Origin of the sequence: Agromyces cavernae (genome assembly GCF_021044935.1) — a bacterium.
In the GTDB taxonomy this organism is placed as follows: domain Bacteria; phylum Actinomycetota; class Actinomycetes; order Actinomycetales; family Microbacteriaceae; genus Agromyces; species Agromyces cavernae.
Genome location: NZ_JAJNMP010000001.1, coordinates 972,330 through 1,028,561, shown reverse-complemented (window position 1 = coordinate 1,028,561; position 56,232 = coordinate 972,330). Strand labels below are relative to the sequence as shown.

The window sequence follows — 56,232 nt, the reverse complement described above, 5'->3', positions numbered from 1 at the left end:
TCGTCGGACCACCTCATCGGTCGTCGCGGCACGGAGCTCGGCGACGGGCCCGCGGCCCGCGAGCACCGCGTCGGGGTCGACATCGAGCCAGGGTTGCAGCACGAACGCCCGCTGCCACGCACGCGGGTGCGGCAGCTCGAGCCGCTCGTCGACGAGCCGGCGCCCGCCGAAGTCGATGAGGTCGAGATCGAGGGTGCGGTCGCCCCACCGCTCGTCGCGGACGCGGCCGTGCTCGTGCTCGAACCCCTGCAGCAGGTCGAGCAGAGCGTGCGGATCGAGCGTCGTCTCGACGACGACGACGCCGTTGAGGTACGCGGGGGCGGTCGGGTCGACGCCCGTGGTCTTGATGGCCGCACTCTCGTACACGGGCGACACCGCCACGAGCTCGACCCCGTCGGAGCCCACGAGCTCACGGACGGCGGCCGCGATCGTGGCCTCACGATCGCCGAGGTTCGCGCCGAATGCGATCACGGCGCGGGTCATTGCCGGCCTCGCACGATCGTCACCGAGACATCCGAGAAAGGAACCGAGATCGGCGCCTGCGGCTTGTGCACCGTGACCTCGACCTCGTCGACCGCTGCCCAGCCCAGCGCGACGCCCGCGACCCGCTCGGCAACCGTCTCGATGAGGTCGACCGGATCTCGTTCGACCGCGGCGACGACGGCTTCGGCGAGCTCGCCGTAGTGCACGGTCGCGGCCAGGTCGTCGCCCGAGGCCGCCGCGGCGAGGTCGACCGCGACGGACACGTCGATCACGAACTCCTGCCCGGCGGCTCGCTCGAAGTCGAAGACACCGTGGTTGGCGTGCACGCGCAGGCCGGTGATGGTGATCCGGTCGCCCCGGCCACTTCTGCGCAGTTCAGCCACGTCGTCCACTCTGCCACGCCCCGAGGACGTCGAGCGCGCGGCGCGTGCCGCGCACATCGTGCACGCGCACCGCCCACGCCCCGGCCTGCGCGGAGAGCACGCTCACGACCGCCGTGGGCAGGTCGCGTTCGGTGACGGATGCCCCGTCGGGCAGCAGCGCGCCGAGGAATCGTTTGCGCGACGCGCCGACGAGCACGGGCAGACCCAGCTCGCCGAGCACGTCGAGCCGGCCGAGCAACTGCCAGTTCTGCTCGCCGCGCTTCGAGAAGCCGAGCCCGGGGTCGACGATGAGGCGATCGGGTGCAACGCCGGCGTCGACGAGCGAGTCGACGCGGGCCGCGAGCTCGTCGCGCACCTCGACGGCGACGTCGTCGTAGACCGAGAGCGCGTCCATGCGATCGGAGTGGCCGCGCCAGTGCATCGCCACGTACCGCGCTGCCGTGTCGGCGGCGACGCGACCCATCGCCTCGTCGGCGAGACCCGCCGACACGTCGTTGATGATCTCGGCGCCGGCTTCGACCGACGCCAGCGCGGTCGCCGCCCGCATGGTGTCGACACTGACGCGGATGCCGCGGCTCGCGAGTTCGCGCACGACCGGGATCACCCGGCGCAGCTCCTCGTCGGGTTCGACCCGAGCGGCCCCCGGGCGCGTGGACTCGCCGCCGACGTCGAGGATGTCGGCACCCTCTGCGACGAGTTCGAGGCCGTGCGCGATGGCGGCGTCGGCATCGAACCAGTGGCCCCCGTCGCTGAACGAGTCGGGAGTGACATTCACGACGCCCATCACGAGGGTCGCGGGTTGAGGAGCACCCGACGAAGGAGGTCGCGTCTCGAAACCAGGCCCCTGGACCGACTCGGTTTCGAGACCGCGCTGGCGCGCCTCCTCGACCCGCAATCGCTCGTCACGCACCGCGGCCGCCGATCAACGCCATGATCTCGGCACGGGCGGCGGGCTCGGCGAGGGCGCCGCGGCTCACGATCGTCACCGACGAGCTGCGCTCCTGACGCGGACCGCGGGTGGTCACGCACCGGTGCTGCGCGTCGAGCACGACGAGCACACCCCGGGGATCGAGCCCCGCGACGAGCGTGTCGGCGATCTCCTCGGCGAGACGCTCCTGCAGTTGCGGGCGCGCGGCGAGCGTGTCGATGACCGCGGGGATGCGGCCGAATCCGACGACCCTGTCGCCCGGCAGGTACGCGATGTGCGCAGTGCCGACGAAGGGCAGCAGGTGGTGCTCGCACACCGACCGGAAGGCGAGGTCGCGCAGCACCACGGCGTCGGAGGTGGTCGGCCCGCCCGCATCGGTCGTGCCGATGGGCACGGTCTCGGCGAGGTGCGTCAACGGGTCGACGTCGAGCCCGCCGAAGAACTCGGCGTAGGCCGCGGCGACCCGCTGCGGCGTGCGCTCGAGACCGGGCCGCTCGGGGTCTTCACCGATGGCGAGCAGGATCTCGCGCACGGCACGCTCGATGCGCTGCGCATCCACTCCTGCCATGGAACCCCTCTCGGGTCGACGGTTACGCGGTCGCGGGGCGCGGGTTCGAGCGGGGCGAACGGGCCGCGGCGGGCTCGTCGACCGGGGTCTGCCCGGAGTCGACGCCGCCGTCGACGGCGCCCTGGTCGATCGGCGCCTTCTCGGTGGGGAACGAGATCGGCGGGATGTCGCTGACCGGGCGCCTGTCGCTCGAGAGCCACTGCGGGCGCTCGGGCAGCTTCTTCACGTTCGCGAAGATCTCGGCGATCTGCTTGTGGTCGAGCGTCTCGTGCTCGAGCAGTTCGGCGGCCAGCCGGTCGAGGATCTCGCGGTTGTCGTTCAGCACCTGCCACGCCTCGTCGTGCGCCTGCTCGATGAGGGTGCGCACCTCGCCGTCGACCTTCTCGGCGATCTGCTCGGAGTAGTCGCGCTGGTGGCCCATGTCGCGGCCGAGGAAGACCTCGCCCTGCGACTGGCCGAGCTTGATCGCGCCGACGTTCGCGCTCATGCCGTACTCGGTGACCATCTTGCGCGCCGTGGACGTGGCCTTCTCGATGTCGTTCGAGGCACCGGTCGAGGGGTCGTGGAACACGATCTCTTCGGCGACGCGCCCGCCCATGGCGTAGGTGAGCTGGTCGAGCAGCTCGTTGCGGGTGATCGAGTACTTGTCTTCGAGCGGCATGACCATGGTGTAGCCGAGCGCGCGACCGCGCGGCAGGATCGTGATCTTCGTCACGGGGTCGGTGTAGTTCATCGCCGCGGCCGCGAGCGCGTGCCCGCCCTCGTGGTAGGCCGTGATGAGCTTCTCTTTGTCTTTCATGACGCGCGAGCGACGCTGCGGGCCTGCGATCACACGGTCGACGGCCTCGTCGAGGGCGCGGTTGTCGATGAGCTGCGCGTTCGAGCGTGCGGTGAGCAGCGCGGCCTCGTTGAGCACGTTCGCGAGGTCGGCGCCCGTGAAGCCGGGCGTCTTGCGCGCGAGCACCTCGAGGTCGACGCCCTTGGCGAGCGGCTTGCCCTTGGAGTGCACCTCGAGGATCTTCTGCCGGCCCTTGAGGTCGGGCGCGTCGACGCCGATCTGCCGGTCGAAGCGGCCCGGGCGCAGCAGCGCCGGGTCGAGGATGTCGGGGCGGTTGGTCGCCGCGATGAGGATGACGTTGGTCTTCGGGTCGAACCCGTCCATCTCGACGAGCAGCTGGTTCAGGGTCTGCTCGCGCTCATCATGCCCGCCGCCGAGGCCGGCGCCGCGGTGACGGCCGACGGCGTCGATCTCGTCGACGAAGATGATGGCCGGCGCGTTCTGCTTGGCCTGGTCGAAGAGGTCGCGAACACGGGATGCGCCGACACCGACGAACATCTCGACGAAGTCCGATCCCGAGATCGAGTAGAACGGCACCCCGGCCTCACCGGCGACCGCGCGAGCGAGCAGCGTCTTGCCGGTTCCGGGAGGGCCGTACAGCAGCACGCCCTTGGGGATGCGCGCCCCGACCGCCTGGAACTTCGCAGGCTCCTTCAGGAACTCCTTGATCTCGTGGAGCTCTTCGATGGCCTCCTCGGCGCCGGCGACGTCGTCGAAGGTGACCTTGGGGCTCTCTTTCGTGACGAGCTTCGCCTTCGACTTGCCGAACTGCATGACGCGGTTGCCGCCGCCCTGCATGCCCGAGAGCATGATCCAGAAGAAGAGGCCGATGAGCACGAGCGGCAGCAGGATGCCGAGCATCGAGAGGAACCAGTTGGGCTGCGGGACTTCGTCGTTGAAGCCGTCGGCCGGGTTGGCCTGGTCGATCGCGTTCACGACGTCGGTGCCGCGCGGGGTGACGTAGTAGAACTGCACCTGCGTGCCGAGGTCGCCCTCGGCCTCGCTCAGCGTGAGGTCGACGCGATTCTCGCCGTCGACGATCTTCGCGGCCGAGACCTTGCCGTCGTTCAGGAGCTCGAGGCCCTCCTGGGTGGAGACCTCACGGAAGCCCGACGCGGTGATGAGGCTCGAACCGATCCACACGGCGACGATGGCGAGCAGGATGTAGATGATCGGCCCGCGCAGGATCTTCTTCATGTTCATGGTGCTGCAAGGCTACCCCGGCCTGACTGTGCGTCAGCTTCCTGTTCGCTGAGGGCGCTCTCGTCGGTCGAGTAGGCGCGCAGCGCCGTATCGAGACCTGTCGGGTCTCGATACGCTCCGCTACTCGACCGGCGGTTACGAGTAGACGTGCGGCGCCAGGATCGCGATGTCGCGCAGGTTGCGGTAGCGCTCGGCGTAGTCGAGGCCGTAGCCGACGACGAACCGGTTGGGGATGTCGAAGCCGAGGTACTTCACGTCGACCTCGACCTTGGCGGCGTCGGGCTTGCGCAGCAGGGCGCAGATCTCGATCGACTCGGCACCCCGGGACTCGAGGTTGCCGAGCAGCCAGTGCAGCGTGAGCCCCGAGTCGATGATGTCCTCGACGATGAGCACATGGCGACCGGTGAGGTCGGTGTCGAGGTCCTTCACGATGCGCACGACACCGCTCGACTGAGTGCCCGCGCCGTACGACGAGACCGCCATCCAGTCCATGTTGACGTGCGGGCGCAACTCGCGCGCGAGGTCGGCCATCACCATGACGGCACCCTTCAGCACGCCCACGAGCAGCAGGTCCTCACCCTCGTAATCGGCCTCGATGCGGCGGGCCAGCTCGGCGAGCTTCGCCTGGATCTCGGCTTCGGTGACGAGCACCTCGGTGAGGTCGGCCTCGATCTCGCGCGCGTCCATGCCTGCTCCCTGTCGTACGTCGAACGGATGCGACGAGCCTACTTGCCGCGCTTCGGCGCGCGATACGCGCGAGCGCCACGCAGCCAGAAGGTCGTGACGAGGATGAGCGGCAGCTGTGTCACCGCGTACAGCACGTGGAAGGCGTAGTGGGACACGGTCTGCGCCGGCTCGAACGGCAGGAACGGCAGCGGCAGCACGCTGAGGATGCCGCCGATGAGCGAGATCCACCCCCACGCGAGCAGCAGCCGCGCCGCCGTGCGGCGAGCCGGGAGCAGGAACCAGAGGCCCGTGAGCACGACGTACACCAGCGCGGGGAAGAGGGTCTCGGGACTGAAGACAGTGGAGCCGGGCAGGTCGGCGAGGTTGTGCACGACGAGGCCGAGGCATCCGATCACGCCGGATGCCACGATCGCGAAGTCCCACGTGCGCGGCTGGGGCGCTTCCATGGCCGCGACGATGGCACACCGATGCGGCGGGCGCAAGCAATCGAGCGGGATGCGGCCGGGGCGGCCGGGCGGCTCAGCCGGCGGAGAACACGAGCAGGCCGCGCTCGCGCCGGGCGCGCACGCCGTCGGGCAGGTCGATGGGGCCCTGTCCGTGCCAGTCGGTGACGAGCCTGGCGACCTCGAGGGTCTGCGCCCGGGTGAGCGAGACGCCGAACTCGCTCGCGACGACATGGCGGATGATGCGCTGTCGCAGCGCCGCCGGGTTCGCCGCGAGGGCGCGGGCGGACACCGCGATGCCGGCCTCGGCGGGCTCGCAGATCTCCTCGATGAACTCGTCGATCTGCTCGGCGAACGCGGACTCGTCTTCGCGCAACTGGGCAGCCGTGCGCACGAGCGCGTCGGCGATGCCCGGGCCGAGCTCGGCCTCGAGCATGGGCAGCACACGCTCGCGCACGCGGACGCGCGCGTAGGAGGGATCGGTGTTGTGCGGGTCGTCCCAGGGCTCGAGGCCCGCGTCGCGGCACGCGTGCCGGGTGGTGGCTCGCCGCACCGCGAGCAACGGGCGCGCATACCGGCCCGAGCGGGCGGGCATGCCTGCGAGGCTGGCGGTGCCAGAACCCCGCGCGAGCCCGAGCAGCACGGTCTCGGCCTGGTCGTCGAGGGTGTGGCCGAGCAGCACGACCGTCGCGCCCGTCTCGTCGGCGACGGCGTCGAGCGCGGCGTAGCGCGCAGTGCGAGCGGATGCCTCGGGCCCGCCCTCGCCCGACACCTCGACCGCCCGCACCACGACGGGATCGAGCCCGAGCTCGCGAGCCTGTCGCGCGGCGCGCGCCGCGACATCCGCCGAACCCGACTGCAACCCGTGGTCGACGATCACCGCACCCGCGCGCCAGCCGGCCCGCGGCGCTTCGAACGCGGTCGCCGCGGCAAGCGCGAGCGAGTCGGCGCCGCCCGAGAGCGCCACGAGCACGAGCGGCGCGGTCTGCGGGTCGAGGAGCGCGGAGCGCGTCTCGAAACGGTCGTCACCGGGTCCCGAGACAGCGCCTGTGTCGCTTCCTCGACCCGCAGCAGGGAGCACGTCGCGAACTGCGCGACGCACGTCGGCGATCGGCGGCGTCAGGCGCGGGCGTCGTGGGGTCGCGGCATCCGCGGACTCGTCGGAAGGCATCAAGTAACCTTATTCCGCGCGCCGCGGGCGCCGAAGCTTCCAGACTGAGGAGAACCACATGGGCGAGTACGCCGCCGTCATCGAGATCCCGAAGGGGAGCCGCAACAAGTACGAGGTCGACCACGAGACCGGCCGGGTGTTCCTCGACCGCGTGCTCTACACGAACTTCGTCTACCCGACCGACTACGGCTTCTTCGAGAACACGCTCGGCGACGACGGCGACCCGCTCGACGTGCTCGTGCTCACCCAGTACCCCCTGTTCCCGGGCGTGGGCGTGAAGGTGCGCCCGGTGGGCGTGTTCCACATGACCGACGACGGCGGCGGCGACGCCAAGGTCATCGCCGTCCCCGCCGGCGACCCCCGCTGGGACGCCATCCAGGACGTGAACGACATCCCCGAGTTCACGCGTAAGGAGATCGAGCACTTCTTCGAGCACTACAAGGACCTCGAGCCCGGCAAGTGGGTCAAGACCGAGGGCTGGGCGAACGCGGCCGAGGCCGAGGGCCTCATCACCAAGGCGATCGAGGCGTACCCCGGTCACTGACCGACCCTGATTTCACGAGCGAGCGGATGCCCCGGGGCATCCGTTCGTTTCGTCTGTGCAGGTCAGCCGGCGGGGCGGGCGGCCGCCGACGGCGAGCCCCAGATGAAGTACTCCCGCACGGGAACGCCCTCACGCGGGGCTTCGAGGATGCGACCGCCGCCGAGGTAGATCGCGACGTGGTAGTAGTCGCCGCCCGATCCCCAGAAGAGCAGGTCGCCGCGCTGGATGCTGCCGAGTGAGACCGCCTTGCCACGCCCGGCGAGGGTGTAGTACTGGTTCGTCGCCGAGTGCGTGCCGATGCCGATGCCGGCCGACGCGTATGCCGCCCTGGTGAGGCCAGAGCAGTCCCACACGTTCGGGCCCGCGCCGCCGAGACGATAGCGCTCGCCGAGCTGCTGCCGCGCGAACCAGATGGCGGTCTCGACCGCGCTCGAATTCGGCGGTCCGGGGCGTGCTGCGGGGGGCGCGGGGGCGGGCGGCGGCGCTGCGGGCGTTCCGCCGCCACCCGAATTCGGCGGGCTCGCAGCCTCGGCGGCGGCCTCGGCGCGAGCCCGCTCCTCCGCGAGCTCCTGCTCCTGTGCGCGGCGCAGCGCCTCTTCGGCCGCCTCACGGGCGAGACCCTCGGCGCGAGTGCGCTCGAGGTCGGCGGTGGTGTCCTTGAGCGCGGCGAGCTGGGCGTAGAGCTCGGTCGAGCGCACCTCGGCGTCGGCGACCGCCGAGAGTGCGGCATCCGCTGCCGATCGCGCATCGTCGGCCCGTTGCTCGGCGACGCCCGCGAGCCGTTCGCGCTGCTCGGCGGCCTCGGCGGCCTGCTCGCGCAGCGCATCGGCCGCGTTCCGGTCGGCGAGCGCCTGCTCGTAGACGCCCTGCGACTGCTCGCCGAGCTTCGTCGCCATGCCGAGCTGGCGGAGCAGCCCGTCGGCGGCCGCGGCGTCGCCGCTGCCGAACATGAGCTCCGAGCTGAGGTCGTGGCCCGCCGTGCGCGCCAGGTGGGCGGCCAGCAGGCCGGCTCGCATCTTCGAGATCTCGGCGACCGCGTCGGCCTCGTCGGCCTGCGCGCCGAGCGTGCGCTCGCGCTCGGCCGCCTGGTCGCGGGCGTCGATCGCCTGCCGCCACTTCTCGTCGGCCATCTGCGAGGCCTGCACCGCGGTATCGGCCGACCGCTGCAGGCCCGCGAGCAGCTCGCCGAGGCGGCCGATCTCGGCCTGTTTCGTGGCCTCGTTCTGCTTGGCCTGCTCGATGTCGCTCCACGACGGGTAGTCGGGTTCGGCGGCGGCCGGCGGGCCGACGAGCCCGACCGACGCGGTGACGGCGCCCACGGCCACGGTGGAGAACACCGTGACGGGCTTCACCCGCGAGATCGGCCGGGTGCGGTGCTCAGCCAAGGTAGACCCCGCGTGCGGCCATGAACGGCACGGGGTTGATGCGGCTCCAGCCGTCGTACACCTCGAAGTGCAGGTGGCACCCCGTCGACGCGCCGGTCGTGCCGCTCGCGGCGATCTGCTGGCCGGCGCTCACCCACTGGCCGTAGCCGACGAACAGCCCGCCCGGGCGGATGTGCGCGTACCCGGTCGAGACGCCGCCGCCGTGGTCGATCTTGATGAAGTTGCCATAGCTGCCCGACCAGCCCGCGTAGGTCACGGTGCCGCTGTTCGCGGCGTAGATCGGGGCGTCGCATCCCGTGGCGAGGTCGGTGGCGTAGTGGAAGCTGTTCGAGCAGTACCCGCCGCCGCAGATGACCTGTCGCGGGCCGTAGCTGCCCGAGATCCAGCCGTACGCCGGCTTCGACCAGCCCGAGCCCGCCACCACTCCGGGCGAGCCGTTCTTGATCGCCTCCTGGCGGCGGCGCTCCTCCTCCTTGCGGCGGCGCTCCTCCTCGGCCTTGCGGATGCGCTCGCCCTCCTGGTAGGCCGCGGCGGTCTTCGCCTCGGCGTCCTTCAGGAACTTCAGCTGCTCATCGAGTTCGATCTTCTTCGCCTCGGACTCGGCGAGCGCCGCCTCGGCGGCGGCCTGCGCTGCCTGCGCCACGGCGAGTGCCTCTTCGGCGGCGACGCGCAGCTTCTCGCGCTCGCCACGGGCCACCTCGGCCTGGTCGCTCAGCGCCTGCGCCGAGTTGCCCTTCTCCTGCGCGGCCTCATAGATGCCGCTCGTGCGCTCGACCATCTTGCTCATGTTGCCGAGCTTCGAGAGCAGCACGTCGGTGGAGCTGGAGTCGCCCGCGTCGAGGAACAGGTTCACCCCGAGGTCGCTGCCGCCGGCGCGGTAGAGCTGTGCGGCCACCTGCCCGGCGTTGCGTTCGGCCTCGGCGGCCTCGGCGGCGGATGCATCGGCCTCGGCCTGGATCGTCGCCGCCCGCTGCACCGCGTCGTCGTACTTCTGCTGCGCGACGAAGAGCTCCTCGGTGCGGCGCTCGGCCTCGGCGCGGGTCGCCTCGACGTTGGCCGCGAGTTCGGCGATGAGGGCCGTGATCTGCGTCACCGCGGCCGCGCCCGCGGCGGTGTCGCGCTTGGCCGCCTGCACCTCTTCCCACGTGGGATAGTCGGCCGCGAAGGCGGGCTGCGGGGCGACCACGATCTGCCCCGTCAGGGCGATGGCGAGGACCGCGAAGCCGGCGACCATTCGACGCACGAACCGTGCGCGCTCACCCGGCCGCGAAGGGCTCGTTCGGCCGCGGATGGTCGGCGTGCTGACTGCGGTGCGGTCCATGGTTCCCCGTCCACGCGGGCGGTTCGACCCCCCGCTCCTCACTCTCGCTCGGGCATTCGCAGCCTTCACGATAGGTGCGCCGTGCATAGATTCCGGGCATTGTCGAGGGCGTGTGGCGGATGCTCCGGGGTGGGTGCCGGGGCATCCTCTCGGCTCGTTTTGCCAACTCGGGGATTCTTACGTATGCTTGGCTGTCGGCGGTCCTGCCCCAGGCAAGACCTCCGGCCCCATCGTTTAGTGGCCTAGGACACCGCCCTTTCACGGCGGCAGCACGGGTTCGAATCCCGTTGGGGTCACTGCACGACATACAATTGAACAGCCCGGTGTTGCGAAACACCACGAGGCCCTGTAGCGCAGTTGGTTAGCGTGCCGCCCTGTCACGGCGGAGGTCGCGGGTTCAAGTCCCGTCAGGGTCGCTCAGGCGACAAGCCCTTTCCCTTACGAGAGAAGGGGCTTTTCTCCTATTCGAGGCGATTTCGCCCCGAGGCTCTGTAGCTCAGTTGGTAGAGCGTTCGACTGAAAATCGAAAGGTCACCGGATCGATGCCGGTCGGAGCCACAGTCAAAACCCCCGGTTTACCGGGGGTTTTTTCGTGTCAGCGGGTCATTCCGCGAGGAGGCCGGTGAGGCTGTGCCATTAATGTGCCATTAAGAGTTCGCCTGGTTCGGCGTTGTGCCATTTCTGGTTCTGGATGGGCTGACTTGGCATCACCCTTGGCTGTCCTTTCGTCGGCTCGCTTGAGCGCATCGTTCAGCGCTGCACCAGCCCGGAGCGCAACGCCTTCCCGAGCGCGTGAGTAGCGCTCGGTGACCTGCAGGCTCGAGTGACCGAGGGTCGCCTGCACGTCGGGGGCGGTCGCGCCGGCATCGAACAGGATCGTCGCGAATGTGTGCCGCAGATCGTGGATGCGCAGGTCGGGCCGGCCGATCGCCTCGCGCAGCTCCTCCCAGTTCACCGCGCGGCGGGCATTGTGATACGTGAGGCGGCCTCCGTCGGGTCCGTCGAACAGCAGGTCGCTCCCCCGCTTGCCGCGCGCAGCGGCTTCGGCGTAGGGACGCAGCGCGTCGATCAGCGGGACATCCCGTGACTTGTGGCTCTTCGGCGATTGCTCGATGAGCTCGCCGCGCATGCCCGGGCTCAGCGACCGGCTGACGCGGATGACGCCGCGCCCGAAGTCGACGTCGCCGACGCGCAGCGCGGTCGCCTCACCGGCGCGCATGCCCGTATAGACGAGCGCAGCGAAGTAGCGGCGGTAGACGCCGTCGGGAATGAGCCCGAGCAGCGTGCTGATCTGCTCGAGCGTGAGCGCCCGCGACACCGGCGAGATCGACTCGCGCATGCTCGGCCGCTTCACCTCGCGAGCCGGGTTGTAGTCGATGAACCGCGAGCGGCGGGCACCGTCGAGGAGGCGCGAGAGCACCGCGAGCGCGTCGTTCTTAGCGGATGCCCCACCCGACCACGCGACCATCGCCGACTCGATCATGGGCGAGGTGATCTCGTCGAGCCGGTGCCGGCCGAGACTCGGCTTCACGCGGAGCCGCCAGGCCACGCCGTAGCTGCGGGCCGTCGCCGGGCGGATGGAGGACTCGATCGCGGGCCAGTACTTGTCGTACCACCGGTCGAGCGTCATCGACCCGTTCGGGTTGCGACCGGCGACCATCCTCGCGAGCTCGCGCTTCGCCTCGGCGAGGGTAAGGAAGGTGCGGGAGCGCTCGGCGGCACCGCCCTCGACGCTCGGGCCGACGACGCGGATCTGGTATCGCTGGCGGTCGGCGCGCCAACGGATGCCCTCAGGCAGCGGCCGACCCGTGCGCGGATCGACCCGCGACGGAGTGTCCTTCGTCGGCCGCCCGGCCATCAGTGTTCCGTTCCACCCCGCGCGAGCAGCTCGTCGATCGTGTCGGCGCTCCAGAGCAGGTGCTTGCCCATGCGTGCGTCGGGCTCGGGAATCAGCCCGTCGTGGCGCAGCTTGTCGAAGCTCGAGACCGGGATGCGACACCGCTCGGCCGCCTCGACCCGACTCAGATACTCGACCCTCCACGCGGTGTCGGCCATGACGCTCCCCCTCGACTCATCGGCCGCCGGCAGGATCTCGTGCATGCCGACCCACGCGCGGCTACTTGCAAGTACCTGAGATTATCATCAGTCGCGGGTTTCGGCAAGTATCTGAGTTGTGTGACTAGACTCGACGCATGCCCGGCACCCCGCGCCACCCAGGCGATCAGTCGCACGACGACCTCCTGCACCACGACGACCTCCCCGAGGGCTGGTACCTGCACGTCGGCTTCCCGGGCGACCGCGCCGACGACCCGTCGCGCGAGATCGACGAGCTGCTCGGCTACAACCGATGGCTCATGATGGAGCACGAGCAGTACCGCGTTGCCGAGTCCGACCAGAACGAGACGATCGACGGCCGCTGGCGATACATCGAACACACTGCGACGCGCACACGCGTCATTATCCGCCTGCAGCGCCAGACGTTCGCCGTACCGGAGGAGGTGCGCATCACCGGCGTCATCTACCTTCCCTGGCGAGCCGGCGACCCGATCACGAGCCAACTCCTCCGCGAGCTGCCGACCGCCCGCATCGAGGCCGCGATCAACAAGCGCCTCTTCGCGATGAAGCGCACCGAAACGATCACCGGCGGCAAGATCGTGCTGCCCTCAGGCCACAAGATCAGCGAGCGCGACCTGCTCAACCCGATCGGCGACCCGAAGAAGACGCCCGACTTCTACGAGCTAGTCGCCCTGCAGCACGGCCACCTCTCCCGGAAAGGCGACAAGAACCCGAGCGCGACGATGGCGGAGATCAACGGAGTCGCGCTCTCGACTGCCCAGGGATGGGTCACGAAGGCCCGCGAGCGCGGGCTGCTGCCGCCCGGCCGGCGTGGCCGAGCTGGATAACATCACGAGGAGACGTGAGCTGATGTCCCACCGCTTCGGCAATGATTCGGAAGCGATCGACAGCACACCGACTGCCCAGCGCCTGCCTTAGGTGTCAAGGTGCAGCGAGAGGTACGACACATGACTAACGGCATCCGAGCGGACATTGAACCGGTCGCGCTAACTCCAGGGCAACCATTCAGTGTCCGAATCGTTGGAGCGGCTCGATGGGCGGGCCAGGTGGTGCAGGTCGTGATCGATGGTGCGGACGACACGGAGATCATGTGGCTTTCAACGCTCTCCGTCGCGCTCGACGGCACGGGGTGCGGCACCGCGACGCATCCCGGCATCGAAGTCGCGCGAGAAACTGTGCTGTGGGTGACCGCAATCGGGCCGGAAGGGCAGGTCGAACGTATCGAGACCGTAGCCCTTTCCATCGTCGGCTCCGTGGACCCAGTCGGGCGAGACGATATTGTGGCTCGCCATGTCGAGATCACCAGCGAGAGGGAGTCCCGGTATCGGCAGCCGATGGGACTACAGGCTGAAGGGCTCGCACGTCACCGAGTTGTGTACATCGTTGAGAACCTTCTCGTCACCCGAACGCTTCACTTTCAGCACGGATCTGTACACGCGCTAGATCTGACACTTCATGAGTCCGACCTGCGGGCCGCCGTCAACCACGCTCTGGAGATGCTCGGCTGGCCATCGCGAGTTGACGACGAAGGTTGGGAAACCAGCATGAGACGGAACGACTTCGCCGTGATCGAGTTCCCCGAAGTATGGGCATCGGATTGGGCCGACGCGGAGCGCAGTTCACTTGCCGACGCTGAACGCTACATGAGCGCAATTGCCTTTCTACGGCACGCAGCCCCGCGCCTAGTGATGATCGTGATTGAGCGCGAGGGGCCACCCATCAGCTCGAAGATGCGAGCATTCCGGATGCCGTACCGAGGTAACCTCGTCGGCGGACCGATTGCCGGCGAGAATCAAGTCGATTTCCTAGCCACGGCCGAAGCGCTAAATACAGATCCCAAGGCTGCACTCTACGTCAGCTTGTATCTTGACGCACAACGCGACGGTAACCCGGATTCGCGCTACTTCAAGCTTTGGAGCGTACTCGAGACGATTGCCATCAACCGCATCGAACCCGGGCAAGCCGTCCAACTCCCCGACGGGACGCCGTGGCCGGACGGCGCGACAACGGCTCAGGCGGCACCTCGAGTGTTCGAATTCGTCCGCCAGTCCACACCTCCGCAACGAGATTGGCCAGACGGAGGACTGTACCCGTTTATTCGAGCCGCTTACGGGCGGCGGACGGCCACTGCGCATTACGGGCGATTTCTTCCCGACAACCCTGATCAGCTGGCCAAGCCCTGGTACGAGTGGGCTGTCCGAACCATCACTGACCGACCCGGATCCCCTGATTTTCTGTGGGAGCTGGAGCATCTCGTACATGACGTCGTCGCGACAGAGATTCGACGAGTTTCCCCTTTGTGAGCGGACTCCGTCTGGTCGTTCGTGCGCGAGAGTTGTGATGCGATTCGTCGCGTCCGACTTCGCGGTCATCCGGGCAGGCTGTCGCCAAAGGGCGACGTGTCCGCCCCACGTTGCACCTCGGCCCAATCTTGCTCAACCCGACAATTGCTGGCTCGCCACGGGCGGCGCGTTTCAATGGACTCAACTGTGCCGCCCGGTTGAATAGACGAAGAACTGCTCGACTTGGGAAGCGCGACAGTCGAGGCTGACGTATAGGAGGCTCACCCGTGCCCGAGAGTCAACATCGCTACCTCTATGAGCGCCTCGGAGATCACGACTTCCAGCAGTTGGTCAGCGCAGTGCTCGCGCACCAGTTTCCCGACTACGTGCCAATGGCACTGCGACAGGCGGATGGGGGCCGAGACGGCCTGCGCACGACTGATATCTCCAACGTGTTGGTGTACCAGGTCAAGTGGTCGGTCAACGGGAAAGAAAAGAATCCGGTCAGCTGGCTCGACCAAGTCGTCCGCAACGAGGAGTCAAATTTGCGGCGGCTGGCCGCCCAGGGCGTCCGCAGCTACGTCCTGGTCACCAATGTCGGCAGTACCGGCAGACCGGGAACCGGGACGTTCGACCGACTGAACGCGAAACTTGAGAAGTACGCGAAGGAATTCGGCTACGACCAAATGGTCTGTGTCTGGCGCGAAGCGCTGAACCCGTGGGTCGACAACGCTCCGACTGAGACAAAGTGGGCCTACGCCGACATGCTCGCCGGCTGGGACCTGATTCGATATCTCGTTGCCGAGCATGTCGGCTCGGGACAGGACACGGCACACCGCGACCTCATCCGCAAAGTGGCTGCGGCCCAATGGGAGGAGGACAAGCGGGTCAAGTTCAGCCAGTCAGATGTCGACCGCGAGAGGGTGGTGGACCTATTCGTTGATGTCGGCGCCGATCGCGTTCAAGTGGCAGGCAGAGAGCATCTGCAGGCACAAGGACCAAGGAGTCTCGGAGGCGCAGCTGCGTATCTGCTACGCACTTCGGCACCGTTTACGCTAGTCCGCGGCGCTCCCGGTCAGGGAAAATCCACACTCAGTCAGTACATCTGCCAGGCCCATCGAAGGTCATTCATTCCTGAGGGCGAACAGCCCTCCTCCTTGCATGAGCTCAGTAAGCCTCGCTTCCCACTGCGGATGGACCTGAGCGACTACGCGCTCTGGCTCGGTGGGTCGGACATTTGGGATCACGCTGGCAAAGATCAACAACCTAGGTCCAAGGCTCGAAGAGGTGACCTAGCCACGATCGAGTGCTTCCTCGCGGATCTGATGACGCACGAAAGCGGCGGCATCCCTGTGAGCGCGAAGACCGTGCAGGACATCTTCCAGCGAGTCCCTAGCTTGGTCGTCCTCGACGGGCTCGACGAGGTCGGTAGCCCAGCGCTTCGCAGCAGGATCGTCAAGGAGATCGAGAAGTTCGTCAGCAGAGGGAAGGCCTACCCTGACTCGCCGAAGGTTGTCGTCACAACGCGCCCCAGCGCCGGTGAACTTTCCGAGCCGTCTACTGACCTATTCGAGATCGTCACGCTCAACCAGCTCACCGTTGAACAGCGCGATGCGTACCTGCATAAGTGGTGCTCCGTGCGAGGGATCAGAGGCAAAGAAGGCCGCACCTTGCGAAAGAGCGTCAAGGAGAAAAGCCGGGAGCCGTACATCAACGAACTCGCTGGCAACCCGATGCAGCTGACGATCCTCCTCGACCTGCTTCATCAGCAGGGGGCAGCGACGCCCGCCCAACGGACTGATCTCTACGACAAGTACGTCGAGCTTCTCTTGGCCCGCGAAGCGAACAAGAACCCCAAGACGGTTCGCGAAAACAAGGAAGAACTGCTCGAGATCATCCCCTTTCTTGGCTGGTACCTCCATGCTCATAGCGAAGAGGCGCAGATCAACGGCCGCATGAGCGTCGATGAACACAAAGAAGCTATGCGCCACTTCCAACGCACCTACGGCAACCGCGAATCGGTCGTGGATCAGCTCTTCGAGGGAGCGAGTGATCGCCTCTGGGCGCTAACTAGCAAGCTCGACGGAACCTACGAATTCGAGGTCCTCTCGCTGCGGGAGTATTTCGCCGCCAGGTTTCTCTACAGGAATGCAGGCGAGGACAACAGCGTCTTCGACAGCACGATCGTCCTGCGTGAACTGCTGCGCCGCCCGTACTGGCTGAACACCGCGAGGTTCTACGGCGGCAACGCGAAAGGCAATGGCATCTACACACTGACGGCCGGGATCGAGGAGGAACTAGCGAGCAATCATTCGCCAACATCCTTTCTTGCGGCATGGGCATTACTCACCGACGGGGTGTTCCAGCGGCGCCCCCGGGAGGCGCGAAAGGTCCTCGCCGCCCTCTGCTCCGACACCGGGATTGCGATCCTGTTGGCCGCACTCGACCGTCGCGACATCGTCCCCTTGCCCGAGTTGCCGAACCTCCCTTCGGAAGACGGTGAGGACCCAACGTGGACGCGACTCACCGCTCAAATCAACCAGGATCCCGCCGACCCCGAGAATGCCCTGCGAGTACGCGCACTCCGTGAACTTCTGAGTCAACGAAGAGAGTTCGCAGAATGGTGGCGCGTACGGCTTCCCGAAGCGATCGGCACTCCTCGGCAGAATCCTTGGCTGGCGATTGGGGCTGAGTGCGAGGCCGGGGCCGGATCCATGGCACCTTTCGAGAACCTCGACCTTGCTGAAGGGGCGGCTGAGCTCTTCTTGAACGCTGGGCTAATACCCCCTCCCAAAAGTGCACTCGAAACCGCGGTCCTTCAAGCTGTCCTGGATGGCGAGTGCCCTCGTGTGACGTCTACGCGTTCGATGCCAGCACAGGTGGCCGTCGCGCTGTCACCTGGCGAATTCCTGACGAACTCGAAGACAGGGTTTGTTTCGGGTGACGAAGATGCAAAGCGACGTCGAAGCGAAGCGATCAACCAACTTCGCAGGTCAAGTTCGCCGTACGAGAATGTCGCGAAGCGACGCGCCTTCAAGGTTGGTCAAAAGGGCAGCACGTTTCCGTGGGATGATGCCGCCACCGCCCTCCAGGCGCATGCGGGGCGGTGTTGGCTCGCTTCCGAGATCGCCATCATCGGCGCGGCGTCGCCATACCCACTTGCATATACAAAGAAGTCGGGGGCGACACCATTCGGTGCCTTGAGCCACCCGTCGGAACTTCTCGCCCAGGCCCGTGGAAACAGTGGCAATGCGGATTGGTGGAGAGAGCAACTCGGCACCTTGTCGGATGACCTTGACAAGGCGCTCTGGGTTCTTGCATTGTGGTGCACGGCTACGGGGGAGGTTGTTTCCGACCTGCTCCCTTTGATCCAGACCAGCCACGAGCAGCTATCTGAGCGTCGTCGTCGCACCGTCTTGCGGGCTGGCGAACAGATTGCCAGATATGGCTGGCTACAGAACCGTCAGGTCACCGCGACAGCCAGCGTCGCCGACTGGGCTCGCCTCAACCAGCTTCGCGTTCCAAGGCACGTGACAGCTGCTCACCACGCTTCTGCATTCGCAGTCGGCGACGGCTCGTCAGCGCTCCCTTCGTTGCTAAGTGTCGCCCGATCCGCGAGGTGGCTCAAAGTTGACGCGAAACCGACTTATCGGTGAGGCAGCCCCTGAGTATGAACTCAATTCCGAGGTCACGGAGCCTCAGAAGGGCCATACAGCCTGTTCCTCCAGCAGTCGCGGCACCTTTATGGACGCCGCCTTTGGGTGGGATTGGAGCAACTGGCGGATCGTGAGAACCGCTCGATAGGCGTCCTTCACGAGCATCGTCTGTTCCCGCCAGACGGAGGGGTCGTACTCGTTGTCCTTGATGTCGTGAGCAACCGCTGAGCGCTTCTTGCGAATCAGGCGAAGAGTGGCATCTGCGTGAGGGACAGCCCCATCTGGGTCGACCCGAACCGTCTTCTCCATGAAGTCCTTGAGCATCGCGATTGTCCCTCGCTGCGCCTTGTAGACGTTGCCCTCGCCATCACGACGCTCCTCAGTCGCATCCACCCTTGCCTGAGCGAAGAACTCGTTGCGCATGTTGTCGATCAGCATCTTGTTGAGCTGCTCGATGAAGTTGTTCAGCTCACGCTTTGTCGGCCGGATTGGATACCCGAAGTCAGTCGGGCGGTTCTCTCGGGCGTAGAGGTTCCGATAAAGACGAGGCCACCCGATCGCATCGCAGATCTCGCTTACGAGCTTCATCTCCTCAAGCAGCGCGCTGTAGGGGCTCAGACGTTCCGGAAACTCCCCCATGAGGTGCGGTCGAACCCAGTCGGGGTGCAGAACCCAGTCTTGATGGTCGTGCTCAAACGACTTCCAATACGACTGCTCGTTGGCCGACAGATCATGCAGGTACCGTAGGGGCACACCGACAACGATCTCGTCCTCCTTCGGGTTGGGGTGAAACCCGATGCTGAAGGTCGTGAGGTAAGTGTCTAGGGGCGTGCCCTCTCGAGCGCGGATTTCGCCGCCGATGTCGAGCGTGTAGTCATAACGCGGGTCTTCCCGGTACTTCGCCAAGACTTCGGCTCGGAAGAAGACTGAGTCGAGTTGCCCCGCCCCAAGCGCAAGCGCCGCGGAGAACGGCGCACTCGGATAGCGCGAACCTGCTCCCACCTCGGCGAGGGTCTTCTTCGTCGGATACAGAATCGCGCCGGTCACTCCACCGCGCCTAATGACCTCGGCGTAGTTTGCCCCCGCGCCCTGGTGAGAAAATCCCATAATGTGCGGGTTGGTCATTTCGTGCCCGAAGTTCGCATACACAGCGCCCTCCGTCACGAGCTCCACAACCAGTTCCTCGGCATCGACGGGCAAGTCTCTGGCCGCCCCGACGAGCAGAGTGGCGTCGACGCCGTTGAAGTCGGGCGAGTCCAGGTACCTCTGAGTGATCTGCTCCTGCAGCAACTCCTTCAAGCCATCACGCATCGACACTCCAGAGCCTGCTTCCATGCCGATCATCTTGCCTGACAGTGCAGCGATATTCGATCCGATGGCCAAGGGCCACACGTCAGCTCACGTGTCCAGGGGGCTCTCCGAACCGCCGTCGGAAGCATTCCTCCCATCTAGCTCGACTACTCGACTACTCGCACAGCCCGAATCCACCCGCGCCGCCTGCGCCAAAGTGAATGGACGTATGCTACCGTAGGTAGTTGCAAGAACCTGAGCTAGCTCGGAGGAAGGCGATGCGAGGTGGAGTGATCCTGTACCGCGGTTCCGGGGCCGACGCGCGCCGGTACCTCGAGTCCGATCGCTCCCGCGCCGACGACTACTACCTCGAAGGCGGCACGGCGCTGGCCGAGTTCTCCGTCGTCAACGGCAACGGCGACCTGGTCGGCGAGGGCGCGCTCACCCCCGACCAGTACGCCCAGTGGGTCGACTGGATCAATCCGCTTACCGGGGAGTCGATGGGCACGCCTCGCCATGCCGGCGACGCCCGCCACGGATCACCGCGGTTCGCCGAGATGGTCGTCAACGCGCCGAAGTCACTGTCGATCGCCGCGGCGCTGCACCCCGAGGTATCCGATGCCCTCGACGCTGCGCAGCGCGATGCCGTCGCCGAGATCCGCGTCTGGCTCGGCCAGCACTCCGTCACGCGCGTCGGCCCGCGCGGGGCGCAGCGAGTGGTGCCGGTCGAGCAGCTCGAGACGGTCGCGGTCTCGCACAAGACCTCGCGGGCCGGCGACCCGCACCGGCACATCCACTTCCAGATCGGTACGCGAGTGTGGGCGGATGCCGCGTGGCGAGGTCTCGACACGGCGGCGCTGTTCCGGCAGCAAGGCGCGATCCGTGCGCTCGGCACGGCGGTGATCGCGGCGCATCCGTACCTCGCGGCCGCGCTCGATGCGCATGGCCTCACGCTCGATCCGGTGACGGCCGAGGTCACCGAGCTGCAGCCGTTCAACGCGGCTATGAGCAAGCGCGCCGAGCAGGTTGCGCGCAACCTGACACGCTTCGAGAAGGACTGGCGTGCGGATCATCCGGACCAAGAACCCGGACCCGCCGCGATGTCGCGACTGACCGCGATGGCGTGGGATCACGAGCGGCCGCACAAGAAGCCGACCCAGCTCGGCAGCGAGGATGCGTGGCGGCGCGAGCTCGAGGCGACCGGCTATCGACCTGATCTCGAACGTGTGCAGGCGCAACGGGCCGTCGCGCTCGATGCGCTGGGCGTGCAGGATGTCGCGTCCCGCGCGCTCGATCGATGCGCGGCCGCCGCGTCGACGTGGACGGTGCACGACATCCAGGAGCATGTGTCCCACCTCGTGACCGAGGCCGGCGTGCGTGCCGACCCGACGCCGCTGCGCGAGTTCGTCACGCTCGCCACAGAGCTCGCCGAGGGGAACTGCCTGTCAGTGCTGCCGCCCGATGGGCCGCATCCTGAGCACGTCGCGCATCTGACGAGCGTGCACGTCATCGCTGTCGAGACGCGCCTGCGGGATCTGCTCACGGCCCGGGCCGAGCGGCCGCAGCAACGCACACCGGACCTGTCGCGCATTACGCAGCGACTCCAACTCGACCCGGCGCAGGCGCGTGCAGCTTCGGCCGTGGCATCTGCTCAATCGCTCGTCGTCGTGGAGGGCGCAGCCGGTGCGGGCAAGACGACGATGCTCGCCGCTGCGATCAAGGCGGCGGCCATGCACGGTCGCAAGACCCGCGTGGTCACGCCGACGAAGAAGGCGGCGGACGTTGCGCACCAGGAGCTCGGGGTTGCGGCCGACAGCGTCGCCAAGCTCGTGCACGAGCACGGGTGGCGGTGGAATCGCGACGGCGTGTGGAGGCGGCTCGCCATCGGCGACCACGACCCCGACATGGATGCCGCGTATGCCGGCCCCGCGCCATCTGCTCGGCTAACACTCGGCGAGCGGATAGTCGTCGATGAAGCGGGCATGCTCGACCAGGACACCGCTCTCGCCCTGCTGACCATCGCCGATGAGGCAGGCGCGACCGTCGCCTTGGTCGGCGACCGCGCGCAGCTCGCCGCGGTCGGACGCGGTGGCGTACTCGACATGGGGGCGCAACTCCTCCCCCGCGTGCATCGCATGACGGCCGTGCACCGATTCATCGACCCGCAGTACGCGGCGCTCACCATGCGGATGCGCCGCGGAGATCATCCGGAGGCGGTCTTTTGTCGGCTTTGCGCGCTCGGGCTCGTTTCGATTCACGTGAGCCCGGATGCGCAGCTCGAGGCGCTCGCGCGGGAGTGGCGCGAGGGTTGCGCGATGACCGTTGCGACCAACGACGAGGCGCGCGAGCTGAATGCGCGGATACGCGAGGAGCGGGTGCGGGCCGGCGATGTTGACGAGAGCCGAACGGTGACCGGGAGCGATGGGTTGAGCATCGGGCGCGGCGACTTGATTCAGACGCGTCGGAATGACTCGGGGGTTCGGGTGGCGAATCGGCAGGTGTGGGTCGTTCGGAGCGTCGATGGGGATGGCACGGTGTGGGCGACGGAGCACGCCGCTGGCCATCGGCTGAGATCAGTGCAGCTGCCTGCGGAGTACGTCGCCGAGCACACGCACCTCGCGTACGCTGCGACAGCCCACGGGGTGCAGGGCATGACGGTGGAGGAGTCTCACACGGTGGTCGGCGACGCAATGGGGGCAGCGAGCGTGTACGTGGGGTTGACGCGCGGGCGGAACGTGAACCGCGTGCATCTCGTGGCAGCGAATGCTGATGAGGCGCGGGAGCAGTTCGTGCTCGCGGCGGAGCGCGACCGCGCTGATCGCGGACTCTCTAGCGCCATAGCCGCTGCGCGAAAGTCTGTGGATAGTCTCACGCCCGAGAGCTTGAAGCGACGGTACAAGTCAGGCCCAACAAGCTACACCTACTCCAGCCGAGGCACCCCATCCTCGAGATCGCGCGAAGTCGGCCTGGGCCGATGAAGAATTCGCTCCGACGAATTCACTCATGATGGCGATTGTGCGACGGACTGGCTGCTCCGGAAAGATTCTAGCCAAACGCGCATACGGACCGAGGGTTCTCGGTTGTTGACGGGCGGCGCACCTGGCGTCCTGCTTGATTTGCACAGACCGAGATCCGGTGAGGATCGCCGCGCACACTGATTAATCAGTGTCGATCTGAAGGACGAGCCGCGCAAGGGAACCTAACCAGGCAACGCGCCAACGGCTTCACGGACCGCAACACGCAACTCACTGTTCTCCGTAATCTGCCGTCGTGCAGCTCGCTCGTAGAGCGCGAATGATCCGAAGCCCATGGCGCGCGCGACGGCCGCTCGCGCTGAACTGTCCCGAATCGAGACTTCCTTCACCATGCCTTCGTAGTCGCCTGACGCAAGAATGCTCTCGAGCTTGTCACGAATCTCATTGAATGGCGATGGCACGGAGATCTGGATGTCCTTCTCTCCGAGGACTTCAGGGATGTGGTCAACCACTTTTCGATGCACTTCCGCTAGAGCTAGCTTGCGCGCAAATCGATCGACAGTTTCCGGTTGGCTGAGCGATTGCAGCAACGCAGACTTTGCAGCGTCCATGAGCGACGTCGCGGATGCGTCGATTACCGCCGCCTGCGCTCCTGCGACCGCCTCCAGGACGCTTGAGAGGTAGTACAGACTCTCGACCTCGTTCACCGGTAGGGCGAGCACGTTCCTGCTTCGAAGCGCCGCGCGCTCGGCCTCGGATCTGCCGTCTCCATCGACGATTCCTACGGCACGCACCCAATGGAACTGCGAGCTCGCGCGGATACCGGCGACAGATTTGATTACCGAGTCGCAACCACCGGCTGGGGCGCAGGTCCAGTCGGGATATAGGACCCGGTATAGAGGTAAATCGAGACTCCCGACGTCACCCTCAATGAACATGACTTGCTTACGCCCACCGAGTATGGCTTGACGAGCGAGCTCCGAGACAACTCCGCCGTCGGCAACCAGATTTACCTCCCAGGCGGCTACGGTTTCGCCCGACCACTCGCTCCCAGTCAACGTGACGACTGTGCCGTGAGCCCCAAGTGCGGATGCAAGCTCGAGGTCATGCGTCAACAACACAAACGCTGCATCCGAGCGTTCAGAGACGATTGCATCCACCAGCCCTGCGGAGATGGATCTGTGAAGGTGCCTCTCGGGCTCGTCGATCACGATCACCTGCCCTACTGGCGCGGTTAGGACTTCCGCTGCCAATAAGAGCGCGCTCTTCTCACCGTCTGACATGTGGAAGATCGGAAACTCGACCCCCAAGTCGGAATGGCGCGCCATGAAGGTCTGAGATGCGGTTAGCGCGATCGAAATGTGTAGGCCGGCGTTCGCAAGGATCCGGTTCAACTTTGGAAGGAGCCGTTCGCCAGCTTCGCTGAGAACCTCGTCTCTTGTTCGCCCTCCGTCGTACATCTCAACGGCTTTGCGGTTTTGATCGTTGATCATCCCGAGGAGGTCGAAGAGCGCAATGTTGGCTCGATTCCCATCGAGGTGATCCGCGTACCTCGAGTCGCTCCTTCGATCCCACTGTTCAGCGTTTTGACCGTGCCGCTCTCGCTGAGCGGGATTAATCTCTGGCCCCGACGAACTGAACCAGATCTTTCGGTGGGCAATAAGCCTCCGGACGGTGCCCGAGGGCATCTGTGCGACCAGCCATGTCGCGAGCGCAGACTTGCCGGCGCCGTTGGCCCCGACGATCGTCGTTACGCGCCCCGCGTGCGCCGTGATTGCAACGGCGGCGCTATCTCGGGCGGGTACCGACCACGTCATCGCTGGTGGCACTGTCGTTTCCGGCATGTCTTGATTGGGCGCAGTCACAATGGCGATCGTACGGCCAACCACTGCAACTACTCGTCGCCCAGCGCCTAACCGCAACCCAGCAGGACAGGGCGAACCATCGGCCCCAAATCACGACATCGCGCTGCAGACTGCCGGGTTGTTCGTCTTGCTCTTGGTCCGAGACTTGCTCCTGTGGGTCCTCATCCCCGTCGGATTCATCGCGTGGCTGTTGACCGGCTGGATCGTTGGACGTCAAACTCGGCTCCGTCATCGGCTGGCTCGACCTGAATCTGATCGCCGTACTTCAGCGAATTCTGATTCGGGAACGAAGCAGCGACAAACCGTCGATGGAAAGTCCTCAGTCTTCGAACGATTCGATGGGCATAGCTCGCTTCGGTCGGGCCTCCGCAACGGAGAAGCGGGAGGCAACCATAATCCGATGATCGTCGTCGAGATTCCGGCTGGACTTGCCTGGCAGGTTCCACGCGACTGATGCCGATCGCGGGTTATCCAAGTGCTCGATCCCAAGCGTCAGAGGGGCTCGACAGACCCGCCTTCGAGCCAGACTTCAGCGCGACGGTTCAGCGCATTGAGCAGCACAAGCCCATTGACCAGGTCCTCCCTTGGAATCTGCTGCCCGTGTGCGACAGCGTTGCGAAGGTCGCGGACGGTCCGGATTTGTGGCTCGAAGTCTGCAATGAACGCCCGTTGCAGACTTCGAGTGCGTTGACGAACTTCCGCATCTAGCGGATCGTTCTCGCGGAGACGACCTGGTCGAAGGTCAAGCCGTCCGCTGAGCAATTCCCACTCCCGGATGACCGTCGTCTGGAGCTTGTCGTCACTCATGTTCTCGAGCGGGCCGCGCCCACTTTGCGCTTCGGCCCCGAACTCACCTGCCTCAGTTGCCTGTCGCTGGATCCGTTCCGATTCTGTGGGCGTCCATTCGCGACCGAAGTAGATATTGTTTGACGCCGAGGCATTCGAGAACGCGAAGGTATCGATTCGGGCCTGAAGTATCTGAATGGTCGTGGCCAAACTTTCCGCTTTCTCCTTCGCATCAGTTGCTTTCTGGGCAGCCTCTGCGACTTTTCGCTTGAGAGTCACACCCCCCACAGTGAGCTCTGTTAGGTCCGGCCAGAGGAGCAGGCCAACGAGTAGGAGGAGAAGGATGAGCGAAGCACTGGTCAAGGATGGCGGCGCACACGCGATCACCGTGGATACGTCACCGTTGGCGGCGGTCGTCGTCGTTTCTGAGCACTCTCGATATCTGGAAGCTATGACAGTGATCACGGCGCATATCGCCGCGACCGCGAGCGCCCATCTGATCCAGCGCCAAGCGGTTCCCGAGGATGACTCTCTCGTCGTGGTCTCGTCACGGGTTGCCTCATCGGTCACTGCGCAATCTTGGCCAACCCACCGGGGCCTTCGCAACCATGCATTCCGCGAGGAGCCGCGGCTGTCGTCCGCAGAGAGCGACATCATGGAACCCCGAGGCTCCGCTAAACGAAATCATCATCGATAGCGGGGCTGCTGCCGCCCGAACTAGAGAAGCGCGAAGAAGACACCAACCACCGCGCCGGCGAGCGCGACAACGGCTGCAACGATGCTAAACGCGTGCTGGAACCGATCAATCTGGCGAAGGCTCTCTTTCGCCTTCTCATTGACGGAGTATGGGACTGGGATCGGCTCGCCACCGGCGAACGAAACAAGAATCGTGTCCAGATCCCGAGTTGACACGTCCTTGTACTCTGAGCCGCCTTCTGCGCGCAGCGTCTTCCGTCCCTTGCTCCGAGCGACCGCACGAATGACTAGGAGAAGGGTCACGTAGACGATCAGAACGACGAGAAACAGCCCAAATCCGATGAGGGCCGGGGCCACCATGTCCCAGGTTAGGACCCCGGAGAGTGCGGCCCAGATGAGCGCGGGCACGCCGACGATAAGGATTGTCAGTACGCCCGCGATGGTGCGCGCTGCAACCTCGCGCCAAAAGGCCCGCTCCACGGCCCACTCAGCTGGCCAGTTCCAAGCACTCGACTTGCCGGGCGGCTCGTTGCTAACGGTCACCGCATCAGCGTACTGATCGCCCGCGTTGTACCGTCGCACAACGCATCCATACCGCAATGTGGACGGGCTCTGATCTCGCATGCGCAGTCACGCGTTGCACTCGACCGCCTCTTCTCGACCGACGACAGCACGAGAAGGCAGCGTGACGTGACAAAGTCGACCGACGGCGCGGGCACTCTCTCGTCTGTAAGCATCACCCGGCAACGGTAACTTCGGAGCATGGCAAAACCGCTCGGAGCCTTGTCGGGCTGGCTAAACGAAGACACCTGGCCTCGAGTGCTGTGCCCGGAATGCCTGGAAGGCACGCTAGCGCTCAAGTCGACGACCCAATACCCGGACGCGAGATCGCGCGCTCACATCGAGTTGGTCAGGCGCCACTTGGACGGCCCCGACGAGCTCGGCGGAAGTTTCACCGGTGTGCTCGAATGCGACAATCACGGCTGCAAACGCGAGGTGGCTATTGCTGGCGACTGGGCGTACTCATGGTCCTTCGACGACGTTCAAGAACGCGAACGTCTCACGGATTTCTTCGTGCTGCGTCACATCAGCCCCGCTCCGCAGCTGCTGCTCACGCCACAACGCACACCAACAAAGGTGGTCGAAGCCATCGCAATGGCGTCCTCAGTGCTCTGGACGAGTCCGGACTTGGCGGCTACCCAGCTTCGACTGGCCGTCGAGGAGTTGCTCACCGCGCGCGGTGTGAAGCGAACGTTCATCACCGCCAAACGAAAGCGAAAGCGACTTTCAGCCCAGGAGCGATTGGACATCTTCGCTAGCACCCACCCGGAAGTAGTTCACGCGCTCGAGGCCGTGAAGTGGATCGGGAACACTGGAACCCATGAGAGCGGGCTGTCCATAGATGATGTGGTGACAGGTGCGAAGTTTCTCGAACTTGCGTTACGACGTCTGTACGACACGAACGAGGCCGACCTTCTAGCGACGGCAAAGGACATCAACCGGCGGCGAGGATTGCCTCGGGTCCGATGAGGCCTGGTGTTTGGCGACCACGATCACGTGGGCCATGCGCCTCAATGTCGCGCCCGTTTAGGCACATGGAGTGCCTCGGAAGCGAGATCTTGTGCCATTAATGTGCCATTAAATGCGCGAAAACGAACTGAAACTAACTGGGACCATTCAGCAGAATCCCTGATCAGCGCGATATCCCGTCCATAAGAATTGAGCGAAAATGGCCCAGGCTCACTGAAAATCGAAAGGTCACCGGATCGATGCCGCTCGGAGGTCCCTGCTCCCCTCAGATGAGCCCGACCAACGCGAAGTAGTCGAGCAGCGGGTCGTCGGGATCGCGACCGTCCGGGTCGATCAGGTGGGTGCGCACGATCTCGTGATTCGGGTTGGCGGGGTCGTACAGCGGGGGCGCGTCCGGCGCCGCGAGGTCGTCGCCCAGGTAGGCGGGGTCGTAGGGCTGGATCGCGTGCAGCCGGGCGAGCCGGCCCTCGGCGGCATCGCGGAGCAGCTCGAACCCGCGTCGGGGGTCGACCACGAACGGCCCGCCGCCCGGCCCGAGGCGCAGGTGCTCGCGCCAGAGCTCGACCCGCAGGTTGCGGGCGTACCGGCGCGCACCGCGCACGATCCGCCCGTCGATCACGTCGCAGTTGAGCTCGCTGTCGTACGTCAGGCTGCGGTACCCCATATTGCTCGACCCGATGCTCGCCCACACGTCGTCGACCATGATGTTCTTCGCGTGGACGTAGGTCGGCTTGCCGGTCTCGTTGCGCAGGTGGAAGACGAGCACGCGCTCGCGCTTCGCCTCGTCGCTGAGCCCGTGCACCAGGAACTGCACGAACCGCTTGCGCAGCTCGTACAGCACGCCGTTCGCGAACCGCGGGTCCTCCGACAGGCGCCGCGGCACCAGGATCGCGGCGAAGTCGATGGGATCGGGTCCGACCAGCCGCTGTCGCAGCGCCGCGGCGATCGTGTCGGGGTTGGACGGAACGAAGTCGAGCGGGCTGCCGCTCGCCATCAGCGCCTGGTGGTCCACAAGGTCGACCATCGTGAGGTATTGGTCCTCGAGGTAGACGAACCGCTTCGCCCGCCGGATCGCGTTGAGCCGTGCGCGCAGCGCACCCGGGTCCCCCTCATCGGGATCGACGAACGAGAAGTGCGGCACGCCCCGGGGCAGCGTGCGGTTGACCTGCACGTAGTGCGTCGCCTGCGGGATCGCGTCGAGGGTCTCGGCGGGCGACCGGGACGGGGCGTTCGTGCGTCCCTCGGCGTTCGCGTCGGGGTGCGCGTTCCACCGGAGCCGGAAGTTCGCCTCGACGTCGTCGACCGCTGGGCCCTCGATCATCGTGTGTGCGTCGTGCCATCCGTCGTTCGTGATCGTGCGGCCGCCTGCCGCGCGCGGATCCTCCCCAGGATGCTCGGGTGTGTCCCACCGCCCGAGCGCCACGTCGACGCCGCCGACGAACGCGAGCCGACCGTCGGCGTTCTGCACCACGATCGCCTTCTGGTGGTGCGAGCCGACCGTGCGCCCGACCGCGTCGAGGATCGCCTGACCGCGGCGGCCCGCCTCCTCGCGATTCAGGAAGATGACGGCGGCAGTGTTGTCCTCCCGGTGGTCGGGGGTTTCGCGCTGCTGGCGCCAGAGCAGGGCGCGCACATCGACGCCCGCCTCGATGGCGGCGCGCAGGATGCCCATCAGGTGGGCCCGGGAGTCGAATGCGGTCGGCGGCCCCGGGTCCGGCTGCCCGTCGGGCCCGGTCGGCGGCTGCAGCACAGCCTGCTCGTCGTACTCCGGCAGCGCCGGGAACGGCGCCTCCTCCGGGAAGTCGGGCAGCCACAACTCGGGCGACAGCTTCCACCCGGCGATCCAGATGCGATGGCCGCCGACGTCGGGCAGGAGCGGGCCCTCGGCAGCCGGCACCCCGCCCTCCTCCACGGCACCGAAGTCGTCGTCGCGGAACGTGCGCCGGAGTGCGCGCATCAGGTACCAGTACGTGAGCCGCCCGTCGATGAGCGCCGTCACCCGGTTGCCCTCGCTGAACCGCCGCAGCGGCTCGACTGACGGGAGGGCGGAGGGGATGCGGGCGGGGAACCACGCCTCGAGATCGAGCGCCGAGACCACGAGGTAGTCATCGGCCAGCTGCTCGCGCTCGAGCGACGGATGGGATTCCGGTGCGTCGGGCAGGGTCCCGAGCCGCACACTGGCGGCCTCGGGGACGAGGGTGACCTGCTGAAGCGCGTGCGGGTCGGCGCCATCGGCGAGTGTGGGCCCGATCCACAGCCCGGCCGCGTCGGCCGTGACGACGGCGCCGGCCGCTCCGGTGAGCGGCGGCAGCGAGAAGCGCGCCCCCGGCACCGGGCGGGCGACCTCGTCGCGCCAGTCGAGGATGAACCGCCGCGGGGTGACCTTCGGCATCGGGTGGTCGCGGACCGCGTCGCGCGACGGGATGAGCGTCTTGCCGACGATGAGCGGCGGCTCGGGGATGTCGGCGAGCTCCTGCACGCGGCGGAAGAAGAAGCCGGGGTCGAAGAGCTGCCCGAGACGGTCGGCCGCCCGGAACGTGAGCCGTCGCCACGAGTCCTGGGCGGGCGATGTGATCGGCAGGTCCCCCGGGTCACCCGCCGCGGCCTCCCCGATGACCCGGCCGGCCCGCGCGAGGATGCGGATCTCACCGGCCAGGAATGACTGGACCATCTCCGCGCGGTCGGCCGCCGTCACGTGCGGGTCGGGACGGGCCTGGGCGACCAGTGCCCCGATCGCATCGTCGAGCGTCAGCAGGTCGACGTTCTCGTAGAGCAGGTGCCCGAGCGCCGGGCGACCGCCGCGGCCGGTCTGCGTCAGCTCGACGAAGTAGCTGCCGTCCTCGGCCATGCGGTCGAGGTTCGAACGCAGCGTGGAGAAGACCTCGAGCACGAGCGTCGCGTCCTCGACGACGAGCGGCGAGCCGTCGCGCGCGACGAGTCCGGGCACCGCCTGCCCCGCGGCGACGAAGCGGAGCCAGCCGTGCGTGACCGCGATGAGCGACTTGACCGGGATGGTCCCCGCAGGCCCGTCGGGCGGGTTGTAGCTCGTGCTCACGCTGTCGTCGATCCAGATGTCCAGGAGCTCGTGGCCCGCCTCCCCGAAGGTGCGCCCGAGGGCGAAGAACGGCCCGCTCCCGCCCGCCGGCGCGGGGAACGGCAGGGCCAGCTCGAGGCTGTGGATGTTCCCGGTGAACTCGGGCACGTCGCTGCCTCCTCAGGGTCCCGTGACGTCGACGATCGGGCCGTCGGCGGTGTGGCCGACCGCGTCGCGGACGCGGACGCGGTACTGGTACCCGGTGCCGGCGACCGCCGTCGTATCGGTGAACGCGTAGTCGCCGGCGGCGGCCCACGGCCCGAGCGCCCGCCAGGCGCCATCGCCCGACCGGCGGAGCACGAGGCACCGCAGCCCGGGGTCGTCGGCGGTCCACGTGAGCGACACGGAACCGGGCGCCAACGTCGGCGGGGCGGCCCATGCGGGCGGTTCGGGCGGCCCGGTGACCGGCACCACGACCCTGAGGCGCTCCGATGCCGGCGAGCGACGTCCGTGGTCGTCCTCGGCGACGAGTCGATAGAACGTCGGATGTCCCGGCCGCACGGTCGCGTCGACGTATCGCGCGAGCCGCCCGGGCCGCCGGTCGCCCGGCGGCAGCTCCATCACGGAGGTGACGACGCCGGTGGCATTGCGCGCCAGCACCACGCCGGTCACGACGCCGCCGCCCTCCTCCTGCGGCGCGGCGAACAGCGGCGCCATCGAGCGCACGTCCTCGGCACGATCGACGTCGTCGGTGCGGTAGAGCCGGTAACCGTGGAGGGCCGGCGAGGCATCCGGATGCCACCGGAGCTCGACGCCCCCGCTCGCCGGGAAGGCGACGTCCGCCCACGACGGCGCCGCAGGGGGCAGACCGGGCACGTCGACGACGACGCAGGTCGCGATCGACGCCGGCGGCCAGGGAGCGAGGTTGCCTGCCGAGTCGACGGCGCGGACGCGGTACACGAAGCGGTTCCGCACCGCGCCGGGGAGCGCGTCGCGATGACGCGTCGGCCCGGCCAGGCCCGGAACCGGGGTCGCCGTCACGATGCGGAACGCCTCGACGTGCGACGGGTCGAGCGCGAGCTGCTGGAGCTGGAGGCGCTGCTCGTGGTCGGGCCTCGCCCGATGGTCGGCGAGATCGATGCCCGCCACCGCAAGCAGGTCGAGGTCCGCGGCGCGGTACACCTGGTAGCCGACCCCTGCTTCGCCGGGCCACTCGACGGTGAACCACGACGCGCCGTGGTAGTCCGCCGCCGTCGCCAGGTTCACCGGCGGGTAGACGATCTGCGGCACCTCGGGCGGCGCCCGGTGCACGGCGACCGCCGACGCCGGCGGCGCGATCCTGCCCTGGTTGCCCGCGGCGTCGACGGATCCGATCCCGAACGAGGCGACCGCGCGCGGACGCTCGCGGGTCGGCTCGAGGGAGACGCCGCGGAGGGTCATCCGATAGTGCCAGTGGACCTGGCCGTCGACCGGCTCCGAGACGCGGGTGACGTCGACGTCGGCGGGCGTGAGCCCGTCGGGCAGCGGGCCGCGCACGCTGCCGTCGACGGCGACCCGCAGTGCGCGGGGCGGTGCGACGGGCTCGACGAGGAACCCCTCCCAGTCGACGGGCCACTCGAACGACCGGAATGCGGGATGCGGCGACCGCGCGGGATGGGTGGCCGTCGGCGACGTGCCGCGGCCGAGCCGGAACGCCGTCGGGCCCACGAGCGGCGGCGCGGCGGGATTCGCCCGGACGCGGAACGTGAGCGCGCCCCCGACGGTGGTGATCGTCACGACCGGGCAGTCCTCGCCCTCGCTGCGCAGCGCTCCGAGGTCCACGCCCGCCTGCGGCACCGGGAAGTCGGGACCCACCGGGGCGAGGTCGGTCGCGACCTCGAACTCCCCCGGCGCGACCGCGGTCACGCCCTCGATCCGCCCGAGCACGTGGTTCAGCGCCCCGGGCCTCAGGTAGAGCCGGAACTCGTCGAGGTCCGGGAACTGGAGCTGCCGACTCGCCGGCCACGTCCACCGGAGCAGCACGGCGGAGCGGCGCGGGGCGCCCGGCGCGACGTCGCGGTTCGCCCAGGCGAGCAGGGCGCTGCCGCTGCGATCGGGGTCGTCGGGGGCCGCGTACTCGGCAGCCAGGTTGAGCGGCGGTCCCGGCGCGACCTCGTCACGGACCAGCAGCCCCGCGGGCCCCGAGGGGATGCTCGTCCGGCCGAACAGGTCGCGCCCCCGGACCCGGTAGTGGAAGGTGCCGTACCCGGGACCCCGGTCGACGAAGAATCCGCTGGCGAACGCCGGGTCGCCGGACTCGGGGTCGGCGATGACCGCCGGGACGACCTCAGGCTCACCGCCCGGCTCGAACACCCGGCGGGAGACGAGTCGGTACGGTCCCGCGTCGGGGGCGTCCGCGTCGGTCCGTTCGACGAGGTAGGCGATCGGGCTGCGCACGGGGTCGGTGAGGTCGCACGCCGTGGGGCGCCGCCAGGCGACCGTGACGTCCATCTCGAACGGGTTGAGCACGCCGTCGGGCCCGACGTGCGCGGCGCCCGGTCGGGCGGTCGCGGCCACGCCGATCGGGGCGGGCAGCCCCGGCTGCGCCTCGAGGCCGCGATCGTAGGCGACCCAGCACAGGCGGACGTGCTCACCGTCGATCGGCCACCCCGCCTCGACCTTGTAGTCGTACCGCTCGGTGTCGTCATCCGGGCGGTGCACGAAGGCCAGTCCGACGACGCGGGCGAAGTACGGGTCGGCGGCGGCCGTGAGCACATCACGGACCACGTCGTAGCGCCAGCTCGACTCGTCGTCGGGGTCATCCGAGGCGAGCCGCACGATGAACTGGCCGCCACCGGCGACCGCCTGCTCCAACGCGGTGCGGAGCTCGTCGAAGTCGGGCCCGAGCAGGCGCGCCTCGAGGTCGGCCCGGCGCGGCGCATCCGGCGGGAGGTCCGCCTCGTCGGGCAGTCGGCTGCGGGCGACATCGCGCGCGTCGCCGCCGACCGGGAGCAGGATCGGGCCCTCCAGGCGCTTCCAGTCGCGTTCGCAGTCGTCGGCGGGGATGGGGCTCCACAGGGCGCCCACCACGACGGCCGCGCACCCCGAGACCCGGACCTCGTCGATCGCGTCCGCGTCGACCGTGACCCGGAACGGCGTGCAGCTCGTCGCGGCGGGCTGGAAGCCGATCTCCTCGAGCCGGTCGAGTGCGTCGCGACGATCCGCGCGAAGGAGCGCCATCAGGTCGATCCCGGCGCGCCGCCGAGTGCGGGCATGGCGTCCGGGCAGCATGAACTCCGCGGCATCCAGCGCCGAGAGATCGCCCGCGACGTCGGAGCCGACGAGTCGGCGGAGGCAGGCGCCACGGCCGACGGCGGCGCAGTCGGATACCCGGCCGGCGTGCAGCGCGCGCACCGACACCCCGCCCCGCTCGGCGAGCCCGAACAGCGTCACCGAGCGGGTCGGCGACGGCGCGCTGCCGAAGCTCGGCCGGAAGCGCAGCACGAGCGGCACGTCGCCGAGCTCGAGCCCCGCCTGCCCGCATCGACGGCCGGGCACGAGGCGCTCGCCGTCGGCGCGGTGGACGGTGACCCCGCCCTCCACGCCGGCCGGTGCGGGCTGTGTCTCGAGTTGCTGGGCGAGGTGGGCGAACGAGACCTTCCGCTGCTCGCCGCGATCGGCGCGCCGATGCCAGAGCGTGAAGCCCTCGACCGGGAAGCCGAGGTCGGGGTCGAAGGACCACCGCAGGTGCACGCCGTCCTGTGCCTCGGCGTCTCCGACGAACCCTGCCGCGGTGAGCGTCAGTCGCGGATCCTGCGGGCGATGCTCGGCCATGTCACGCCTCCGGGTCCACGAGGTCGGTCGGTGCGCCGGGCACGAGGAAGGACCAGATCGCGACCTCGTCGGTCGGGTCGCCCTGGCGGCTGAGGTCGGGCAGCCCGGGAACCCCGGTGAGCCGGTGGGTCGCCCGCAGGCGGTACGAGCCGGTGGGGAATGCCACCGGCTGCCCAGCGGTGTCGACCGGGACGACCCATGAGCGGGTGCCATCGGCAGAGCGGACGAGGCGATGGGCCACGGGCCGCCAGGTCACGATCGTGGTCGGGCCGGTCGGCCCGTTCGGACCGGTCGGGCCGAGCACGACCTGGATCGTCTTGCGCTCGAGGGCGAACTCGGTGCGCTCGGACGCGAACAGCGGCTCGGGGCTCGCGATGGCGAGCGCGCGCGCCTCGAAGGCTGCCGGCTCGCTCCACAGCATCGTGACCTCGGGCCGTTCGGGGATCGCCCGGACGCCCATTCCGAGGTCGGCACCGATCGCAAGCCACGCATCGTCCTCGCCACCGCGATCCGCGAACCGACCCAGTCGGCCGGCCAGCGCGCCGAGGTCGGCGGTCGCGGACAGCCGCTCGTGCCAGGGCTGTTGCCGGATCGCGGCCAGGTGCTCGGCGAAGGTGCGGTACCGGCTCGTGACGAAGTTCCAGCGGTAGACCGGCGCCGGCAGTCCGCCGCCGCTCACGCGCACCTCGTAGGCGGTCGACGTCGCCAGGCGCGTCCGGTAGATCGTTTCGTCGAAGCCCGCGATGGTGTCGAGGTCGACGCCCACGCACGCAGCGGTCTGCAGCCGCTCCACGAGGACGGCGGTCTCGCCGGTGATCGCGGGCGTCACGGTGCGCCGGCGCTCGACCTCGGGCTCGACGTGTCGGCCGTCGGCGGTGAAGAGGTCCGCCACGAGCAGGCCGCCCGCCTTCTGGTACATGGCCTCGACGTACGGCTGGCCATAGGTGATCCGCAGATCGTAGTCGGCGTACCAGGGCCGGTCGCCGTCGCCCGGCGCGATCGAGGCCACGTACGGCGAGAGGTCGGCGGGCGCGCCGCCCGTCGCGACGGTGAGGACCTCGGTCGCCGTCCCGTCGTCGGTCCAGGTGCCGTCGAGCGCCTGGGCGCGCTCGGTCCGGATGTCCAACTCGATGCGGTACGCGGCGTGGGGCTCGTGCACGAGGTGCGCGCCGAAGCGGTCGGTGTCGGTCTCGGGCTGGTCGACGGTGAGCGGGCCGAGCACGTGCAGCCAGTGCAGCCGCTGCTCGCGCGCCTCCTCGTCGTCCCGCATCGCGCCGACGGTCGTGTAGCAGAAGCGGGAGAGCACCGGGACGGATCGGAGCGGCCGCTGCGGGTCGCCGCGCGCCTCCACCCGGATGACCACGCGGTGGAACGGCTGTACGTCGGACGTGATCTCGAACGTCGGGCCGTCCTCGATGACGGTCGCCACCACCGCGCTCCCGTCGAACGCCTCGACGACGAGCACCGTGAGGTCCTTGTCGTGCTCGACGCGCCCGCGCGCTCGCACGCAGGGCTGCAGGTCGACGGCGACGGCCCAGGTCACGGCGCCGCCGGCGACCGGCCCCGAGGTCGCGTCGCTGCCGTCCTCGCCGCCCAGGATCGCCGTCCGCGCAAGGCGCAGCACATGGTCGGCCTCCTGCGCGCCGCCCGCCGCGATGATGGCAAGCGGCACCTGCACGACGTCGATGCCCTGGAGCGCCGGGTCGCGCGACAGGTCGGGCCACGGCGTGAAGACGACCGCGCCGATGGCGGGATCCGGCTGGTAGCGCAGCTCGGGGTCGACGACGCCGAGCGGGACATCGTCGAAGTCGAGGCACCGCTCGAGCGGGGGCAGTGTCCCGCAGGGCCATCCGCCGTAGTCGTCGAAGAACAGGTCCGCCCAGGAGCGGCGCTCGGTGCGTCCCGGCCACGCGAGGTTGCCCGCGGCCGGGAACGGCGAGAGACCCCACAGCACGAGGCTCTCGGCCCGCGGGCCGTTCGCGTCACCCGGGCCCACGGTCCACTCGCCGAAGAGGTCCTCGGTCGCGGGATGCGGGGAGCCCGCCGCCGGGGTGACCTGCACTCGCACCGCGACGAGCGTGTACCGGTAGTACACCTCGCCGACGCGATCGGGATGCGCGAGGTCGACCGGGGTCGGCGCCCCCGCCCACGTCGAGCGCATCGGACGCTGGAACGTGATCGCGACGCGGCCGTCGAGCGGCATCGACACGTTCGCGACCATCGACGTCTCGCGCTCGTAGAACCGCTCGCCCACGACGCTGTAGCCCGGGCTGACGCTCGCGCCGTCCACGAGCGGCGTGATCGGCGGAGGCATCCCGCTGGCGTCGCCCCACTCGATCGGGATCTCCTTCGAGATGTCGGGCAGCGGCCACGGCAGGCCGACCTTGATGCGCACCTTGCCGCCGAAGTACTCGTCGTCGTCACCGACCGGCGCCTCGAGCGCGAGCAGGGCGTCGAGCAGGAGCTCGAACCCGATCCCGAAGACCTTGATGCTCGCCTCGCCCTGCAGCGAGACCTCCGCGAGGAAGTAGACGGGGCGCACCGAGAGTGCGAGGTCGCCGGCGATCCACAGCGCGAGCACGCCGCGCACCGGGCCCCACTTGCCGCGCTTGTCGATGCCGGTGCGGTAGCCGATCGCGACCGCCGTGCCGGGGAACACGCGGTCGGCGAGCTCGAGGTCGCGGCCGCTCACGACGAGGTACGCGTCCCAGTCGAGCAGGCGCAACGCCCTGGCGCGGACGCGGCGGCTCACCGGCTCGGGCCATCCGATGGCGACGTGCCAGTCGCGGGGCCGGCTGCTGTAGAAGACCTCGCCGGCCGCGTCGACGTCGAGCAGCAGACCCGACTCGGGGAGCTTGTAGTCGAACTCGAGCGCCACGAGGAAGTCGCCCTGGTCCCAGTCGAGGGCCGCAAGCCCCCGGATCGTCGTCGAGCGCGGCGGGCCCTTGTGCGGCTCACGCGTCTTCAGGAGCCGGAGGCGTCCTTCGATGAAGACCACCGGACCGGGTGCGGTGACCGCCAGCAGGGCGCGCAGGCTCCACGCCTTGCCATCGCTCGATCCGATCGTGACGCCGGCGCCGGCAGCCCACGCGTCCTCGGCCGGCACCCACTTCCGCGCGTTCAGCACCGAGTGCGGGCCCGGCGCCGGGACGTACCAGTGCTCGTACCACGAGAAGTCGTCGCCCCGGTCGCCGGTCAGGGCCTTGTCGGGCGCCACGTTCACGCCCGCGAGCAGCGCCGCCCCGAACCAGGAGACGGACGAGAACACGGGGATGCCGCTGCCGAACTCCGCGTCGAGGGCGACGAAGCCGAACCGCGTGCCGTCCTTCGTGCCGAACAGGAGGGACCCCTGCAGCTTCACGCCGACGCCGCTCGCGATCGCGAGCGTGACGTCGCCACGGAAGATGCGGTCGGCCGGGTCGGCGATGCCGTCGGGATCACTGCCCGTCGTCATCGAGACGAACCCGTGCGCGTCGAAACCCGCCCGGTGCAGCTCGACCTCGATGCCGTCGAACGCGAGGCGCGTGCCCGACGGTCCGCCGTAGTAGACGCGGAGGCCCTTGACGGATGCCGCGGGGCCGATGCCGCGCCCGAGGTCGACGGAGGCGTCCATCCCGATCCAGTCCTCGGGCCCCTCCGACCCGAACCCGACGCGCGAGATCTGCACGGGGAACGCGGCGAGCCACGTCCGCGCGGCCTCGTTCAGGGCGAGCCACAACCCGCTCGGCAGGATGAAGCGGAAGTCCGGAGCCACCTGCAGTCGGAGGTCGGTGAACTCCCCGCCGAACGCGGCCTCGGCCACCGTCGCGGCGGGGCCGATCTCGACGCGCCCGTCGAGGATGAGGTCCCAGAACCGGGTGTCCTTCGGGTAGTCGGTGCCCGCTCGGCCCTGGTCGGGCTTCGCGCTGACCCCGAACTTCGTCACGCCGAGGCGGAGGTAGAGCCGTTCCTGGCCCGGCGGCACCGAGTCGTCGTGCTCCTTGACCGTCAGCACCTCGAGCTCGTCGAGGCGCGGGGGCGCGCCGGGCCCGGTCGGCTGGACGCCGGCGATCGAGCCCATGAACCCGACCGACTCGGGGAAGTCGAGGCCCGGGTCGTTCGTGATCTCGAGGTCGAGGTACACGACCCGCTCGTCGAAGAACGGCAGCTTCACGGCGGCCTGGACGAGGCCCTGGACGAGCTCGCCCTGACGGAACGCCAGCCGGTACGAGCGCACGGCGAAGCTCTGCGCCGACATGTCGGGATCGAGGTCCATGATCGCGGTCGCCGTGCCCGTGACGCCGCCGTTGCCGATGAACCACCGCTCGAGCTCGATCCGCTCGGGCAGCGAGTCGACGAGCGTGTTCAGGTTGAACACCTCCGCCGTGCGGAGGTACACGCCCTTCCAGTCGTCCTCGAGGTCGAACTCGGCGGGGTCGATCGCGTCGGGGAGCGGCTGCGCATCCGACAGCCGGAGCACGAGGTCCTGCGCCGCGATGACGACTCCCGATGAGCCGATCTGCGCGTACGGGAGGTCGAGGTCGCCGAGCGCCGCGAAGTCCACCCCGTCCTCGGTGTCGATCACGAGCGCGGTGCGGAAGGTGAGTTGCGTCGCCGTGCGCGTCGGGTCGGGCTCGAAGCCCTTCCCGAGGTCGCCGGCATCCTTCGGTCGCATCGGCGGCAGGTCGTCCGGCGCGAACCTCAGGCCGAGGTCGACCTCCGGCAGCACGAGTCGGTACGGCCCCGGCCGCCCCTTGAGGAAGATGTCGAGCGCCTGTTCGGCGAGGCCACCCTCGACCTCGCCCGACGCAGGACCGAAGTCGATCTCGAACGGGAAGGCCGACAGGTTCGGGCCCGGCTGGCCGAGCACGAGGGCCATGCCCTCGACGACCACGAGGTCGAGCACGAGTTCGTCCCAGAGCGCAAGGGTACCCACGACGCCGAGCTCGCCCTCGTATTCGACGAGCTCGAAATCGGTGACTCCAACCAGCTGGCTGACCCTTCCGAGCATCCCCACGTCGCTCGGCGCCAGCAGGTCGTGAGGCCAGTACGGCAACAGGTCAGCGGCTGGGAGGAAGTACGGCACCCCCACGGGCGTCACGATACTCGCCTCTGTCGTACTGCGGCCAGCGAACATCCGGCGGTACGAAAGCTGCGAGTTTCGTCTACGCCCTGACGCTCGGCCGTCAGTGCGCGTAGGTTTGCGTTATATCGCGTGTTCGACCTGTGGAGAGGTGGTCGTCGTGGACGTCCTCATCTGGGTGCTCGTCTCACTCCTGGCCATGGTCGCCGTCTCCGTCACGACGGTCGTCCTCATCATCCGAGCGCTGGTCAGAAGAGCCCGCCGCAACCGCGCACTCACCACCGCGGCCCTGCGAACTCGCGCCCAGTTCAGCTCGGGGCCGCGCAGGCAGGTGCTCAGGCTGCGAATCCGGCTCGACGAGGTCCTCGCCAGCGGACGGGCGGCGGCCGACCTCGCCGCCCGCGGCGATGGACCACGCGGCGACCTGCCGAAGCTCTTCCGACGCATCGAGCACGAGGGTGCCGCCCTCGAATTGCAGCTGCGGCTGATGGAGAGCGAGATCGATAGGGGCGTACTCACGGCGGAGCTCGCGGCCGCCGGCCATCGCGTCGAACAGGTCGCCGGCTTGGTTCGCCGGCTCCGTTCGGCGGTCGCTTCGGGGCTCGAAGGCGTCACCGACGACATGCTCACCGAACTGCGCTCCGATATCGACAGGGAGGTCGTCGCACTGCACGCGGGCGTCGAGGAGTTGCGCACCCTGAATGGACGTGATGGACCCGCTGCACCGACCGGCATCAGCCGGCCGACCGGCACCAGCCCCACCGGGATCGGGTCGACCGGCACCAGCCGACCGACCGCTTCAACCGCACGAGACAAGGAGACCCGCTCATGAGCAACAACACGTCGCGGATGCGAACGATCTTCCGAAGCAAGACCTCCAAGGCCCTCGACAAGATGGAGGACCCGCGCGAAACACTCGATGACAGCTACGACCAGCAGGTGAAGTTGCTGCAACAGGTGCGTCAGGCGCTGGCCGAGGTCGCGACGGCGAAGAAGCGCATCGACCTGCAGGGCCAGGAGATGGGCGCCCGCTACCAGCGGCTGGCCGGTCAGGCCCGCGAAGCGCTGAGTCAGGGCCGCGAAGACCTCGCCCGCGCCGCGTTGGAGCGCCGCTCGTTGATCGAGCGCCAGGTGGCGAACCTGCAGCAGCAGTTCGCGTCGTTGCAGAAGCAGACCGAGCAGTTGGAGGCACGGGAGCGCCAGCTCTCCGAGCAGGTCGCGGCGTTCCGCGTCGAGAAGGAGACGATCAAGGCGACCTACACGGCTTCCGAAGCGCAGGTGCGGGCGAACGAGGCCGTCGCGGGCATCGGCGCGACGATCAGCGACGTCGGCACGAGCCTCGAACGCGCACGCGACCGGGTGGCCCAGATGCAGGCTCGCGCCGCCGCGACCGACGAGATGCTCGCGAGCGGTGCGTTGAAGGACCTCACCGCCGCGCCCGACGCCGACATCGAGCGACAGCTCGCGGCGCTGAGCGCGCAAGCAGAGGTGGACCGCCAGTTGCAGGCGATGAAGGATGCGGACTCCGCATCCGCGCCTGGGCGTTCCGGCGGCGCAGACGGAGACGGAGACGCGTGGTTGAGCATCGGGCAGGGACCGACCTCCGCCTAATCCCCTTGCAGGAGGCCGTCGTCACGGCGCCGGATCGACCATCGACCGCACCGGCTCCGCTGACGCGCGCCGCGGGCTGAACACCCACGTGCGGTAGATGACGAAGCGGAAGGCCGCACCCAACGCGAGACCGACGACGTTCGCCGCGATGTTGTCGGCCAATCGCGACGTGAAGCCGAGCACGTAGTGCGACACCGCGAGGCATCCGATCGCGATCGCACCGCCCGCCAGGCTCACGAGCGCGAACTCGACGGCCTCGCGCACGACGTCGGTGCGACGCGTCTCGCGGAACGTGAACGTGCGGTTCCCGATCCAGTTCGCGATGATCGCGAGCGTCGTCGAGATCGCCTTGGCCACGATCGGGCCGCCGTCGACGTTCGAGGAGAGCACGGTGGCCGTGAGCAGGTTGAACACGGCGACGTCGAGAAGCCATCCAGCTCCGCCGACCGCGACGAACGTCGCTGCCTGCCTGCTGAGCCGCCCCGACGGCGCGGTCACGGCTTGACCATCTCGTAGATCACGACGCGGTTCACCGGGATGGCGCGCTCGACCGAGAAGCCGATCGATCGGAGCGTTTCGAGTTCGGGCCCGTGCCGGCCCTCCATTACGGCCCAGACGCGGGCGTGCTCACGCACGTCGTCGACCTCGTCGAGAGGCGTGACCGAGTCCCACAGCCCGGTCGTCGTGGCCAACGGTGCCCGCAGGGCGACATCATCGAGCCCGGCGAACCGGTCAGGGTACAGGTTCAACGCGAGCCGGGGCTTTCTCGACGGCCGAACCGACTCGTCGAAGACGATCGCATCACCCGCCGAAGCAGTGGCCGCGATCACGTCGGCGGCTTGGCGGAAGTCGGCGCCGCCCTTGCCATAGGGGCCGCGCTGGGCGAGATACCCGGGCACCGCGACGGCCGCGATGACCACGAGACCGACGAGCGGCACGATGCGGCGAGCGCCCTCGCGCCGACTCAGTTCGGCGACGACGACGCCGAGCCCGCGCAGCCCGACCGCGAGCAGCACGGCGAGCGCCGGCGCGCAGAACGACAGGTAACGCGGGTTGTAGGTCGGTGCGACCCACGCGTCGACCGCGAACAGCGCTGCCGTCGGCACGGCGATCCATACCGAGGCGATGACGACGATGGGCCGTGATCCCCGCATCGCGGGAACGAACGCGACCGTGGCGACCGCGGCGAGCACGAGCAACCACCCCGCGGCAGCGAACCACTCGGCGCTGCCGAACCACTGGCCCACCATCACCGATTCGGCGCTCGCATAGTCGCGCCGGGCGAGGAACGAGACCTGTGCGCTCTGCGACGTGCCGGCGAGGATGATCGGCCCGGCGAGCACTGCTGCAAGCACGGATGCCGCGAGCCACCGCAGCACCGTCGACCGCGTGCCGCGCAACATCATGACGACCGCGAGCTGCACGAACCCGAGCAGCGCGAGGTAGAGGTAGAGGTAGAGGGCCGCGGCGAACGCCGCCGCGTACGCCGCCCACACGAGCCATCGCTGCTCATGGCGCCGCACGAGCGCGACGAACCACACGGTGAGCCAGACCGCTGCCGCCATCGCGAACGGGTACGAGCGTGCCTCGATCCCCATGCGCGTGGCGACCGGGAGCACCGCGAGCACCACGCCTGCGAGGATCCCCGTCGATCGTGCGCCGAGTCGACTGCCGAGCACGACCGTCCCGGCGACGGCGAACCCGATGGCGACGGCACTCGGCAACCGCACGAGCGCCTCCGACGTGCCGACGAGTCCGGTCCATCCGTGCAGGAAGACGTAGTAGAGCCCGTGTACCGCATCGACGTGCGCGAGCATCGCGAACAGGCTCGGCAACGGACGGCCGGCAGAGACGACGCTCGCGGCCTCGTCGCCCCAGTACGACGGGGTTCCCGCTCCTGCGAACACCAGCACGGCCGCAGCCGCCCCGAGGAGCGGTGCGGCGAACCGCGCACTCCATTCGAGCGTTCGGTTGCGCGATCGAATCGGGGTTACCGCGCCTTCGGCGTCGCTCGCCGATGCCTCGGCAGGGTGAACGTCGGTGGCAGCGAGCAGCGAGCGCATCGACAGACCCCCCTCCGTCGGGGCCAATCGTCCTCGGGTGACCTGAAGCCTTCCTGAAAGCTGAAGCGGCCCGGAAAACCGGCCCGTCAGGCCTCGGCGGCCCGCACTCCCCGCTCGCGCCCGACGAAAATGCCCAGCAGGATCATGCCTACGCCGAGCCCGAGGTGCAGCCAGTTGTCGGCCTGGTTCATCGGCACGAAGTTCGCCGGGTGTTCACCGCCGGCCACGAACAGGCCGTAGAGCCAGATCAACAGGTAGACAGCACCGCCCCAGATGAGGTAGTTGCGGGAGGCGGCGGCGCCGGCGGCGAGGGCGACGCCCGCGACGCCGTAGAGCAGGTGCACGATGTTGTGCAGGATCGACACTTGGAAGACCCCCAGCAGCAGCGCGCCCGACTCGTGGCCCGAGAAGACGATCGCATCGACGTCGGTCGTGAGACCCGGGATGAATCCGGCGATCCCCACGACGAGGAAGACGATGCCGAGAATCAGGGCGATCTTCTGGATAACGGTCTCGGCGTAGCGGGTGCGACCAGTCGTATCGCGTGTGGCACTCATGGTTCCTTCCCTTTCGCTGTGTGTTGCCTGATACCTCCTACTCCCGGAAGATACTCCTCCTGCGCGCGAACCGCGCTCCCCGGCGAGCTGTCGATGCTGAGCAATGCACCGCGTGCGCGTCCTGTCAAGGGGAGGCGGCGGCCCCCGCGTCGTGCGACCGTGATCGCATGGACACGCAGGATGCACCGATCGAAGACGGCCACGACGATGCCACCGACGACCAGAGACTCGAAGGGGTGATCCAGCAGGTGCGCGGCGACGTGGCCATCGGCAACGTCGACGACGTACGCACGATGGTGCGGCAGCGGCTCTCGGAAGCCGGGTTGCCCGCGTTGGAGAACGATGTCGACGCGGTCATGAGTGCAATCGACGGCACAACTGCCGGCTGATCAGCCGCGGGCGATCACCACCCCGTCGGGGCGGTGATCTCGCGGGCGGGAACGACGGCGGCATTCAGGATCGCCCGGTCGCCGAGCGGCTGCTCGAGGTCGACGGTGAACGGGGTGGGCGGATTCCCCGGGCACGTGAAGACCGCGGGGCCACCGTCGTCGGGTCGGTTCGGTCGGACCCCGATCACGACCTCGACCGTCGTCTCGGTCTCGACGAGCTCGACGAGTTCGACACGACCAGTCGCCGGCTCGCCGGAGTTGCACGCACGTTCGGTGACGAGGAGCGCGACCGCATCGTCGTCAGGTTCGGGCCGTGCGTCCGGGTCGAGCACGACGTCGGCTTGGATGAGGTCTCCGAGACTGATCGTGAGGGCGCAATCCCCCGCCGCCTCGAGGCCCCACGGCGGCGTGAGCGGCATCGCGTGCTCGGTGCCGGTCGAGATCGCGACGAGCTGGTAGTCGCGAATGTCGCCTCCACCGAGATCCTGAGGTGGATCGACCTTGCGCATGATCGCGACGTGTTCCGCACTCTCGGTTTCGATCAGCCAAGCCGAAAGCGGCCCCTCGATGGGCACCGAGGGTCCTTCGAGAACCGCCACGACGTCGGGCGGCAACTCGGTGGCGGGTCTCGCCTGCTCGAGCGCGTCCACCGAAACCGGTGAGTCCCCGCACAGGAGCGTGGCGTCGGCATCACTGCTCGACGGCGCCGACGGGCTCGGGGCGGCGCCGGGCGACGGCGCGGCGGTGGCGCACCCCGCGAGCACGGCGGCAGCGACCACTGCGGGCGTCACGAGCAGCAAGCGACCAGGCATCCGTCGTCCCATGACTCGATCCTCGCGCGCGACCAGGGCGACCGACAACCCAACGAATCGCGCCGCTCGTTCGTCATGTCGGGCGTTGGCGCACCGCAGTCGGGCCCAGGGTGTCGACGCTCAGCGACCGGCAGCGGCCCACTCGATCAACCGGTCGGCCGGCCACGTGGTGATGATGCGCTCGGCCGGCACCCCGTTGGCTGCCGCGCGTGCGGCGCCGAGTTCGAGGAACGTCAGGTGCCCGGGCGCGTGCGAGTCGCTGTCGATCGAGAAGAGGCACCCCGCCTCGAGCGCGACCTGGATGAGCTCGTCGGGTGGGTCCTGGCGCTCGGGCCGCGAGTTGATCTCGACCGCGACGTCATGCTCGGCGCACGCCGCGAACACCGCCTCGGCGTCGAAGGTCGACTGCGGCCGGGTGCCGCGAGAGCCCTCGACGAGTCGCCCCGTGCAGTGCCCGAGCACGTTCATGTACGGGTCGGCGATCGCACGGAGCATCCGCTCGGTCATCTCAGCGCGCTCCATGCGCAGTTTCGAGTGCACGCTCGCGACGACCACATCGAGCCGGTCGAACATCTCTGGTGTCTGGTCGAGGCTTCCGTCGAGCAGGATGTCGACCTCGATTCCGGCGAGCAGGCGGATGTCGCGGACGCGTGCCTGCACGTCGGCGAGCAGCTGCAACTGCTCGGCGAGGCGCTCGGCGCTCAGCCCGTTGGCGACGCGCAGGCTCGGCGAGTGGTCGGTGATCGCGAGGTACTCGAGGCCGAGTGCGGCGGCCGCGCGGGCCATCACCTCGAGGCTCGTCGTGCCGTCGCTCCAGTCGGTGTGGCTGTGCAGGTCGCCGCGCAGCTCGGCCCGCAGACCCTCGACGACGCCCGTCGGTGAGAGGCCGGCCGCCGTGCGCAGATCGGCGAGTCGGTCGGGCACCGCACCGTCGACGGCCTGCGCGATCACCGTGAACGTGGAGTCGCCGATGCCGGCCGTGCGCTTGAGTCGTCCGTCGCGCACGCGGGCGGCGATCTCGTCGGCGTCGAGCCCCCGCACGGCTTCGGCGGCCCGCCGGAACGCCTTCGACTTGAAGGCCGACGCCCGGTCGCGTTCGAGCAGGAAGGCGATCTCCTCGAGCGCTGCGACGGGGTCCATCCGACCATTGTGGCGCGCCGCTCGCCCGTCGGGAATCACGCTCTTCCGCTCCGGGGGTGCCTTCGCGCCAGAATCAGGCCTGCATCCGTCTCGAGATGGCGCGAATGCACCCCCGGAACGGGGCCATCGCGACAACCGCAACGTTGACACAGGTGTCCGAGAACGGGGAATCGGCGATAGTGTCTCAACGCAAGGATCGGAGGACGACGATGCAGACCCTGGGTACGACGGGGGCCGCCGGCGCGAAGCGCGCCGACGCCCGAAAGAACATCGCCGCCATCATCGAGGCGGCCACCGCGTCGCTCGCCAGGGACCCGAACGTCAGCGTCAACGACATCGCCAAGGCCGCCGGAGTCGGGCGGGTCACGCTCTATGGCCACTTCGACTCGCGCGCCGCCCTGATCCGCGAGGTCGTCGATCGTGCGATCCACGACACCGACGCCGAGCTGAACGGCCTCGACCTCGAGGGCGACCCGCGTGACGCGCTCGCACGACTCCTCGAAGCGACGTGGCGGCTGACCCACCGGTACGGCTCGCTCATCGTTGCCGCCGAGGCGGCGCTGGCTCCCGAGGACATCCACGATGCGCATGTGCAGCCCATGACCCGCATGCGCGGCCTGATCGAACGCGGTCAGGCGTCGGGCGCGTTCCGTTCCGACCTGCCGATCGCCTGGCTCGTCGAGGTGGCGCACAGCACGGTGCACGGCGCCGCCGACGCCCTGCACCGCGGCGACATCACCGAAGCGCAGGCTCCCACCCTGATCACGGAAACCGTGCTGGCCGTACTCACGCCGAGCCACTGAAGCCCGAGTCACGACTCGACGGCTGCGCGTCAGATGGCCCCGCCGCCATCGCGCACCGCGTCGGCCGTGAACGCTGCGGCCATCGCCTCGCTGTGCGAGCGCTCGCCCTGGAATGCGGCATGGTGATCGCCGGGCAGTTCGCGGGTCCGCCGCTCGCGCACACCCAGCCAGACCACGGAGGCGAGCAGCAGCACGACCACGCCGATGATCGCGACGATGCCAAGATCCATGCGATGTCCTCCCAGCGTCGCTCGACCTCAGACTATGCCGAAGCGTCGCGTGACGGAATGGGCGGCGCGGTGAGGCTCGGACTACAGTTCGACGACGGTCATGCCCGAGCCGCTGCCGGCCGTGCCCATCGACGCGAGCGCCGTCGGCACCTCGTCGAGCGTGATGCGCCGGCCGACGAGCTCGATCGGCCTGAAGTAGCCCGACGCGACCGCGCCGAGCATCGACGGGTATTCGTGCGCGGCCATGCCATGGCTGCCGAGGATCTCGAGTTCGCCGGCGATGACGGCGTCCATCGGCATCGCGGCGAGCGCGTTGTCGCCGAGCATCAGCCCGATCTGCACGTGGCGGCCGCGCTTCTTGAGGCTCCGCACCGACGCGAACGACGTCTCGCTACTGCCGAACGCGTCGACCGACACATCGACGCCGCCCCCGGAGGCCTCGAGGATGCGCTCGGCCGCACCTTCACCGCCGCGCACGGGCACGGCTCCGAGCTTCTCGGCCGCGGCGAGCGCCGCGTCCGAGACATCCACGCCGTAGACCTTCACCCCGGCCGCCACGGCGATCATGATCACGGAGAGCCCGACCCCGCCGCATCCGTGCACCGCGATCTGCTCGCCGGTCGCCAGGCGGCTGCGCGCCATGATGGCCCGGTACGCCGTCGCGAACCGGCACCCGAGCGATGCGGCCTCGACGAAGCCCAGCCCGTCGGGCAGGCGGATGAGGTTGAGCTCGGCCTCGTCGATCGCGACGTACTCGGCGAACGAGCCCCAGTGCGTGAAGCCCGGCTGCGACTGGTGGTCGCAGACCTGCTCGTTGCCCGAGCGGCACTCGTCGCAGCGCCCGCACGCGCAGATGAAGGGAGCCGTGACGCGGTCGCCGACTGCCCAGCCCGACTCGGGGCCGACCTCTGAGCCGAGCACCGCGATCTCGCCGGCGAACTCGTGCCCCGGCACGTGCGGCAGCGACACCGTGTCGTCGTGGCCCATCCACGCGTGCCAGTCGCTGCGGCAGAGTCCGGTCGCGCGCACCTTGATGACCGCGCCGCGAGGCGGGCACTCGGGCTCGGGGACGTCGGCGAGTTCGGGCTGCTCACCGAAGGCGTTGAAGTGCACGGCGCGCACGGGGATCCTTCCGGTTCGGGTGGCCCTGCGGGGATTCAGGGCGATCGGATGCCGCGTGGCTGCGGCCTCGTCGCCGTGCCGCGCGTGCGACATCGCGAGCCTACCTGCTGCCGACCGCCACAGATTGTGTAACAATATGCCATGCGTTTCGTGCTCGCCGTGCTGCTCGCCGCCGTGTGCTTCGGCACCACCGGCACCGCGCAGGCGCTCGGCCCCGACGCGGGCGCGCTCTCGCTCGGAGCGGCACGGCTCGTCGTGGGCGGCGGTGCGCTCGGGCTCGTCGCCATCGCCATGACCTTCGCCGCGCGTCGGCGCGACGCGGCCGGGACACCCGCCGTATCGACGCGCGGCGATGGCCCGGGACATCCGATCGCCGTTCGCGCCCCCGCGCACCGGCTGCCCACCTGGGCGATCATCGCGGTCGGAGCGGCCGGGGTGCTCGCCTACCAGCCCGCGTTCTTCGCCGGCACCGCCGCGAACGGCGTCGCTGTCGGCACGGTCGTCGCGCTCGGGTCGGCGCCGGTCATCACCGGAGCACTCGACTGGGCGCTGCACCGACGCTATCCCGGCCATCGCTGGGGCGCGGCGACGGCGATCGCGACTGCCGGCGTCGCCATCCTCGCGGCGTCGACCGGGTCGGGCACAGCGGATGTCGGCGGCGCCGCGACGGCCGACCCGCTCGGCCTGCTCGCCTCGGTCGGCGCGGGCGCCTCCTACGCGGTCTACACGCTCGCGGCGAAGGCGCTGCTCGATCGCGGGTGGACCGCCACCGGCAGCATGGGCGCGCTGTTCGGCGCCGCCGGCGCCGCGAGCGTGCCGGTGCTCGCGATGACGGATGCCTCGTGGCTCGCGACCGGGCCCGGCATCGCGATGGCGCTCTGGCTCGGCCTCGTCGCCACGGCGCTCGCGTACGTGCTGTTCGGGCTCGGCCTCAGGGGGCTCGCGCCCGCGACGGTGTCGACGCTGACGCTCGCCGAGCCGCTGACCGCGGGGCTGCTCGGCGTGACGGTGCTCGGCGAGACGCTGCCGGCCGGCGCGGTCGCCGGACTCGTCGTCCTCGCGGCGGGCATCGTGCTGCTCGCGACGGGCAGCAAGGGAGGCGGGCGTGACGAGCCGGCGCCTTCGTCGCCCTCGTCGTCTTCGCCTTCGTCGTCTTCGCCTTCGTCGTCTTCGCATTCGCGTCCGGAGCGGCCCGCAGTGCCGGTCCGGGATGTCGGTGGGGCCCGGTAGCTTCGCGGTATGGACGTCATTCTCATCCCCGGATTCTGGCTCGACGCGTCATCGTGGCAGCAGGTGACGCCGCTCCTCGAAGAGGCGGGCCACACCGTGCATGCGCTCACGCTTCCCGGCCTCGAATCGGTCGACGCCGACCGGTCGGGCATCGGCCTGCGCACGCACATCGACGCCGTGGCGGCCGTGGTCGACTCGCTCGACGGCGAGGTCGTGCTCGTCGGCCACTCGGGGGGCGGGGCCATCGCGCACGGCGTCGCCGACGCCCGGCCCGATCGCATCGCCCGTGTCGTGTACGTCGATGCCGGGCCGCTCGCCGAGGGCGACAGCATCAACGACGAGCTTCCCATCAAGGGTGCCGACATGCCTCTTCCCGTGTGGGAGGCCTTCGGCGACGAAGACCTCGTCGATCTCGACGACGAACTGAGGGCCCAGTTCCGGGCGCGCGCGATCCCCGAGCCCGCCGCCGTCGCGACCGATGCGATGCGGCTGACCGACGAGCGCCGGTACGACGTGCCCGTCACCGTCATCGCGTGCGAGTTCCCGAGCGCGATGCTCACCGAGTGGATCGCCGCGGGTTCGCCGTTCACGCGCGAGCTCGCCAAGGTGAAGCACGTCGACTACGTCGACCTGCCCACCGGGCATTGGCCGCAGTTCACGAAGCCGGTGCAGCTGGGGCAGGCGATCGTCGCGACGCTCGCGCGCTGAGGCACGGGTCGCCGCTCGTCAGCCGAGCCGATCCGAGGAGTTCGCACCGTCGTCGGCCAGGGCGAGTTTCGCCCGCAGTCGCGCGCCGATGCGCGGATCGCCCGGGTTCTCCTCGCCGGGTTCGAACCAGTGGTCCTCGCCGCGCGGGCAGGTACAGGCGAGCGCGACCGTCTCACCGATCACGACCGCGCGGAAGAACTCGCGGTGGGGAACACTGGTGTCGCGATGTGGGCGCATGGATCGAGCTCTCCCGGTTACCGGCGCGCACGATGCGCGCTCACCGAAGAGACGACCGACCGCGGCGATCATGACGCGGAATCCCGAGAAGCGTGCGGCGACGGCCGAGGTGCTCACGGTCAGAGCTGCGACCCGGAGACGCCGAAGGTGTCGCAGGCGCCGGCGCCCTGCTGGTAGCCGACCGCGAACCACCGCTGACGCTGTTCGCTCGTGCCGTGGGTGAACGTGTGCGGACTCACCTGCCCCTGCGTGGCCTGCTGGATGCGGTCGTCGCCCACGGCGGCCGCGGCATCGAGCGCGTCGCGGATCTCGGCTTCGGTGGGCTCCTGCAGGAACGGCACCCCGCTGTCGTCGGGCACGGTCGCGGCATTCGCCGTCCACGCCCCGGCGAAGCAGTCGGCCTGCAACTCGACCCGCACGGCATTCGACGTCGGGCCGGTCTGCCCGTCCTGCGAGCGTTCGAGGATGCCGCCGATGTTCTGGATGTGATGGCCCCACTCGTGTGCGACGACGTACATCTGCGCGAGCGGGCCGGCGGTCGCCCCGAAGCGGCTGCGCAACTCGTCGAAGAACGACACGTCCATGTAGATCATCTGGTCGGGCGGGCAGTAGAACGGCCCGGTCGCCGACGACGCGTTACCGCACCCCGTGGTCGTCGCCGTATCGAACAGGATCAGGTCCTGCGGGCCGACGTAGTCGCTGAGCCCGATCGCCGGACCTTCATTCGACCAGTAGGCCTCGAGCGAGGCCGAGGCCCCCTGCATGCGGCACTCGATGTTCTCGTTGGCGTCGGCACCGGTCTCGCACTGCTCGAGCGACGAGTCAGACGGGGCGGGCTGTTCGCCCCCGCCCAACAACCCCGTGAGGTTGACACCGAGCAATTGCGAGAGCACGAACAGCGCGATCACGCCGATGCCGCCGCCCGCCACGGCGATGCCCGTGTTGCGCCCGCGCTTCGAGGCCTTGCCCCGGCTGATGTCCGCGTCGGGATTGAACGTCATGAGGTGAAACTACTCCGACTCTTCCGAGTCGGGTTGCGAATCGCCTTGCGAATCGTCACGCGGATCGCCTTGCGAACCCTCGGCGAAACGGTCGGTCGCGGTGATGAGGGCGTCGAGGATGCCGGGCTCGTCGTATGCGTGTCCGGCATCGTCGACGATGGTGAACTCCGCCTCGGGCCAGGCTCGGTGCAGGTCCCACGCCGTCATCACGGGCGTGCACATGTCATAGCGGCCCTGCACGATCACGGCCGGGATGTCGCGAAGGCGCGAGGCGTCGCGGATCAGCTGCCCCTCCTCCCACCAGCCCCCGTGGCGGAAGTAGTGGTTCTCGATGCGGGCGAACGCCGCAGCGTACTCGGGCGCCGTGAACCGGGCGATCGTCTCGGCCTGGGGCAGCAGTGTGATGGTCGACGACTCCCACCGCGACCAGGCGATCGCGGCGGGTTCGTACACGTCGGGGTCGGGGTCGGCCAGCAGTCGCGCGTAGGCCTCGATGAGGTGCGCTCGGTCGGCTGGCGCCACGGGAGCGATGAACTCCTCCCACAGGTCGGGGAACACCGCCGATGCGCCGCCCTCGTAGAACCAGTCGAGCTCTTGGCGGCGCAAGGTGAATATGCCGCGCAGCACGAGTTCGGTCACCCGCTCGGGATGCGTCTGCGCGTACGCCAGTGCCAGCGCACTCCCCCACGAGCCGCCGAACACCTGCCAGCGGTCGATGCCGAGGTGCCCCCGCAACCGCTCCATGTCGGCGACGAGGTGCCAGGTGGTGTTCGCCGACAGGTCGGCGTTCGGCTCGCTCGCGTGCGGGATCGAGAACCCGCACCCGCGCTGGTCGAAGAGCACGATGCGGTAGCGCTCGGGGTCGAACAGGCGGCGATGCGAAGGGGTCGTTCCGCCCCCGGGACCGCCGTGCAGGAACACCACCGGCTTGCCGTTGCGGTTACCGGACACCTCCCAGTAGATGTGCTGTCCGTCACCCACGTCGAGCATGCCTGTTTCCAGGGGTTCGATCTCCGGATACATCTCTCGCATCTGCTCACGGTACCGAGCCACGGAAGCGCCGGCGGGGTGCCGCGCCGCGGCATACCGCGCACCGTGCGGCGTAGGCTCGCGGGTATGAGCACCGAACCGGTCACGATCACCCTCACCGGAGCCGGCGGGCAGATCGGATACGCCCTCCTGTTCCGCATCGCGTCGGGCGCCATGCTCGGCCCCGAGACGCCGGTCCGCCTCAACCTGCTCGAGATCGCACAGGGGCTGAAGTCGGCCGAGGGCGCAGCCCTCGAGCTGCAGGATTCGGCGTTTCCGCTGCTCGCGCAGGTCGAGATCACCGACGATGCGACCGCCGCCTTCGACGGTGCGAACATCGCGCTGCTCGTCGGCGCACGCCCACGCGGCCCGGGAATGGAGCGCGGCGACCTGCTCACCGCGAACGGCGGCATCTTCGGTCCGCAGGGCGCGGCGATCAACGCGGGGGCGGCCGACGACATCCGGGTCGTCGCGGTGGGCAATCCCGCGAACACGAACGCGCTCATCGCCGCCGCGCATGCACCGGATGTCCCGCGCGAGCGGTTCACCGCCCTCACGCGCCTCGATCACAACCGCGCCATCGGGCAGCTCGCCGTCGCCGTCGACACCTCGGTCGGCGACATCCGCGGCCTGACGATCTGGGGCAATCACTCGGCGACCCAATTCCCCGACGTGGCGCACGCGACCGCGGCCGGCGAGTCCGTGCCCGAGCGGCTCGCGGCGCGCCTCGGCGGCGTCGACGCGGCGACGCGGTGGCTCACCGACGAGTTCATCCCGCGCGTGGCGAAGCGGGGCGCCGAGATCATCGAGGTGAGGGGTTCGTCGTCGGTCGCGTCGGCGGCCTCGGCGACCATCGATCACGTGCGCGACTGGGTCGGCGGCACACCCGACGGGTGGACGAGCGCGGCGATCGTCTCCGACGGGTCGTACGGCGTGCCCGAGGGCCTCATCTCGTCGTTCCCCGTCGAGTCCGTCGACGGGTCGTGGCGCATCGTGCAGGGCCTCGACGTCGACGCCTTCGCCCGCGGCCGCATCGCGGCATCCGTCGCGGAGCTCGAAGACGAGCGCGAGGCGGTGCGCGCGCTCGGGCTCATCTGAGCCCGTGCGGGTCGTTCTTCTCTGCGGAGCCGCTCGCCCGTAGGCTGGGGCGACCCTCATCCGACGGAGCATGGCAGGAGCAACCCATGAGCGACCCGTTCAGCGCAGCCAGCAGCGCGTTCAACGTCATGTTCGCCATCGTCGTGATCTTCATCGCCGTCGTCTTCGTGCTCATGATCGTGACCATGGTGCGCAACTACAGCAAGGCGAAGTCGACCGGCCACGATCCGCTCACCCTGCAGACCGAGCTCGCGACACGAGCGCTCGACAGCGAGATCCTCGCGCCCGCGAAGTCGATCGAGCAGCGCCTCGCCGAGCTCGACGACCTCGCGGCCCGCGGCGTGATCAGCGCCGACGAACGGCTCGCGGCTCGCGCCGATGTGCTCGCCGGGCGCTGAGCCGGCGGTATCCCGGGCCAGGCGGCCGCGATGACAGATGGCGCCACGCTCGACCTCTCGGGGTACCACCTCGCGGTCGACGAGCAGTTCGACGGGCTCGACCTTGCGGAGACGCGTTGGTTCCCCTACTACACGCCGCACTGGAGCTCGAGGGCGGCGACTCGCGCCCGTTCCGAGGTCTCCGGCGGCACGCTGAAGCTGCGCATCGACGCGGACACCGCCCCGTGGTCGCCCGAGTACGACGGCGACGTACGCGTGGCCCACCTGCAGACCGGTCAGTTCTCGGGACCGATGCGCAGCCCGGTGGGCCAGCATCGGTTCCGAGCGGGACTGGTCGTGCGCGAGGAGCAGGATGAGGAGCGGCTGTGGCTGCCGCACTTCGGCGTGATCGAAGCGCGGGTTCGAGGAATCCGCCAGCCCTCGGCGATGGTCGCCCTGTGGCCGATCGGCTTCGAGGACCAGGGCGTGAACAGCGGCGAGATCTGCATCTTCGAGATCTTCGGGAGTGAGATCGATGGGACCGGCGGTCTCGTCGGGGTCGGGGTGAAGCCGCAGCGCGACCCGCGGCTCGTGATGGACTTCGAGAAGGTGCGTGTCGAGGGCGATCTGACGGCGTTCCACGATTACGCCGTCGAGTGGCTGCCCGATCGGCTTCGGTTCTTCATCGACGGGCGGCTCGTGAAGGTCGTCGAGCAGTCGATCGACTATCCGGTGCAGCTCATGCTCGATGTCTACGAGTTGCCGACGGATGCCCCTCGCGACACGTCCGCGCATCCGCTCGTGTTCGAGGTGGCGCACGTGCGCGAGTACCGCCCACGCGTCACATGATCGCCCGGGCCTAGGCTGGGGGCATGGCCGCCGACGCACCCTCACCCGACGCCCGCCGCAAGCAGATCATCGTCGGCATCGTCGTCGGCCTGATCATCGGCGTCGTGGTGAGCCTGTGGACCGGGTTCTGGCTGTGGCTGGCGGCGGGCGCCGCCGTGGGGCTCGCGGCCGGCGCGCTCATGAAGCCGCCCGCCGAGTAGCTCAGCGCTCCGCCGAGTAGCTCAGCGCCCGTCGGCCGGCCCGACGTACGCGACGATGCCGTCGATGACGCGCGCGAGCCCGAATTCGAACGCGTCTGCGGGGTCTGCCGGGGCGTTGTAGGCCTCGCCCGCCGCCTGTCCGACCCGCCCAGACACGGGATACCGCTCGGGGTCCATGATCTGCTCGAGCAGCGGCGCGTTGCGCTCCCACCATTCGACGTCGGACTCCAGGCTCGAGACCCGCAACCGCTCGGCATCGACGTAGTCGCGCGCCGGGCCCGACACGAAGCCGAGCAGCAGGGTGATCACGCGATCCATGTCGAGATCGGTGAGGCCGAGCCCGTCGACGGCTCGCAGGCACCACTCCCAGTGATCGGACACGTTCGGTCCGAGCGGCGGACGGCTCGTATCGATCGAGAGCAGCCACGGATGACGCAGGTATCCGTTCCACTGCACGCGCGCGATGCCCGCCAGCCGGTCGCGAAGCGACCCGTCGAGCACCGGCAGCGGAAGCTCGCCGGACACCTGGTCGACCATGAGGTCGATGAGCTCGGCCTTGCCGGGCACGTAGGTGTAGACCGACATGGGCTTCAGTCCGAGGCGATCGGCGATGCGGCGCATCGACACCGCGTCGAGGCCCTCATCGTCGGCGAGCTGGACCGCGGCGTCGACGACCTCGTCGACACTCGACCGCTGCTTGGGCCCGCGCGTGCCGACGGGCTCGCCGAGGTGTGAGCGCCACAGCAGCCTGAGCGTGCGATCGGGCTCGCCCCGCCCGGTGGATTCGGTCGCCATGCGGGCTAGCATACATTCTCCGTATGGTGTACGCTCGCGATCGGAATAATTCCGTACAGAGTACGTTGAAGGAGAGCGATGACTCCGACCACTAACCCGCAACCCAGTTCCCGCCCGGCGCTGCACGCCGCCGGCCTCCGCAAGCACTACGGGCGCGCGACCGCACTCGACGGCTTCGATCTCGAGGTCGAACGCGGCACCGTGCACGGCCTCCTCGGTCCGAACGGCGCCGGCAAGACCACGGCAGTGCGCGCGCTCACGACACTCACGACGATCGACGGGGGCACCGCGATGATCGACGGCATCGATGTGCGACGCCACCCTGCCGCGGTGCGCGAGCGCATCGGCCTCGTCGGCCAGTTCCACGCCGTCGACGAGGCGCTGACCGCCCGCCAGAACCTCGTGCTCTTCGCCCGCCTCAGCGGCATCTCGAAGGCCCGCGCACGAGCGCGCGCAAGCGGACTCCTCGACGCGTTCGAGCTGACGGATGCCGCAGACCGCGCCGTCGCCGGATTCTCGGGCGGCATGCGCCGGCGACTCGACATCGCCGCCAGCCTGGTGCTGACCCCCGCGATCCTGTTCCTCGACGAGCCGACCACCGGCCTCGACCCGCGCGGCCGCGCGACCGTGTGGCAGGCGGTGCGAGAGACCGCAGCCGCCGGCACCACGGTGCTGCTCACGACGCAGTACCTCGACGAGGCCGATCAGCTGGCGAGCCGGGTGTCGGTCATGGACCACGGGCGCGTCATCGCCGAGGGGCGACCCGACGACCTCAAGCGCCGCCTCGGCGGCGACCGCGTCGAGGCGGTCGTCGCCGACGGGACACGGATCTCGGAGGCGGTCGACGTGATCGGACGGGCGACGGGCGCCGCGGCATCCGTCGATCCCGACACCCGCACCGTGACCGTCGAGGTCGCCGACGGTGCGCGCACCCTCGCGCCGATCGTGCGTGAACTCGACGC

Annotated in this window: 49 protein-coding genes and 3 tRNA genes (3 of these 52 only partly in view); 21 read left to right on the top strand and 31 right to left on the bottom strand. The window is 68.8% G+C overall.

What is annotated here, in order from left to right:
• Position 1, bottom strand: partial view of a DUF3180 domain-containing protein gene (locus LQ757_RS04700; RefSeq protein WP_231046026.1) — a 1-nt sliver only. The gene continues 473 nt to the left of window position 1, outside the view; only 1 of the gene's 474 nt is visible here; the start codon is cut by the window's left edge — 1 of its three bases falls inside, at position 1; its stop codon lies off the left edge, out of view.
• Positions 1-483: the 5' portion of a 2-amino-4-hydroxy-6-hydroxymethyldihydropteridine diphosphokinase gene (gene folK / locus LQ757_RS04695; RefSeq protein WP_231046025.1), read on the bottom strand. The gene continues 3 nt to the left of window position 1, outside the view; only the first 483 of its 486 coding nucleotides appear in the window; it begins with the start codon at positions 481-483; its stop codon lies beyond the left edge, outside the window. The genes LQ757_RS04700 and folK overlap by 4 nt, the downstream gene beginning before the upstream one ends.
• A complete protein-coding gene (gene folB, locus LQ757_RS04690; RefSeq protein WP_231046024.1) occupies positions 480-866 on the bottom strand; it encodes a dihydroneopterin aldolase in 387 nt (128 codons plus the stop codon). Before folB ends, folK begins: the two co-directional genes overlap by 4 nt.
• Positions 859-1,650, bottom strand: coding sequence for a dihydropteroate synthase (gene folP, locus LQ757_RS04685; RefSeq protein ID WP_231046318.1), 792 nt, complete (start codon positions 1,648-1,650; stop codon positions 859-861). Before folP ends, folB begins: the two co-directional genes overlap by 8 nt.
• Positions 1,651-1,768: 118 nt before the next feature.
• Positions 1,769-2,362: a GTP cyclohydrolase I gene (folE, locus tag LQ757_RS04680; protein ID WP_231046023.1), complete on the bottom strand. Its 594-nt coding sequence runs from the start codon at positions 2,360-2,362 to the stop codon at positions 1,769-1,771.
• A 22-nt stretch (positions 2,363-2,384) separates the two neighbouring features.
• A complete protein-coding gene (gene ftsH, locus LQ757_RS04675; protein WP_231046022.1) occupies positions 2,385-4,403 on the bottom strand; it encodes an ATP-dependent zinc metalloprotease FtsH in 2,019 nt (672 codons plus the stop codon).
• Positions 4,404-4,538: 135 nt separating this feature from the next.
• Positions 4,539-5,090 (bottom strand): hypoxanthine phosphoribosyltransferase, encoded by a 552-nt coding sequence (gene hpt / locus LQ757_RS04670; RefSeq protein ID WP_231046021.1) that lies wholly within the window; start codon positions 5,088-5,090, stop codon positions 4,539-4,541.
• A gap of 38 nt (positions 5,091-5,128) precedes the next feature.
• Positions 5,129-5,536, bottom strand: a complete 408-nt coding sequence (locus LQ757_RS04665) for a hypothetical protein (RefSeq protein ID WP_231046020.1) — start codon at positions 5,534-5,536, stop codon at positions 5,129-5,131.
• 73 nt (positions 5,537-5,609) lie between these two features.
• Positions 5,610-6,704, bottom strand: coding sequence for a tRNA lysidine(34) synthetase TilS (tilS, locus tag LQ757_RS04660; RefSeq protein WP_231046019.1), 1,095 nt, complete (start codon positions 6,702-6,704; stop codon positions 5,610-5,612).
• A gap of 58 nt (positions 6,705-6,762) precedes the next feature.
• Between tilS and ppa the strand changes: the two genes are divergently transcribed.
• Positions 6,763-7,248: an inorganic diphosphatase gene (gene ppa, locus LQ757_RS04655; RefSeq protein ID WP_231046018.1), complete on the top strand. Its 486-nt coding sequence runs from the start codon at positions 6,763-6,765 to the stop codon at positions 7,246-7,248.
• Between the two features lie 62 nt (positions 7,249-7,310).
• On the opposite strand, the gene LQ757_RS04650 is transcribed toward ppa, so the two are convergent.
• Together LQ757_RS04650 and LQ757_RS04645 are read right to left on the bottom strand one after the other, a co-directional pair.
• On the bottom strand, positions 7,311-8,633 hold the full coding sequence (locus LQ757_RS04650; RefSeq protein ID WP_231046017.1) for a C40 family peptidase: 1,323 nt from the start codon (positions 8,631-8,633) through the stop codon (positions 7,311-7,313).
• Positions 8,626-9,954, bottom strand: coding sequence for a M23 family metallopeptidase (locus LQ757_RS04645; protein ID WP_231046016.1), 1,329 nt, complete (start codon positions 9,952-9,954; stop codon positions 8,626-8,628). Before LQ757_RS04645 ends, LQ757_RS04650 begins: the two co-directional genes overlap by 8 nt.
• 223 nt (positions 9,955-10,177) lie before the next feature.
• On the opposite strand from LQ757_RS04645, the gene LQ757_RS04640 reads away from it, so the two are divergent.
• From LQ757_RS04640 to LQ757_RS04630, 3 genes are all read left to right on the top strand, one after another.
• A tRNA-Glu gene (locus tag LQ757_RS04640) sits at positions 10,178-10,250 on the top strand.
• A 46-nt stretch (positions 10,251-10,296) separates the two neighbouring features.
• Positions 10,297-10,370: transfer RNA gene (locus tag LQ757_RS04635), tRNA-Asp, on the top strand.
• Between the two features lie 69 nt (positions 10,371-10,439).
• Positions 10,440-10,512, top strand: a tRNA-Phe gene (locus LQ757_RS04630).
• A gap of 37 nt (positions 10,513-10,549) precedes the next feature.
• Here the strand turns inward: LQ757_RS04630 and LQ757_RS04625 are convergent.
• Both LQ757_RS04625 and LQ757_RS04620 read right to left on the bottom strand, forming a co-directional pair.
• Positions 10,550-11,812 (bottom strand): tyrosine-type recombinase/integrase, encoded by a 1,263-nt coding sequence (locus tag LQ757_RS04625; protein WP_231046015.1) that lies wholly within the window; start codon positions 11,810-11,812, stop codon positions 10,550-10,552.
• Positions 11,812-12,009 (bottom strand): XRE family transcriptional regulator, encoded by a 198-nt coding sequence (locus tag LQ757_RS04620; RefSeq protein WP_127794348.1) that lies wholly within the window; start codon positions 12,007-12,009, stop codon positions 11,812-11,814. Before LQ757_RS04620 ends, LQ757_RS04625 begins: the two co-directional genes overlap by 1 nt.
• A 137-nt stretch (positions 12,010-12,146) precedes the next feature.
• On the opposite strand from LQ757_RS04620, the gene LQ757_RS04615 reads away from it, so the two are divergent.
• The 3 genes from LQ757_RS04615 (at position 12,147) to LQ757_RS04605 (ending at position 17,968) form a co-directional block, all read left to right on the top strand.
• Positions 12,147-12,857, top strand: coding sequence for a hypothetical protein (locus tag LQ757_RS04615; protein ID WP_231046014.1), 711 nt, complete (start codon positions 12,147-12,149; stop codon positions 12,855-12,857).
• A gap of 219 nt (positions 12,858-13,076) precedes the next feature.
• Positions 13,077-14,333 carry a hypothetical protein gene (locus LQ757_RS04610; protein WP_231046013.1) on the top strand — a complete coding sequence of 419 codons (1,257 nt, stop codon included), beginning with the start codon at positions 13,077-13,079 and terminating at the stop codon, positions 14,331-14,333.
• 266 nt (positions 14,334-14,599) lie between these two features.
• Complete coding sequence (locus LQ757_RS04605) at positions 14,600-17,968, top strand: NACHT domain-containing protein (protein WP_231046012.1); 3,369 nt, start codon at positions 14,600-14,602, stop codon at positions 17,966-17,968.
• A gap of 42 nt (positions 17,969-18,010) precedes the next feature.
• Here LQ757_RS04605 and LQ757_RS04600 read toward each other — a convergent pair whose 3' ends face one another.
• Positions 18,011-19,303 (bottom strand): hypothetical protein, encoded by a 1,293-nt coding sequence (locus tag LQ757_RS04600; RefSeq protein ID WP_231046011.1) that lies wholly within the window; start codon positions 19,301-19,303, stop codon positions 18,011-18,013.
• Between the two features lie 233 nt (positions 19,304-19,536).
• On the opposite strand from LQ757_RS04600, the gene mobF reads away from it, so the two are divergent.
• Entirely contained in the window at positions 19,537-22,236 is a 2,700-nt protein-coding gene (gene mobF, locus LQ757_RS04595; protein WP_231046010.1) for a MobF family relaxase, read from the top strand.
• A gap of 221 nt (positions 22,237-22,457) precedes the next feature.
• Here the strand turns inward: mobF and LQ757_RS04590 are convergent, their stop codons facing one another.
• Both LQ757_RS04590 and LQ757_RS04585 read right to left on the bottom strand, forming a co-directional pair.
• A complete protein-coding gene (locus LQ757_RS04590) occupies positions 22,458-24,098 on the bottom strand; it encodes an AAA family ATPase (RefSeq protein WP_231046009.1) in 1,641 nt (546 codons plus the stop codon).
• 492 nt (positions 24,099-24,590) lie between these two features.
• Positions 24,591-25,163 carry a hypothetical protein gene (locus LQ757_RS04585; RefSeq protein WP_231046008.1) on the bottom strand — a complete coding sequence of 191 codons (573 nt, stop codon included), beginning with the start codon at positions 25,161-25,163 and terminating at the stop codon, positions 24,591-24,593.
• Positions 25,164-25,227: 64 nt separating this feature from the next.
• Here LQ757_RS04585 and LQ757_RS04580 point away from each other — a divergent pair, with 64 nt between their 5' ends.
• Positions 25,228-25,581: a hypothetical protein gene (locus LQ757_RS04580; RefSeq protein ID WP_231046007.1), complete on the top strand. Its 354-nt coding sequence runs from the start codon at positions 25,228-25,230 to the stop codon at positions 25,579-25,581.
• Between the two features lie 20 nt (positions 25,582-25,601).
• Here the strand turns inward: LQ757_RS04580 and LQ757_RS04575 are convergent, their stop codons facing one another.
• Positions 25,602-26,123, bottom strand: coding sequence for a hypothetical protein (locus LQ757_RS04575; RefSeq protein ID WP_231046006.1), 522 nt, complete (start codon positions 26,121-26,123; stop codon positions 25,602-25,604).
• 219 nt (positions 26,124-26,342) lie between these two features.
• On the opposite strand from LQ757_RS04575, the gene LQ757_RS04570 reads away from it, so the two are divergent.
• Positions 26,343-27,110: a DUF4145 domain-containing protein gene (locus LQ757_RS04570; RefSeq protein WP_231046005.1), complete on the top strand. Its 768-nt coding sequence runs from the start codon at positions 26,343-26,345 to the stop codon at positions 27,108-27,110.
• A 265-nt stretch (positions 27,111-27,375) separates the two neighbouring features.
• On the opposite strand, the gene LQ757_RS04565 is transcribed toward LQ757_RS04570, so the two are convergent.
• The 3 genes from LQ757_RS04565 to LQ757_RS04555 are packed head-to-tail and all read right to left on the bottom strand — an operon-like array spanning position 27,376 to position 39,037.
• Positions 27,376-30,312 (bottom strand): hypothetical protein, encoded by a 2,937-nt coding sequence (locus LQ757_RS04565; protein WP_231046004.1) that lies wholly within the window; start codon positions 30,310-30,312, stop codon positions 27,376-27,378.
• A 12-nt stretch (positions 30,313-30,324) separates the two neighbouring features.
• Entirely contained in the window at positions 30,325-33,957 is a 3,633-nt protein-coding gene (locus tag LQ757_RS04560) for a hypothetical protein (RefSeq protein ID WP_231046003.1), read from the bottom strand.
• 1 nt (position 33,958) lies between these two features.
• Positions 33,959-39,037 carry a hypothetical protein gene (locus tag LQ757_RS04555; protein WP_231046002.1) on the bottom strand — a complete coding sequence of 1,693 codons (5,079 nt, stop codon included), beginning with the start codon at positions 39,035-39,037 and terminating at the stop codon, positions 33,959-33,961.
• Between the two features lie 142 nt (positions 39,038-39,179).
• Between LQ757_RS04555 and LQ757_RS04550 the strand changes: the two genes are divergently transcribed.
• Entirely contained in the window at positions 39,180-39,851 is a 672-nt protein-coding gene (locus LQ757_RS04550) for a hypothetical protein (protein WP_231046001.1), read from the top strand.
• Positions 39,848-40,630: a PspA/IM30 family protein gene (locus LQ757_RS04545; RefSeq protein WP_231046000.1), complete on the top strand. Its 783-nt coding sequence runs from the start codon at positions 39,848-39,850 to the stop codon at positions 40,628-40,630. The genes LQ757_RS04550 and LQ757_RS04545 overlap by 4 nt, the downstream gene beginning before the upstream one ends.
• A 21-nt stretch (positions 40,631-40,651) precedes the next feature.
• On the opposite strand, the gene LQ757_RS04540 is transcribed toward LQ757_RS04545, so the two are convergent.
• From LQ757_RS04540 to LQ757_RS04530, 3 genes are all read right to left on the bottom strand, one after another.
• Positions 40,652-41,128 carry a GtrA family protein gene (locus LQ757_RS04540; protein ID WP_231045999.1) on the bottom strand — a complete coding sequence of 159 codons (477 nt, stop codon included), beginning with the start codon at positions 41,126-41,128 and terminating at the stop codon, positions 40,652-40,654.
• Positions 41,125-42,693: a glycosyltransferase family 39 protein gene (locus LQ757_RS04535; RefSeq protein WP_231045998.1), complete on the bottom strand. Its 1,569-nt coding sequence runs from the start codon at positions 42,691-42,693 to the stop codon at positions 41,125-41,127. Before LQ757_RS04535 ends, LQ757_RS04540 begins: the two co-directional genes overlap by 4 nt.
• Before the next feature lie 86 nt (positions 42,694-42,779).
• Positions 42,780-43,250, bottom strand: a complete 471-nt coding sequence (locus LQ757_RS04530) for a DUF4383 domain-containing protein (RefSeq protein WP_231045997.1) — start codon at positions 43,248-43,250, stop codon at positions 42,780-42,782.
• Positions 43,251-43,417: 167 nt separating this feature from the next.
• Here LQ757_RS04530 and LQ757_RS04525 point away from each other — a divergent pair, with 167 nt between their 5' ends.
• Positions 43,418-43,639, top strand: a complete 222-nt coding sequence (locus LQ757_RS04525; protein WP_231045996.1) for a hypothetical protein — start codon at positions 43,418-43,420, stop codon at positions 43,637-43,639.
• Between the two features lie 14 nt (positions 43,640-43,653).
• On the opposite strand, the gene LQ757_RS04520 is transcribed toward LQ757_RS04525, so the two are convergent.
• A complete protein-coding gene (locus LQ757_RS04520; RefSeq protein WP_231045995.1) occupies positions 43,654-44,463 on the bottom strand; it encodes a hypothetical protein in 810 nt (269 codons plus the stop codon).
• Positions 44,464-44,571: 108 nt separating this feature from the next.
• Positions 44,572-45,591, bottom strand: coding sequence for a PHP domain-containing protein (locus tag LQ757_RS04515; RefSeq protein ID WP_231045994.1), 1,020 nt, complete (start codon positions 45,589-45,591; stop codon positions 44,572-44,574).
• Positions 45,592-45,800: 209 nt separating this feature from the next.
• Between LQ757_RS04515 and LQ757_RS04510 the strand changes: the two genes are divergently transcribed.
• Positions 45,801-46,394 (top strand): TetR/AcrR family transcriptional regulator, encoded by a 594-nt coding sequence (locus LQ757_RS04510; RefSeq protein WP_231045993.1) that lies wholly within the window; start codon positions 45,801-45,803, stop codon positions 46,392-46,394.
• 29 nt (positions 46,395-46,423) lie between these two features.
• Here the strand turns inward: LQ757_RS04510 and LQ757_RS04505 are convergent, their stop codons facing one another.
• Together LQ757_RS04505 and LQ757_RS04500 are read right to left on the bottom strand one after the other, a co-directional pair.
• Positions 46,424-46,624, bottom strand: coding sequence for a hypothetical protein (locus tag LQ757_RS04505; RefSeq protein ID WP_231045992.1), 201 nt, complete (start codon positions 46,622-46,624; stop codon positions 46,424-46,426).
• An 81-nt stretch (positions 46,625-46,705) separates the two neighbouring features.
• Positions 46,706-47,839, bottom strand: coding sequence for a zinc-dependent alcohol dehydrogenase family protein (locus LQ757_RS04500; RefSeq protein ID WP_255681009.1), 1,134 nt, complete (start codon positions 47,837-47,839; stop codon positions 46,706-46,708).
• 48 nt (positions 47,840-47,887) lie between these two features.
• Between LQ757_RS04500 and LQ757_RS04495 the strand changes: the two genes are divergently transcribed.
• Both LQ757_RS04495 and LQ757_RS04490 read left to right on the top strand, forming a co-directional pair.
• Positions 47,888-48,976, top strand: a complete 1,089-nt coding sequence (locus LQ757_RS04495) for an EamA family transporter (RefSeq protein WP_231045991.1) — start codon at positions 47,888-47,890, stop codon at positions 48,974-48,976.
• Between the two features lie 9 nt (positions 48,977-48,985).
• Positions 48,986-49,684: an alpha/beta fold hydrolase gene (locus tag LQ757_RS04490; protein WP_231045990.1), complete on the top strand. Its 699-nt coding sequence runs from the start codon at positions 48,986-48,988 to the stop codon at positions 49,682-49,684.
• 18 nt (positions 49,685-49,702) lie between these two features.
• Here the strand turns inward: LQ757_RS04490 and LQ757_RS04485 are convergent, their stop codons facing one another.
• From LQ757_RS04485 to pip, 3 genes are read right to left on the bottom strand one after another with little or no spacing between them, the layout of a single operon-like run.
• The gene (locus LQ757_RS04485) at positions 49,703-49,993 is read right to left on the bottom strand and encodes a hypothetical protein (RefSeq protein WP_231045989.1); all 291 of its coding nucleotides are present in this window, start codon (positions 49,991-49,993) and stop codon (positions 49,703-49,705) included.
• A 47-nt stretch (positions 49,994-50,040) separates the two neighbouring features.
• Complete coding sequence (ypfJ, locus tag LQ757_RS04480) at positions 50,041-50,922, bottom strand: KPN_02809 family neutral zinc metallopeptidase (RefSeq protein ID WP_231045988.1); 882 nt, start codon at positions 50,920-50,922, stop codon at positions 50,041-50,043.
• A 9-nt stretch (positions 50,923-50,931) separates the two neighbouring features.
• Positions 50,932-51,954 (bottom strand): prolyl aminopeptidase, encoded by a 1,023-nt coding sequence (gene pip / locus LQ757_RS04475; RefSeq protein WP_231045987.1) that lies wholly within the window; start codon positions 51,952-51,954, stop codon positions 50,932-50,934.
• A gap of 84 nt (positions 51,955-52,038) precedes the next feature.
• On the opposite strand from pip, the gene LQ757_RS04470 reads away from it, so the two are divergent.
• The 4 genes from LQ757_RS04470 (at position 52,039) to LQ757_RS04455 (ending at position 54,475) form a co-directional block, all read left to right on the top strand.
• The gene (locus LQ757_RS04470) at positions 52,039-53,049 is read left to right on the top strand and encodes a malate dehydrogenase (protein WP_231045986.1); all 1,011 of its coding nucleotides are present in this window, start codon (positions 52,039-52,041) and stop codon (positions 53,047-53,049) included.
• An 86-nt stretch (positions 53,050-53,135) separates the two neighbouring features.
• Complete coding sequence (locus LQ757_RS04465; RefSeq protein ID WP_231045985.1) at positions 53,136-53,447, top strand: SHOCT domain-containing protein; 312 nt, start codon at positions 53,136-53,138, stop codon at positions 53,445-53,447.
• A gap of 30 nt (positions 53,448-53,477) precedes the next feature.
• On the top strand, positions 53,478-54,275 hold the full coding sequence (locus LQ757_RS04460; RefSeq protein WP_231045984.1) for a glycoside hydrolase family 16 protein: 798 nt from the start codon (positions 53,478-53,480) through the stop codon (positions 54,273-54,275).
• 23 nt (positions 54,276-54,298) lie between these two features.
• Positions 54,299-54,475, top strand: coding sequence for an HPP family protein (locus tag LQ757_RS04455; protein WP_231045983.1), 177 nt, complete (start codon positions 54,299-54,301; stop codon positions 54,473-54,475).
• Between the two features lie 21 nt (positions 54,476-54,496).
• Here the strand turns inward: LQ757_RS04455 and LQ757_RS04450 are convergent, their stop codons facing one another.
• Positions 54,497-55,270, bottom strand: a complete 774-nt coding sequence (locus LQ757_RS04450) for a TetR/AcrR family transcriptional regulator (protein WP_231045982.1) — start codon at positions 55,268-55,270, stop codon at positions 54,497-54,499.
• Positions 55,271-55,348: 78 nt separating this feature from the next.
• On the opposite strand from LQ757_RS04450, the gene LQ757_RS04445 reads away from it, so the two are divergent.
• A protein-coding gene (locus LQ757_RS04445) for an ATP-binding cassette domain-containing protein (RefSeq protein WP_231045981.1) crosses the window boundary here: on the top strand, positions 55,349-56,232 show its 5' portion. The gene runs 118 nt beyond the window's last position; only the first 884 of its 1,002 coding nucleotides appear in the window; the start codon lies at positions 55,349-55,351; the stop codon falls past the right edge of the window.

What these genes read in the sequence shown, in the direction of transcription:
- LQ757_RS04625 (WP_231046015.1), bottom strand. Translation starts at nt 11,812, where the DNA reads ATGGCCGGGCGGCCGACGAAGGACACTCCGTCGCGGGTCGATCCGCGC.
- LQ757_RS04600 (WP_231046011.1), bottom strand. Translation starts at nt 19,303, where the DNA reads ATGGAAGCAGGCTCTGGAGTGTCGATGCGTGATGGCTTGAAGGAGTTG.
- LQ757_RS04460 (WP_231045984.1), top strand. Translation starts at nt 53,478, where the DNA reads ATGACAGATGGCGCCACGCTCGACCTCTCGGGGTACCACCTCGCGGTC.
- ftsH (WP_231046022.1), bottom strand. Translation starts at nt 4,403, where the DNA reads ATGAACATGAAGAAGATCCTGCGCGGGCCGATCATCTACATCCTGCTC.
- mobF (WP_231046010.1), top strand. Translation starts at nt 19,537, where the DNA reads ATGCGAGGTGGAGTGATCCTGTACCGCGGTTCCGGGGCCGACGCGCGC.
- LQ757_RS04570 (WP_231046005.1), top strand. Translation starts at nt 26,343, where the DNA reads ATGGCAAAACCGCTCGGAGCCTTGTCGGGCTGGCTAAACGAAGACACC.
- LQ757_RS04500 (WP_255681009.1), bottom strand. Translation starts at nt 47,839, where the DNA reads ATGTCGCACGCGCGGCACGGCGACGAGGCCGCAGCCACGCGGCATCCG.
- LQ757_RS04645 (WP_231046016.1), bottom strand. Translation starts at nt 9,954, where the DNA reads ATGGACCGCACCGCAGTCAGCACGCCGACCATCCGCGGCCGAACGAGC.
- ppa (WP_231046018.1), top strand. Translation starts at nt 6,763, where the DNA reads ATGGGCGAGTACGCCGCCGTCATCGAGATCCCGAAGGGGAGCCGCAAC.
- LQ757_RS04560 (WP_231046003.1), bottom strand. Translation starts at nt 33,957, where the DNA reads ATGGCCGAGCATCGCCCGCAGGATCCGCGACTGACGCTCACCGCGGCA.
- LQ757_RS04615 (WP_231046014.1), top strand. Translation starts at nt 12,147, where the DNA reads ATGCCCGGCACCCCGCGCCACCCAGGCGATCAGTCGCACGACGACCTC.
- LQ757_RS04450 (WP_231045982.1), bottom strand. Translation starts at nt 55,270, where the DNA reads ATGGCGACCGAATCCACCGGGCGGGGCGAGCCCGATCGCACGCTCAGG.
- folP (WP_231046318.1), bottom strand. Translation starts at nt 1,650, where the DNA reads ATGGGCGTCGTGAATGTCACTCCCGACTCGTTCAGCGACGGGGGCCAC.
- pip (WP_231045987.1), bottom strand. Translation starts at nt 51,954, where the DNA reads ATGCGAGAGATGTATCCGGAGATCGAACCCCTGGAAACAGGCATGCTC.
- LQ757_RS04535 (WP_231045998.1), bottom strand. Translation starts at nt 42,693, where the DNA reads ATGCGCTCGCTGCTCGCTGCCACCGACGTTCACCCTGCCGAGGCATCG.
- LQ757_RS04580 (WP_231046007.1), top strand. Translation starts at nt 25,228, where the DNA reads ATGAGCGAAGCACTGGTCAAGGATGGCGGCGCACACGCGATCACCGTG.
- folE (WP_231046023.1), bottom strand. Translation starts at nt 2,362, where the DNA reads ATGGCAGGAGTGGATGCGCAGCGCATCGAGCGTGCCGTGCGCGAGATC.
- hpt (WP_231046021.1), bottom strand. Translation starts at nt 5,090, where the DNA reads ATGGACGCGCGCGAGATCGAGGCCGACCTCACCGAGGTGCTCGTCACC.
- LQ757_RS04665 (WP_231046020.1), bottom strand. Translation starts at nt 5,536, where the DNA reads ATGGAAGCGCCCCAGCCGCGCACGTGGGACTTCGCGATCGTGGCATCC.
- tilS (WP_231046019.1), bottom strand. Translation starts at nt 6,704, where the DNA reads ATGCCTTCCGACGAGTCCGCGGATGCCGCGACCCCACGACGCCCGCGC.
- LQ757_RS04465 (WP_231045985.1), top strand. Translation starts at nt 53,136, where the DNA reads ATGAGCGACCCGTTCAGCGCAGCCAGCAGCGCGTTCAACGTCATGTTC.
- LQ757_RS04515 (WP_231045994.1), bottom strand. Translation starts at nt 45,591, where the DNA reads ATGGACCCCGTCGCAGCGCTCGAGGAGATCGCCTTCCTGCTCGAACGC.
- LQ757_RS04495 (WP_231045991.1), top strand. Translation starts at nt 47,888, where the DNA reads ATGCGTTTCGTGCTCGCCGTGCTGCTCGCCGCCGTGTGCTTCGGCACC.
- LQ757_RS04505 (WP_231045992.1), bottom strand. Translation starts at nt 46,624, where the DNA reads ATGGATCTTGGCATCGTCGCGATCATCGGCGTGGTCGTGCTGCTGCTC.
- LQ757_RS04490 (WP_231045990.1), top strand. Translation starts at nt 48,986, where the DNA reads ATGGACGTCATTCTCATCCCCGGATTCTGGCTCGACGCGTCATCGTGG.
- LQ757_RS04470 (WP_231045986.1), top strand. Translation starts at nt 52,039, where the DNA reads ATGAGCACCGAACCGGTCACGATCACCCTCACCGGAGCCGGCGGGCAG.
- LQ757_RS04525 (WP_231045996.1), top strand. Translation starts at nt 43,418, where the DNA reads ATGGACACGCAGGATGCACCGATCGAAGACGGCCACGACGATGCCACC.
- LQ757_RS04455 (WP_231045983.1), top strand. Translation starts at nt 54,299, where the DNA reads ATGGCCGCCGACGCACCCTCACCCGACGCCCGCCGCAAGCAGATCATC.
- LQ757_RS04485 (WP_231045989.1), bottom strand. Translation starts at nt 49,993, where the DNA reads ATGATCGCCGCGGTCGGTCGTCTCTTCGGTGAGCGCGCATCGTGCGCG.
- LQ757_RS04620 (WP_127794348.1), bottom strand. Translation starts at nt 12,009, where the DNA reads ATGGCCGACACCGCGTGGAGGGTCGAGTATCTGAGTCGGGTCGAGGCG.
- LQ757_RS04520 (WP_231045995.1), bottom strand. Translation starts at nt 44,463, where the DNA reads ATGGGACGACGGATGCCTGGTCGCTTGCTGCTCGTGACGCCCGCAGTG.
- ypfJ (WP_231045988.1), bottom strand. Translation starts at nt 50,922, where the DNA reads ATGACGTTCAATCCCGACGCGGACATCAGCCGGGGCAAGGCCTCGAAG.
- LQ757_RS04530 (WP_231045997.1), bottom strand. Translation starts at nt 43,250, where the DNA reads ATGAGTGCCACACGCGATACGACTGGTCGCACCCGCTACGCCGAGACC.
- LQ757_RS04510 (WP_231045993.1), top strand. Translation starts at nt 45,801, where the DNA reads ATGCAGACCCTGGGTACGACGGGGGCCGCCGGCGCGAAGCGCGCCGAC.
- LQ757_RS04545 (WP_231046000.1), top strand. Translation starts at nt 39,848, where the DNA reads ATGAGCAACAACACGTCGCGGATGCGAACGATCTTCCGAAGCAAGACC.